58 protein-coding genes, 1 tRNA gene and 1 pseudogene (1 of these 60 only partly in view) are annotated in these 54,957 nt (G+C 63.3%); 33 read left to right on the plus strand and 27 right to left on the minus strand.

The window, feature by feature from the left end:
- Positions 1-110: 110 nt before the first annotated feature.
- From FJ967_RS13815 to FJ967_RS13830, 4 genes are all read right to left on the minus strand, one after another.
- On the minus strand, positions 111-830 hold the full coding sequence (locus FJ967_RS13815; RefSeq protein WP_140732384.1) for a YafY family protein: 720 nt from the start codon (positions 828-830) through the stop codon (positions 111-113).
- Between the two features lie 72 nt (positions 831-902).
- A complete protein-coding gene (locus FJ967_RS13820; RefSeq protein ID WP_140732385.1) occupies positions 903-1,310 on the minus strand; it encodes a hypothetical protein in 408 nt (135 codons plus the stop codon).
- 64 nt (positions 1,311-1,374) lie between these two features.
- Positions 1,375-1,965: a DJ-1/PfpI family protein gene (locus tag FJ967_RS13825; protein WP_140732386.1), complete on the minus strand. Its 591-nt coding sequence runs from the start codon at positions 1,963-1,965 to the stop codon at positions 1,375-1,377.
- 84 nt (positions 1,966-2,049) lie between these two features.
- Complete coding sequence (locus tag FJ967_RS13830) at positions 2,050-2,217, minus strand: hypothetical protein (RefSeq protein ID WP_140732387.1); 168 nt, start codon at positions 2,215-2,217, stop codon at positions 2,050-2,052.
- A 189-nt stretch (positions 2,218-2,406) separates the two neighbouring features.
- Between FJ967_RS13830 and FJ967_RS13835 the strand changes: the two genes are divergently transcribed.
- Positions 2,407-2,568, plus strand: a complete 162-nt coding sequence (locus tag FJ967_RS13835; protein WP_140732388.1) for a hypothetical protein — start codon at positions 2,407-2,409, stop codon at positions 2,566-2,568.
- A gap of 27 nt (positions 2,569-2,595) precedes the next feature.
- Here the strand turns inward: FJ967_RS13835 and FJ967_RS13840 are convergent.
- The 7 genes and pseudogenes from FJ967_RS13840 to tkt all read right to left on the minus strand — a co-directional run bounded on the left by FJ967_RS13840 (position 2,596) and on the right by tkt (position 12,167).
- Positions 2,596-3,309 (minus strand): annotated as a pseudogene (locus tag FJ967_RS13840) (SGNH/GDSL hydrolase family protein).
- An 89-nt stretch (positions 3,310-3,398) separates the two neighbouring features.
- On the minus strand, positions 3,399-4,130 hold the full coding sequence (locus FJ967_RS13845; RefSeq protein ID WP_140732389.1) for a thioredoxin family protein: 732 nt from the start codon (positions 4,128-4,130) through the stop codon (positions 3,399-3,401).
- 183 nt (positions 4,131-4,313) lie between these two features.
- Entirely contained in the window at positions 4,314-5,339 is a 1,026-nt protein-coding gene (locus FJ967_RS13850) for a class I fructose-bisphosphate aldolase (RefSeq protein WP_140732390.1), read from the minus strand.
- Between the two features lie 147 nt (positions 5,340-5,486).
- The gene (locus tag FJ967_RS13855; RefSeq protein ID WP_140732391.1) at positions 5,487-6,683 is read right to left on the minus strand and encodes a phosphoglycerate kinase; all 1,197 of its coding nucleotides are present in this window, start codon (positions 6,681-6,683) and stop codon (positions 5,487-5,489) included.
- A gap of 154 nt (positions 6,684-6,837) precedes the next feature.
- Positions 6,838-8,718, minus strand: a complete 1,881-nt coding sequence (locus FJ967_RS13860; RefSeq protein ID WP_140732392.1) for a potassium/proton antiporter — start codon at positions 8,716-8,718, stop codon at positions 6,838-6,840.
- Positions 8,719-9,003: 285 nt separating this feature from the next.
- On the minus strand, positions 9,004-10,014 hold the full coding sequence (gene gap, locus FJ967_RS13865; RefSeq protein ID WP_140732393.1) for a type I glyceraldehyde-3-phosphate dehydrogenase: 1,011 nt from the start codon (positions 10,012-10,014) through the stop codon (positions 9,004-9,006).
- A 161-nt stretch (positions 10,015-10,175) separates the two neighbouring features.
- A complete protein-coding gene (gene tkt / locus FJ967_RS13870) occupies positions 10,176-12,167 on the minus strand; it encodes a transketolase (protein WP_140732394.1) in 1,992 nt (663 codons plus the stop codon).
- Between the two features lie 260 nt (positions 12,168-12,427).
- Here tkt and FJ967_RS13875 point away from each other — a divergent pair, with 260 nt between their 5' ends.
- The 4 genes from FJ967_RS13875 (at position 12,428) to FJ967_RS13890 (ending at position 15,013) form a co-directional block, all read left to right on the plus strand.
- Positions 12,428-12,700 (plus strand): DUF4164 domain-containing protein, encoded by a 273-nt coding sequence (locus FJ967_RS13875; protein WP_006200774.1) that lies wholly within the window; start codon positions 12,428-12,430, stop codon positions 12,698-12,700.
- 11 nt (positions 12,701-12,711) lie between these two features.
- Positions 12,712-13,077: a cell division protein ZapA gene (locus FJ967_RS13880; RefSeq protein WP_140732395.1), complete on the plus strand. Its 366-nt coding sequence runs from the start codon at positions 12,712-12,714 to the stop codon at positions 13,075-13,077.
- A 248-nt stretch (positions 13,078-13,325) separates the two neighbouring features.
- On the plus strand, positions 13,326-13,985 hold the full coding sequence (locus FJ967_RS13885; RefSeq protein ID WP_140732396.1) for a peroxiredoxin: 660 nt from the start codon (positions 13,326-13,328) through the stop codon (positions 13,983-13,985).
- 155 nt (positions 13,986-14,140) lie between these two features.
- Positions 14,141-15,013, plus strand: a complete 873-nt coding sequence (locus FJ967_RS13890; protein ID WP_140732397.1) for an MBL fold metallo-hydrolase — start codon at positions 14,141-14,143, stop codon at positions 15,011-15,013.
- Positions 15,014-15,092: 79 nt separating this feature from the next.
- Here the strand turns inward: FJ967_RS13890 and rpoH are convergent, their stop codons facing one another.
- Positions 15,093-16,004, minus strand: a complete 912-nt coding sequence (gene rpoH / locus FJ967_RS13895) for an RNA polymerase sigma factor RpoH (RefSeq protein WP_140732398.1) — start codon at positions 16,002-16,004, stop codon at positions 15,093-15,095.
- A gap of 190 nt (positions 16,005-16,194) precedes the next feature.
- Entirely contained in the window at positions 16,195-17,235 is a 1,041-nt protein-coding gene (locus FJ967_RS13900) for an RluA family pseudouridine synthase (RefSeq protein ID WP_140732399.1), read from the minus strand.
- A gap of 26 nt (positions 17,236-17,261) precedes the next feature.
- On the opposite strand from FJ967_RS13900, the gene FJ967_RS13905 reads away from it, so the two are divergent.
- From FJ967_RS13905 to FJ967_RS13920, 4 genes are all read left to right on the plus strand, one after another.
- Positions 17,262-17,645 (plus strand): fimbrial protein, encoded by a 384-nt coding sequence (locus FJ967_RS13905; protein WP_140732400.1) that lies wholly within the window; start codon positions 17,262-17,264, stop codon positions 17,643-17,645.
- 36 nt (positions 17,646-17,681) lie between these two features.
- The gene (locus FJ967_RS13910) at positions 17,682-18,095 is read left to right on the plus strand and encodes a VOC family protein (protein WP_140732401.1); all 414 of its coding nucleotides are present in this window, start codon (positions 17,682-17,684) and stop codon (positions 18,093-18,095) included.
- Positions 18,096-18,180: 85 nt separating this feature from the next.
- Positions 18,181-18,255 (plus strand) — tRNA-Glu (locus FJ967_RS13915).
- Between the two features lie 800 nt (positions 18,256-19,055).
- A complete protein-coding gene (locus FJ967_RS13920; RefSeq protein ID WP_140732402.1) occupies positions 19,056-19,424 on the plus strand; it encodes a hypothetical protein in 369 nt (122 codons plus the stop codon).
- A 49-nt stretch (positions 19,425-19,473) separates the two neighbouring features.
- Here the strand turns inward: FJ967_RS13920 and FJ967_RS13925 are convergent, their stop codons facing one another.
- Complete coding sequence (locus FJ967_RS13925; RefSeq protein WP_140732403.1) at positions 19,474-19,689, minus strand: hypothetical protein; 216 nt, start codon at positions 19,687-19,689, stop codon at positions 19,474-19,476.
- Positions 19,690-20,006: 317 nt separating this feature from the next.
- Here FJ967_RS13925 and FJ967_RS13930 point away from each other — a divergent pair, with 317 nt between their 5' ends.
- The 9 genes from FJ967_RS13930 to phoB all read left to right on the plus strand — a co-directional run bounded on the left by FJ967_RS13930 (position 20,007) and on the right by phoB (position 30,940).
- Complete coding sequence (locus tag FJ967_RS13930; protein WP_140732404.1) at positions 20,007-20,912, plus strand: DUF2865 domain-containing protein; 906 nt, start codon at positions 20,007-20,009, stop codon at positions 20,910-20,912.
- Positions 20,913-21,036: 124 nt separating this feature from the next.
- Positions 21,037-21,273, plus strand: coding sequence for a hypothetical protein (locus FJ967_RS13935; RefSeq protein ID WP_140732405.1), 237 nt, complete (start codon positions 21,037-21,039; stop codon positions 21,271-21,273).
- 560 nt (positions 21,274-21,833) lie between these two features.
- The gene (locus tag FJ967_RS13945) at positions 21,834-25,205 is read left to right on the plus strand and encodes a response regulator (protein WP_246675272.1); all 3,372 of its coding nucleotides are present in this window, start codon (positions 21,834-21,836) and stop codon (positions 25,203-25,205) included.
- Positions 25,206-25,738: 533 nt separating this feature from the next.
- A complete protein-coding gene (gene pstS, locus FJ967_RS13950; protein WP_140732407.1) occupies positions 25,739-26,794 on the plus strand; it encodes a phosphate ABC transporter substrate-binding protein PstS in 1,056 nt (351 codons plus the stop codon).
- A gap of 66 nt (positions 26,795-26,860) precedes the next feature.
- Positions 26,861-27,844, plus strand: coding sequence for a phosphate ABC transporter permease subunit PstC (gene pstC, locus FJ967_RS13955; RefSeq protein ID WP_140732408.1), 984 nt, complete (start codon positions 26,861-26,863; stop codon positions 27,842-27,844).
- A 3-nt stretch (positions 27,845-27,847) separates the two neighbouring features.
- Positions 27,848-28,699: a phosphate ABC transporter permease PstA gene (gene pstA / locus FJ967_RS13960; protein WP_140732409.1), complete on the plus strand. Its 852-nt coding sequence runs from the start codon at positions 27,848-27,850 to the stop codon at positions 28,697-28,699.
- Complete coding sequence (pstB, locus tag FJ967_RS13965; RefSeq protein WP_140732410.1) at positions 28,696-29,499, plus strand: phosphate ABC transporter ATP-binding protein PstB; 804 nt, start codon at positions 28,696-28,698, stop codon at positions 29,497-29,499. The genes pstA and pstB overlap by 4 nt, the downstream gene beginning before the upstream one ends.
- 25 nt (positions 29,500-29,524) lie before the next feature.
- On the plus strand, positions 29,525-30,232 hold the full coding sequence (gene phoU, locus FJ967_RS13970) for a phosphate signaling complex protein PhoU (protein WP_140732411.1): 708 nt from the start codon (positions 29,525-29,527) through the stop codon (positions 30,230-30,232).
- 18 nt (positions 30,233-30,250) lie between these two features.
- Entirely contained in the window at positions 30,251-30,940 is a 690-nt protein-coding gene (gene phoB, locus FJ967_RS13975; RefSeq protein ID WP_010911896.1) for a phosphate regulon transcriptional regulator PhoB, read from the plus strand.
- Positions 30,941-31,086: 146 nt separating this feature from the next.
- Here phoB and FJ967_RS13980 read toward each other — a convergent pair whose 3' ends face one another.
- The gene (locus FJ967_RS13980; RefSeq protein WP_140732412.1) at positions 31,087-32,328 is read right to left on the minus strand and encodes an ROK family protein; all 1,242 of its coding nucleotides are present in this window, start codon (positions 32,326-32,328) and stop codon (positions 31,087-31,089) included.
- Positions 32,329-32,596: 268 nt separating this feature from the next.
- On the opposite strand from FJ967_RS13980, the gene xylF reads away from it, so the two are divergent.
- The 4 genes from xylF to FJ967_RS14000 all read left to right on the plus strand — a co-directional run bounded on the left by xylF (position 32,597) and on the right by FJ967_RS14000 (position 37,717).
- Positions 32,597-33,637 carry a D-xylose ABC transporter substrate-binding protein gene (xylF, locus tag FJ967_RS13985; RefSeq protein WP_140732413.1) on the plus strand — a complete coding sequence of 347 codons (1,041 nt, stop codon included), beginning with the start codon at positions 32,597-32,599 and terminating at the stop codon, positions 33,635-33,637.
- A 145-nt stretch (positions 33,638-33,782) separates the two neighbouring features.
- The gene (locus tag FJ967_RS13990) at positions 33,783-35,099 is read left to right on the plus strand and encodes a sugar ABC transporter permease (protein WP_140732414.1); all 1,317 of its coding nucleotides are present in this window, start codon (positions 33,783-33,785) and stop codon (positions 35,097-35,099) included.
- A gap of 14 nt (positions 35,100-35,113) precedes the next feature.
- The gene (locus FJ967_RS13995; RefSeq protein WP_140732415.1) at positions 35,114-35,926 is read left to right on the plus strand and encodes an ATP-binding cassette domain-containing protein; all 813 of its coding nucleotides are present in this window, start codon (positions 35,114-35,116) and stop codon (positions 35,924-35,926) included.
- A 150-nt stretch (positions 35,927-36,076) separates the two neighbouring features.
- On the plus strand, positions 36,077-37,717 hold the full coding sequence (locus tag FJ967_RS14000) for a CHASE domain-containing protein (protein WP_140732416.1): 1,641 nt from the start codon (positions 36,077-36,079) through the stop codon (positions 37,715-37,717).
- Between the two features lie 78 nt (positions 37,718-37,795).
- On the opposite strand, the gene FJ967_RS14005 is transcribed toward FJ967_RS14000, so the two are convergent.
- The 6 genes from FJ967_RS14005 to FJ967_RS14025 all read right to left on the minus strand — a co-directional run bounded on the left by FJ967_RS14005 (position 37,796) and on the right by FJ967_RS14025 (position 41,314).
- A complete protein-coding gene (locus FJ967_RS14005; RefSeq protein ID WP_140732417.1) occupies positions 37,796-38,041 on the minus strand; it encodes a YMGG-like glycine zipper-containing protein in 246 nt (81 codons plus the stop codon).
- 82 nt (positions 38,042-38,123) lie between these two features.
- Positions 38,124-38,450 carry a hypothetical protein gene (locus FJ967_RS14010; protein WP_140732418.1) on the minus strand — a complete coding sequence of 109 codons (327 nt, stop codon included), beginning with the start codon at positions 38,448-38,450 and terminating at the stop codon, positions 38,124-38,126.
- A gap of 167 nt (positions 38,451-38,617) precedes the next feature.
- On the minus strand, positions 38,618-38,794 hold the full coding sequence (locus FJ967_RS33395) for a hypothetical protein (protein ID WP_181175851.1): 177 nt from the start codon (positions 38,792-38,794) through the stop codon (positions 38,618-38,620).
- Between the two features lie 136 nt (positions 38,795-38,930).
- Positions 38,931-39,965, minus strand: coding sequence for a sensor histidine kinase (locus FJ967_RS14015; RefSeq protein ID WP_181175853.1), 1,035 nt, complete (start codon positions 39,963-39,965; stop codon positions 38,931-38,933).
- Between the two features lie 185 nt (positions 39,966-40,150).
- The gene (locus FJ967_RS14020; RefSeq protein ID WP_027031438.1) at positions 40,151-40,315 is read right to left on the minus strand and encodes a DUF1328 domain-containing protein; all 165 of its coding nucleotides are present in this window, start codon (positions 40,313-40,315) and stop codon (positions 40,151-40,153) included.
- A gap of 204 nt (positions 40,316-40,519) precedes the next feature.
- On the minus strand, positions 40,520-41,314 hold the full coding sequence (locus tag FJ967_RS14025; protein ID WP_140732420.1) for a response regulator: 795 nt from the start codon (positions 41,312-41,314) through the stop codon (positions 40,520-40,522).
- Between the two features lie 225 nt (positions 41,315-41,539).
- Here FJ967_RS14025 and FJ967_RS14030 point away from each other — a divergent pair, with 225 nt between their 5' ends.
- Positions 41,540-41,743, plus strand: coding sequence for a NepR family anti-sigma factor (locus FJ967_RS14030; protein ID WP_140732421.1), 204 nt, complete (start codon positions 41,540-41,542; stop codon positions 41,741-41,743).
- A 3-nt stretch (positions 41,744-41,746) separates the two neighbouring features.
- Entirely contained in the window at positions 41,747-42,298 is a 552-nt protein-coding gene (locus FJ967_RS14035) for an RNA polymerase sigma factor (RefSeq protein ID WP_027031435.1), read from the plus strand.
- Positions 42,299-42,323: 25 nt separating this feature from the next.
- On the opposite strand, the gene FJ967_RS14040 is transcribed toward FJ967_RS14035, so the two are convergent.
- Positions 42,324-42,704 (minus strand): response regulator, encoded by a 381-nt coding sequence (locus tag FJ967_RS14040; RefSeq protein WP_246675273.1) that lies wholly within the window; start codon positions 42,702-42,704, stop codon positions 42,324-42,326.
- Positions 42,705-42,852: 148 nt separating this feature from the next.
- Here FJ967_RS14040 and FJ967_RS14045 point away from each other — a divergent pair, with 148 nt between their 5' ends.
- The 3 genes from FJ967_RS14045 to FJ967_RS14055 all read left to right on the plus strand — a co-directional run bounded on the left by FJ967_RS14045 (position 42,853) and on the right by FJ967_RS14055 (position 44,533).
- Positions 42,853-43,614: a Crp/Fnr family transcriptional regulator gene (locus tag FJ967_RS14045; protein ID WP_140732423.1), complete on the plus strand. Its 762-nt coding sequence runs from the start codon at positions 42,853-42,855 to the stop codon at positions 43,612-43,614.
- Positions 43,615-43,734: 120 nt separating this feature from the next.
- Complete coding sequence (locus FJ967_RS14050; RefSeq protein WP_140732424.1) at positions 43,735-44,061, plus strand: DUF883 family protein; 327 nt, start codon at positions 43,735-43,737, stop codon at positions 44,059-44,061.
- Positions 44,062-44,071: 10 nt separating this feature from the next.
- A complete protein-coding gene (locus FJ967_RS14055) occupies positions 44,072-44,533 on the plus strand; it encodes a hypothetical protein (RefSeq protein ID WP_140732425.1) in 462 nt (153 codons plus the stop codon).
- 20 nt (positions 44,534-44,553) lie between these two features.
- Here the strand turns inward: FJ967_RS14055 and FJ967_RS14060 are convergent, their stop codons facing one another.
- Entirely contained in the window at positions 44,554-46,086 is a 1,533-nt protein-coding gene (locus tag FJ967_RS14060; RefSeq protein ID WP_140732426.1) for an HWE histidine kinase domain-containing protein, read from the minus strand.
- A gap of 155 nt (positions 46,087-46,241) precedes the next feature.
- On the opposite strand from FJ967_RS14060, the gene FJ967_RS14065 reads away from it, so the two are divergent.
- Complete coding sequence (locus tag FJ967_RS14065; protein ID WP_140732427.1) at positions 46,242-46,415, plus strand: hypothetical protein; 174 nt, start codon at positions 46,242-46,244, stop codon at positions 46,413-46,415.
- A gap of 29 nt (positions 46,416-46,444) precedes the next feature.
- Here the strand turns inward: FJ967_RS14065 and FJ967_RS14070 are convergent, their stop codons facing one another.
- Positions 46,445-47,365, minus strand: a complete 921-nt coding sequence (locus tag FJ967_RS14070; protein ID WP_140732428.1) for a diacylglycerol kinase family protein — start codon at positions 47,363-47,365, stop codon at positions 46,445-46,447.
- Positions 47,366-47,649: 284 nt separating this feature from the next.
- Between FJ967_RS14070 and FJ967_RS14075 the strand changes: the two genes are divergently transcribed.
- Positions 47,650-48,978 carry a PRC-barrel domain-containing protein gene (locus FJ967_RS14075; RefSeq protein ID WP_140732429.1) on the plus strand — a complete coding sequence of 443 codons (1,329 nt, stop codon included), beginning with the start codon at positions 47,650-47,652 and terminating at the stop codon, positions 48,976-48,978.
- Between the two features lie 83 nt (positions 48,979-49,061).
- Here FJ967_RS14075 and FJ967_RS14080 read toward each other — a convergent pair whose 3' ends face one another.
- Positions 49,062-50,627, minus strand: coding sequence for an alkaline phosphatase family protein (locus FJ967_RS14080; RefSeq protein ID WP_140732430.1), 1,566 nt, complete (start codon positions 50,625-50,627; stop codon positions 49,062-49,064).
- A 224-nt stretch (positions 50,628-50,851) separates the two neighbouring features.
- Here FJ967_RS14080 and FJ967_RS14085 point away from each other — a divergent pair, with 224 nt between their 5' ends.
- From FJ967_RS14085 to FJ967_RS14100, 4 genes are all read left to right on the plus strand, one after another.
- Positions 50,852-51,784: a VOC family protein gene (locus FJ967_RS14085; RefSeq protein ID WP_140732431.1), complete on the plus strand. Its 933-nt coding sequence runs from the start codon at positions 50,852-50,854 to the stop codon at positions 51,782-51,784.
- A 4-nt stretch (positions 51,785-51,788) separates the two neighbouring features.
- Positions 51,789-52,409, plus strand: a complete 621-nt coding sequence (locus FJ967_RS14090; protein WP_140732432.1) for an alpha/beta hydrolase — start codon at positions 51,789-51,791, stop codon at positions 52,407-52,409.
- Between the two features lie 2 nt (positions 52,410-52,411).
- The gene (locus FJ967_RS14095) at positions 52,412-52,711 is read left to right on the plus strand and encodes a GNAT family N-acetyltransferase (protein WP_140708095.1); all 300 of its coding nucleotides are present in this window, start codon (positions 52,412-52,414) and stop codon (positions 52,709-52,711) included.
- 112 nt (positions 52,712-52,823) lie between these two features.
- Positions 52,824-53,882 carry a dipeptidase gene (locus tag FJ967_RS14100; RefSeq protein WP_140732433.1) on the plus strand — a complete coding sequence of 353 codons (1,059 nt, stop codon included), beginning with the start codon at positions 52,824-52,826 and terminating at the stop codon, positions 53,880-53,882.
- A 5-nt stretch (positions 53,883-53,887) separates the two neighbouring features.
- Here FJ967_RS14100 and FJ967_RS14105 read toward each other — a convergent pair whose 3' ends face one another.
- Positions 53,888-54,136: a hypothetical protein gene (locus FJ967_RS14105; protein WP_140732434.1), complete on the minus strand. Its 249-nt coding sequence runs from the start codon at positions 54,134-54,136 to the stop codon at positions 53,888-53,890.
- A 2-nt stretch (positions 54,137-54,138) separates the two neighbouring features.
- Positions 54,139-54,957: the 3' portion of an aminomethyltransferase family protein gene (locus tag FJ967_RS14110; RefSeq protein ID WP_140732435.1), read on the minus strand. It continues 441 nt past the right edge of the window; the window shows 819 of its 1,260 coding nt (coding positions 442-1,260); its start codon lies beyond the right edge, outside the window; the stop codon is at positions 54,139-54,141.

Here is a 54,957-nt window from a genome sequence, read left to right on the forward strand (position 1 = left end):
TGGCCCCTGTGCAATACAGGAACCAGCCCTTAAATCTACCAGCTCAATGAACCGTCCAACTTTCGGGGGTCAGTTCATCGAGCGGGCTTTTTCATGCGATCTCTTCATTCTCAGCTTCGTACGGCGCGGTCCGGCGCCATGCCGTAATCCTCTGAGCGCTCCACAGCCCGGTAGAAATCGGCAAGCTGTTTGCCGCGTTCCGGCTTGAAGATACGGCCGGCGATGACCACCGAGGCGATGCGGTCGATGCGGAAAGCGCGGAAATCATCGCGCATCTCGCACCAGGCAACCAGCGTCCACACCTTGCCCCAGAACCACAGGCCGAGCGGCCTGATATCGCGCGCGGTGCCGCGGCCGGCTTCGTCGGAATAGTCGATGGTCAACACCTGGCGCTTTTCGACGGCGCGTTCGATCAGGTCGATCGCCTCGCGGGCGGCGTCGCTGACCACCCACATCGGCGTGTGGATCTCGGTGCGGGCGATGCGGTCCTTTTCGGTATCGGGCAACACGGCACCGATCTTGACCAGCGCCTCGTCTGCGGCGCGCGCCATGGCAGCACCGCCGAAGGCGCGCACCATGCGGGCGCCGGCAACCAGCGCCACGATCTCGTCACGCGTGAACATCAGTGGCGGAAGGTCGAAACCCTCCCTCATCATGTAGCCGACGCCAGCCTCGCCGTCGATCGGCACGCCTGTCGACTGCAGGTCGGCAATGTCGCGATAGATCGTTCGCTCGGAAACCTCGAGCCATGTGCCAAGCTTCTGTGCGGTGACCAGACGGCCGCCACGCAGATGCTGCACGATCTGGAAGAGCCTGTCGGCGCGTCGCATCGTATGGTCTCCCGATGTTGATCCCTTGCATGCCGCGGGCCCAAAACCGGTCCCACCTGTTGGCGGCATGCATTACGGCTTCAGCCCTTCGCGCTTGCGCTGCGCGGCGACGAACTCCGCGCCGAAGGACAGTTTACTTGTTGTCGGCGTCTTCGCGTCAAGCACGCGCCAGAAAGGCGCGACGTCACTCAGCGTCAAGCCGCGCTCGAGATCCTCATGGGCTGCCTCGGCGACGGTGCGCAGATGATAGCCTATTGTGACCGGGCATGTCACTTCGGCCCCATGTTCCATGGCGAGAGCGGTGCGCAGCGCACGAACGTCCATCTCGACGCCTTCGGGAATCGAGCGGATGAAGTCGTCGACCTGGCGCGCGGTGGGCACCAGCATGGGCTGGCCCTCGACCACGTCGCTCATGGTGCGGGGCGTTGGCTTCACGCCATTGATGCCAGGTGTATTCAATCGGTCGTTCCAGCTCTTCATCGATCGTCCTCTCGGCCGGCCATGCGCATTGTCACCATCGCACGCCGCTCCTGACAGCATACTGTCAGGAGGCTTCGGCATATTCCTTCACGAACAGCGTCCGCATCTGCGCGAGATCGCTGCCTTTTTCGGGATAGAGCGTCTCCAGGAAGGCAAGGGCAAAGGTGCCGGGCGCCGAACCCGGCGCCGATACGATCCTGCCGTCGGCCACCGCATGCGGCACGTCCTGATAATTGCCGTCCCCGGCATAGCCGGCTTCATGGCCATTGATCCAGTCGCGGCCATTGCTGGTGTGCCCGGCATGTTCGAACACACCAGCCCGGGCCAGCGCGAGTGTCCCGGCGCAAATGCCACCAACGACACCGCCGCGCGTAGCGATGGTCGTGAGCAGATCAGCAACGTCAGGCGGCGCCTTGCCGAACCACCGTTCGGAGCCGATGACGGCGATGGCGTCGAGATCGGCATTCTCATCAGCCGCCGCGGAGCGGTCCGGGGCCAGCCGAAAGCCGCTGATTCCGGTTACCGGCTTGCCTTCCGGCGTCAAGGAAACCGCGCGGGCGCCGAACCATTCGACCGCGGAGGCCGCCAGCAGCCCATACTCCCAGTCGGCGAAACCCTCGATGAAAAGGAAGCCGATCGTCTTGTTACCGGGCATGAGCTCGCTCCATCCCTTGCGTGCCGGACTTAATATCTGGGTGCTGACATTTCAGCATCCAACCGCTGCCTTGAAAATTTCGCCTCAATTGTGGTGACGGCGACGCTCGGCATACATGTCAGGCCAGCCAATATCCTTGCGAATGTCGGCGGGCAGCGTGTCCATGAACCGCTGGGTCCGGATTTCGTTGCGCAGCGTGCGAATCTTGCCGACATAGTGCTGCATGCCGCGCAGAATGGTGTAACCGTTCATGACCTGTCTCCTCTCTCTGATGGAGACACTATCGCATACCCCTCCTGACAGCAGTCTGTCAGGAGGATGTCAGGGCGCGCCGGAATATTTCTCGTGGGTCTTACGCTGCCAGAACAGGCAGGTTTTCGCCTCTACGGGGACTTGGGTGAAGCGCTTTGACAGCTGGCCATGTTGCTGGTCAAAAGCGTCATGACGAAACTTCTCGCCCTGGTCATTATCGGGTTCATGGTCATCCAGCTGATCAAGCCGCTGGGCTGGCCGGGGCTCAAGCGTCGCGCCGATTTCTGGAAGCTGGCGCTTCTAGCCATGGCGGCGATTTCGCTGGCGGCCGTGCTCGGGCATTTGACATAGGCCCTCACGACACGGCGCCGGCGGTTTTCAGTCTCCAATCACAGGGCCGACGAGATGCTCGGCCCAGGCCCGATAGCCAGCCTCCGAGGCGTGGAATCCGTCGGAGGCAAAACCGGCCTCGGGATTGGTGATCGGCAGGCGTGGTGCCGGCACGGCACCGCGTTCCAGACAGAGGCGTTCGCCCATCCGGTTCATCGCGGTGGCGCGGATTTCGAGAATCTCGCCGAGCAGCGACGGCATGGCCGGCGCGCGCGTGAACTCCAGCACCGGCGACCATATCACGCGCGCTTCGGGCCATTTGGCGCGCAGCGCGTAGAGCAGCCCGCCAAACTCTTTCTTGAAACGCGGGACGGAATGGAAGTTCTTGGTGTCGTTGGTGCCGATGGCCAGTACGATATGCGTCCACGGATCGGCCGACAAATTGGGCAGCACATGGTCGCGGATCTGGCCCGATGTCGCGGAATTGAAGCCGGCGGCGCGTCAGCGTACGGCGCTGCCGGTGCGTTGCGCGATCAGCACGGCGAGTTGCGCGGCAAGGCCGTTCTCGGAATTGCCGATGCCGACCGAGGCGGCGGAGGAATCGCCCAGCACCAACAGCGAGATATCAGGCGCCTTGCCCGATATCTCATGCATGACCGGTCCTTGCGCCGGCAGCATGCGCGAGGTGCGGCGACGCACCCCCAGTCCCTGCCAGACATAGACGGGGAAGGCGAGCCAGGTGAGGATGGTCGGGAAACGCATGGGCAAACCGTCAAATAACCAGCGGCAGCCTTAGCGCATGTCGCGGCCGGGGTGAACGGATTGCTGTACCATCCGAAGATGTCCCTGGGTCATGCGCCCCCGGACTGCGACCTGTTTCCGTATTCGTCATGCAGCCGCACCCAATCCATCGACGTCCTGTAGGGACCGGGCTCGTCCCGGCCCTTTGGCGCCATGTCGAGATATTGGTAGGCGCCGATGAACTGCTCGCTGCCACGGGCGCGCGACATGAAGGTCAGAAAAATGTCGCCGGTCTCGTCCCTGTAGAAGACGGTGGTGCCGGGCAGGTCCTTCGACGTCGTGACAGGTGTCTCGAAATTGTAGACGGCTTCGCCTGAGGCGATCTGCCTGTCGGTGAAGGACACCTGCATGTCGAAGTTGAAGTCCGAGGCGTAGGACGACATCCACTCGAATTTCCAGCCCATGCGCTGCTTGTAGGGCCGCAACTCGGCGAGCGGAGCGCGCGAGATCACGACAAGCGACACGTCGTGATGCCTGAGATGCTGGTTGGCGCCGTCAATATGGTCGGCGACGAAGGCGCAGCTCTCGCAGTGATGCGTCGAGCCTGGCGCGAACACGAAGTGGTAGACGATCAACTGGCTGCGACCGGCGAAGAGATCGGCCAGTTTCCTCGGTCCCTGCTCGGTTTCGAAGACATAGTCCTTGCGGATCTTGAGCCACGGCAAGTCGCGTCGCTCCGCCGCGACGCGCTCGCGAAGCCGCGTCAGTTCCTTCTCGCGTGCCAGATGTGCCTTGTGCGCCAGAAACCAGTCCTCGCGCGATACGGCCTTGTTGCGATGCATATGCCTCTCCCTGTCGGTCGCCCCAAGGACGTTCGGGACGGGCGTGATCCGACATCGCGGCCGGAAATGCCGCAGAGGACATAAGGATGGCGGGGCGTTACCCCAAGCCCTGGCCCAATCCTTGGCTGGCGCAAACGAAACCCGGGCACCTGGCCCGGGTTCGCAGGAGGATGGTGTCGATGCTCAGGCGGCGTTTTCCAGTGACGGCTGCCATTTTCCAAGCGCGGCCAGATAATTCATGTGGGCGCGGTGGGTGAAGGCGGCCTGACCGGCGGCGACGTTGGCGGCCTTGCCGCTCCAGGCCTTCTGCGGCGCGGCCTGAAGCGCGCGGCCATACGAGAAGGTCAGCTTCCACGGGTGCGGCCCGATGGCGTTGATGGCGTTGAGGTTGGCGGTCGCCTCCTCGTCTTCCTGGCCGCCGGAGAGGAAGGCAATCCCCGGCACCGCCGCCGGCACGGTCTCTCGGAACAATTTTATGGTCATTTCAGCGACCTGCTCGGGGCTGTCCACCTTGCCTGACTTCTTGCCCGAGAGAACCATGTTGGGCTTCAGGATGGTGCCTTCCAGGACGACGCGGGCGGCATAGAGCTCGGCATAGAGCTTCAGCAGCGTGGCCTTCGAGATCTGGTAGCAGGTGTCGATGTCATGGGCGCCGTCCATCAGCACCTCCGGCTCGACGATCGGCACGATACCGGCTTCCTGGCAAAGCGCGGCGTAGCGTGCGAGCGCATGGGTGTTGGAACCGATCGAGGTGGCCGACGGGACGCCCTTGCCGATATCGATGTCGATCACCGCGCGCCATTTGGCGAAGCGGGCGCCGAGCTTGTAATAATCGGCAAGCCGCTCGCGCAGACCGTCGAGGCCCTCGGTGATCGTGTCGCCCGGGAAGCCGGCCAGCGGCTTGGCGCCGGCATCGACCTTGATGCCGGGAATGGCGCCGGACGCCTTGATGATGTCGACCAGCGGCGTACCGTCGGCCGCCTTCTGGCGGATGGTCTCGTCGTAGAGGATGACGCCGGAGATGTATTTGGTCATCGCGTCCGTGGCGCGAAACATCATCTCACGATAGTCGCGACGGCTGTCGGCGGTCGATTCGACACCGATGACATCGAAGCGCTTCTTGATCGTGCCCGAGCTTTCATCGGCAGCCAGCAGGCCCTTGCCGTTGGCCACGATCGCGGCGGCAATGTCTTCCAGACGTTCGCTCATTCTGCTTCTCCTGAACCGGTTGGGTTGCGCCTAGCAGAACACTATCGCCAAAGGAATGACGCCGGAAAGCTCGAATCGATTGAAAGTCGCCGACGTAGTCGCCCGCTCCGCTTGAGTTGATCGGATTGCCGTCCGCGTGGCGGGATCCTACCGCTTCAGCACGTCGACGCCGGGGAGCGGCTTGCCTTCCATCCATTCCAGGAAGGCGCCGCCGGCGGTCGAGACATAGGTGAAATCGTCGGCGACACCGGCGTGGTTGAGCGCCGCCACCGTATCGCCGCCGCCGGCGACGGAGACCAGCTTGCCGGCCTTGGTGCGCGCGGCCGCATGCTTTGCGGCGGCGACCGTGGCGTGGTCGAAAGGCTCGATTTCGAAGGCGCCGAGCGGACCGTTCCAGACCAGCGTCGCGGCGCGGTCGATCCATTCGCCGATCGTCGTCACGGTCTTTTCGCCGACATCGAGGATCATGCCGTCGGTCGGCACGTCGGCGATGGCGACGGTCTCGCAGGCCGCGCCCGCCTTGAATTCCCTGGCGACGACGCCGTCGACCGGCAGGATGATGGCGCAACCGGCCTCGGCGGCCTCGATCATGATCTGCTTGGCGGTCGGGGCGAGGTCATGCTCGCACAGCGACTTGCCGACATCGGTGCCGCGCGCGGCGAGGAAGGTGTTGGCCATGCCGCCGCCGATGACCAGCGCGTCGACCTTCTTCACCAGGTTCATCAGCAGGTCGATCTTGGTCGAGACCTTGGCGCCGCCGACGATGGCGACGACCGGACGCACCGGATTGCCCAGGCCCTTCTCCAGCGCCTCGAGTTCGGCCTGCATGGTGCGGCCGGCAAAGGAAGGCAACAGATGCGCCAGCCCTTCCGTAGAGGAATGGGCCCGGTGCGCGGCCGAAAACGCGTCGTTGACGAAGATGTCGCCATTGGCGGCAAGCCGTTCGGTAAAGGCCGGGTCGTTCTTTTCCTCGGCCTTGTAGAAGCGGGTGTTTTCGAGCAGCAGCACGTCGCCCTTGTCCATGGCCGCGACAGCGCTTCCGGCCGTGTCGCCGACGCAATCCGAGACGAAGCCGACGGGACGGCCGAGCACCTCCGCGGTGGCCCTGGCGATCGGCTCCAGCGAGAATTCGGCGGTGGGGCCGTCCTTGGGACGGCCGAAATGGGCGAGCAGGATGACCTTGGCGCCCTTGCCGGACAGTTCGGCGATGGTCGGCGCGATGCGCTCGATGCGGGTGGCGTCGGTGACCTTGCCGTTGGCCACGGGCACGTTGAGGTCGACGCGCACCAGCACGCGCTTGCCGCCGATGTTGCCGATGTCGTCGAGTGTCTTGAAGGCAGCCATGCCGGTCCCTTTCGTCTGAAAATCGCCGGGACCATACCTCGCATCAATGACGATGCAAGGCTTTGGCTGGGGTGAGCGTGAAATTTTGAGGCGGGCAGGGACACAGTGCGTGAAGACCGCCCCCAAAGTGGACAGGGGCAACCGGCCGCCCTTGTCAGCTTTCGGTCGATGCCTTCTCGACCGGAGGCTCGGGGGCGTCATCCGGCCCCGCCGCCACCTGCGCCTCGGCCGGCTTGCGCCAGTTGCGGATGAAGGCACTCAGACGGTCGCCCATCTCGCCGGCGCTGAGGAAGACGGGCACGCGCGCCACCGGCGCGGTTGGCTCGAAGGAAAGACCGAGGCCCGTTATCCTGCCCTTGTCGTCGACATCCCTGACGATCAGCTCGATCGGGCCGAGCAGCACGCGGTCGGCATATTCGGCATGGCCGCCAAGCCTCGATGTGACCAGCGCTCCGACGGTTTGCTTCTGCTCGGCCTCGGTCAGGCCCGGTCCATAGGCGGCCTCTAGTTCGGCGGCTGAACGGGCCGGGTCGACGGCAAAGGCGCCGAAGAAATCGGCATCCTCGGGATCGACCACGGCGCGGCTGGCGAAAAGCTTGTCGAGCAGGCGCGGATAGCGGTCGGGCACGAAGATATAGACCTGGTCGCCGGCGGCGAGCCGGCCCATGTCCTGGAAGCGCATCGAACGGCCGTCACGCAGCACCAGCGAGGGCCGCGCCCAACGCGGGATGCGCTCGCCGCGCGCTACCGGGCTGCCGTGCGCGACGCGATAGGCAAGCAGCTCGTGATGGGCGGAGCCTGGCAGTTCCAGCTCGACCTTGTCCAGAGGTCCGAGCCGCGCCGGCACGATCAAGCCCAGGCGCCGTGCCAGCGGGCCGACGGTCCAGCCCTGGATGACCAGCGACACCAAGACGATGATGAAGGCGGCGTTGAAGATGGTGCGGCCGTTCTCCAGCCCACCGAGCAGCGGTGTGATGGCGAGCAGGATCGACACGGCGCCGCGCAGGCCGACCCAGGAGACGAAGGCGACTTCCGGGCGCGGCAGGCGGAACGGGATCAGGCAGAGCCAGACCGCAACCGGCCTGGCAATGAACATCAGGAACAGGCCAAGGGCTATCGCGGGTACCATGATGGCCGGAAATTGCGAAGGCGTCGCGAACAGGCCGAGGATCAGGAACATGATGATCTGCGCCAGCCACGACATGCCGTCCTGGAAACGCTTCAGGATGGTGACGGCGCGGATATCCGAATTGCCAGCGATCAGGCCGGCGATATAGACAGCCAGGAAGCCGGAGCCGCCGATCGCGCCGGCGGCGGCAAAGACCATCAGCGACAGTGTCAGTACGAAGATCGGCAGCAGGCCATGGTCGAGATTGAGCCGGTCGACGAGCCGCACGATGCCGAGGCCGCCAAGCACACCGACGACGGCGCCGAGGCCCATATTGAGGAGGAAGCCAAGGACCAGATTGGTAACCAGGACATTGGCTTCGGGATTGGCGTGGGCGGCGATGATCTCGACCAGCGTGATGGTCAGGAAGATGGCGATCGGATCGTTGGTGCCGGATTCGACTTCGAGCGTCGAGCGCACACGCTCGCGCAGATTGATCTCGCCGGCACGCAGCAGGAAGAATACGGCCGCCGCGTCCGTCGAGGCGACGGCGGCGCCCAGCAGGAAGGATTCCAGCCAGCTGAGATCAAGCAGATAGTAGGCTGCGGCGCCGAACAGGCCGGTGGTCAGGACGACACCGATGGTGGCCAGCGACAGGGCCGGCCCCGCGGCCTGGCGCAAGGCGTTGAGCGGGGTGCCGAAGCCGGAATCGAACAGGATGACCGCCAGCGCCAGTGAGCCGGCAAAATAGGCGATGCGGGCATTGTCGAATTCGATGCCGAGGCCGTCGGTTCCGGTGGCGAGCCCGATGCACAGAAACAGCAGCAGAAGCGGGGCGCCGAAGCGGAATGCGATCAGGCTCGAAAACGCGGCGGCGACAACAAGCGCCGTGCCGACCAGCGTAACGAGATAGATCGCATGCTCCATCCGTGATTTGCCCCTCGAATTCCTGCCGCATGACCCCGAAATCGGGATCGATTTCGGAAAGGATCATGCGCAAATCAAAAGTTTACAGCGTCCTTTGCGCGTCCAAGGACGCGCGGAGCTGTATTGGCTTCTGGCTTTACGGGAGAGTGGGGCGAAGGCGTGACCAGTGCAAGGCGGGAGGGTGGTTTTTTGCCCGGCGACGCTGATTTTCGCGTTGCTGCTCCGGCAAACGAAAACGCCCGGACGAAGCCGGGCGTTTCGAGTTTCGAGAAGACTGATCCGCGATCAGGCTATGGTCTTGCCGAAGGCGACAGCGGTGTCGCCCATGCGGTTGGAGAAGCCCCATTCATTGTCGTACCAGGACAGCACCGAAACGAAGTTGCCGTCCATGACCTTGGTCTGGTCGAGCGCCATGATCGAGGAGCGCGGATCGTGGTTGAAGTCGATCGACACGTTCGGGTGATGGGTGACGCCGAGGATGCCCTTCAGCTTGCCGTTGGAGGCGGCGATGACGGCTTCGTTGATCTCCTGCGCGGTGGTGGCGCGCTTGGCGATGAACTTGAAGTCGACGACCGAGACGTTCGGGGTCGGCACGCGGATCGAGATGCCGTCGAGCTTGCCCTTGAGGTCGGGCAGGACGAGGCCGATCGCCTTGGCGGCACCGGTCGAGGTCGGGATCTGCGAGAGCGCCGCGGCACGGGCGCGATAGAGATCCTTGTGCATGGTGTCCAGCGTCGGCTGGTCCCCGGTGTAGGAATGGATCGTCGTCATCATGCCCTTTTCGATGCCGACGGTTTCATGCAGGACAGCCGCCAGCGGCGCCAGGCAGTTGGTGGTGCAGGACGCATTCGAGATGACGATGTGGTCCTTGGTCAGCTTGTCGTGGTTGATGCCGTAGACGACGGTCAGGTCGGCGCCGTCGGCGGGTGCCGAGACCAGCACGCGCTTGGCACCGGCGGCCAGATGCGCGGCGGCCTTGTCGCGCGCGGTGAAGATGCCGGTGCATTCGAGCGCGATGTCGATGCCGAGTTCCTTCCAGGGCAACTGGGACGGATCCTTGATCGCCGTGACCTTGAAGGTCTCCTTGCCGACCGAGATCTGGTCGCCGGACACCGAGACTTCATGCGGGAAACGGCCATGCACGCTGTCGTAGCGAAGCAGGTGGGCGTTGGTCTCGACCGGGCCGAGATCGTTGACGGCCACGACATCGATGTCCTTGCGGCCGGACTCATGAATGGCACGCAGGATGTTGCGGCCGATGCGGCCAAATCCGTTGATGGCAACTCTGACGGTCATTTTTCTCTCCCTGGGAGCTGGAAGGCAGACGATTGGTCCGCAGCTTCATAGCGGCGGACGGGCGAAGAATCCAGCCATCAGGGGCATGGATTTAAATCGATTAGGTTGGTCCAGACCCGTGACGTCGCCTCAGGCGACTTCGCGGGTCTGGGAACCAGCCCTTATTTGCCGTGCAGGCGCGCTTCCGCTGCCTTGGCGGCGGCGTCGGCCGTGATGCCGAAATGCGGATAGAGCTGCTCGATGGTGCCCGAGGCGCCGAAGCCGGTCATGCCGATGAAGATGCCGTCCGAGTCGATGAGATGATCCCAGCCCTGGCGGATGCCGGCCTCGATCGCCATCTTGACCGGCGCGTTGCCGATCGTCTTCTTGCGATAGGCGTCGCTCTGTTGGTCGAACAGTTCGAAGCAGGGCACCGACACGACGCGGGTCGGGTGGCCGTGCTTCTCCAAAAGGTCGCGGGCGCCGAGCGCGATCTCGACCTCGGAACCGGTGGCGAAGATCGTCACCGCCGCCTCGCCGCTGGCCGCGGCGAGCTCGTAGGCGCCCTGGCTCGAGAGGTTCTTGGCCGAGTGCTCGGTGCGAACCGTCGGCAGGTTTTGCCGGGTCAGCGCCAGCGTCGACGGCGTCTTTTCGGATTCGAGCGCGATCTGCCAGCATTCGGCGGTTTCGACCGCGTCGGCGGGACGGAACACATTGTGGTTCGGGATCGCACGCAGAGCCGCGACGTGCTCGACCGGCTGGTGGGTGGGGCCATCTTCGCCAAGGCCAATGGAATCATGGGTCATGACAAAGATCGAACGGATGCCCATCAGCGAGGCAAGCCGCATCGACGGACGGGCATAGTCGGAGAAGCACAGGAAGGTGCCGCCATAGGCGATGAGGCCGCCATGCAGCGTCAAGCCGTTGATCGCGGCCGCCATGCCATGCTCGCGGATGCCGTAATGGACATAGCGCTGGCCGTAGTCGTCTGGCGTGATGTTCTTGGTCTGGCTGGTCTTGGTGTTGTTGGAGCCGGTCAGATCGGCCGAGCCGCCGATGGTTTCCGGCACCGCGCCGTTGATGACTTCCAGCGCCATTTCCGAGGATTTGCGGGTGGCGACCTTCGGCTTGTCGGCCGAGAGCTTCTTCTTGTAGTCGGCGATGACGGCGTCGAAATTGGACGGCAGCTTGCCGCCGAGGCGGCGCTCGAACTCGGCCTTCAGCTTCGGCTCCGCCTTGGCGAGGCGGCCTTCCCAGTCGGCGCGGGGCTTCGCCCCGGCCTTGCCGGCGGCGCGCCAGGCGTCGAGGATGTCGGCCGGAATCTCGAAGGGCGGCGAGTCCCAGTTGAAGAACTTGCGCGCGCCGGCGATCTCGTCGGCGCCGAGCGGCGAGCCATGCGCCTTGTTGGTGCCGGCCTTGGTCGGGGCGCCGAAGCCGATGGTCGTCTTGCAGGCGATCATCGTCGGCTTGTCGGAGTGGCGCGCGGCCTCGATGGCGTAGGCGATCGCTTCGGGGTCGGTGCCGTCGATATGGCTTGCGTTCCAGCCGGAGGCCTGGAAGCGGGCGACCTGGTCGGTGTTGTCGGCGAGCGAGACCGGGCCGTCGATGGAGATGTTGTTGTTGTCCCAAAAGACGATCAGCTTGTTCAGCTTGAGGTGGCCGGCAAGCGCGATGGCTTCCTGCGAAACACCTTCCATCAGGCAGCCGTCGCCGGCCAGCACATAGGTGTAGTGGTTGACGAGGTCATTGCCGAAGGCGGCGTTCATGATGCGCTCGCCGAGCGCGAAGCCGACCGAATTGGCGAGGCCCTGGCCGAGCGGACCAGTCGTGGTCTCGATGCCGGTGGCGTGGCCATATTCGGGATGGCCGGCCGTCTTGGAACCCAATTGCCGGAAATTCTTGATCTGATCGATGGTCATATCCTCGTAGCCGGTGAGATGTAGCAACGAGTAAAGGAGCATCGAGCCATGGCCGGCCGACAGGATGAAGCGGTCGCGGTCGGCCCAGTGCGGGGCTTTGGGATCATATTTCAGGAAGCGCGTGAACAGCACCGTGGCGATGTCGGCACAGCCCATCGGCAGGCCGGGATGGCCGGAATTCGCTTTTTCGACAGCGTCCATGGAGAGAAAACGGATCGCATTGGCCATCCGGTCATGTTGTTCACGCGACGTCATGGTTCCTCCAGGGTGGGGGTTTGCGGGCTTGGGAGAGCCCTTGAAAAGGGTGCGCGACACATAGCAGGCACGGGCTTTTAGTCAACAAATCGGGTGCAGATTTGCCGGTCTTGTGATGCCGCGGGCGGGACTACATTAGCGTTAGCGGGGGACAGTCGCGAGAGCTTTGTTGACGTTGCCTTCACCCGGTGCCTAATGTTTCTGACATAACGCGTTCTGAACGCGAACGATTCGGTGATGGGCAGGGCACAGGACAAGCCATGACCGGGGAAACCACGCTCAAGGAAGTGATAGCCAGGCTGGGCAAGGCCATAGAAGGGCTGGAAAATGCCGTCGCGGCCAAGCTCGAGCATGAACGCGACTATTCGGAAGCCGAGGCCGAAGTACAGCGCATGAATGCCGACCGCTCGCGGCTGGCGCAGGAGCTCGACAATTCCGAAGCGCGTGCCGAGCGGCTTGAAGACGCCAACAAGGAAGTCTCGCGACGGCTGGTGACCGCGATGGAAACCATTCGCGCCGTGTTGGACAGGTAGGAGCTGGCCCGATGGCACAGGTCACGGTTTCAATCGACGGCAAGCAGTACCGCATGGCCTGCGACGAGGGCCAGGAAGAGCATCTGATCGATCTTGCCGAACGCTTCGACCGCTATGTCTCGCATTTGAAGGATTCCTTTGGCGAGATCGGTGACCAGCGGCTGACCGTCATGGCCGGCATCATGGTGATGGACGAGCTTTCCGAACTGCAGAAGCGCGTCAAAGGCATGGAAAGCGAAGTGATGACCTTGCGCAAGACGCGCGACGAGGCGTTGACCAAGGCCGACAAGAGCGACAGCGTGCTGACCAGCGCGCTCGGCGCCCTGGCGCAGCGCATGGAAGATCTGGCGACGTCGCTGGCGATCAACAAGGCCTGAGCCGCGCCCGCTTCAGGCGCTTACCCCACGCTATGATGCCCTGGCGGGAGCCGGGGAGAGCCCAAGAGAGAGTGAATCGCGGCAGAAAATACTGCCTGGGTCCGGTTGGCGCGGAAAAATTTTCGCCGGCCGGGGGAACGCCTGTCATGTCAGGCGTTTAATCGATGTCGTCATGGTGATAGAACTGACCGTCATCGCCGGATGACGAAAGAATGCCGGCTACATTTCACAAGGGGTAGGGATAGGTCATGAGTCTTCGTATCAACGACATCGCGCCGGATTTCACCGCCGAGACCACGCAGGGAACCATTACCTTCCATGACTGGATCGGCGACGGCTGGGCAATCCTGTTCAGCCATCCGAAGAATTTCACGCCGGTCTGCACGACCGAGCTCGGCACGATGGCGGGGCTCGAAGGCGAGTTCAAGAAGCGCAACGTCAAGATCATCGGCATTTCGGTCGATCCGGTCGAAAGCCATGGCAAATGGCAGGACGACATCAAGACGGCGACCGGCCATTCGGTGCATTATCCGCTGATCGGCGACAAGGACCTCAAGGTCGCGAAGCTCTACGACATGCTGCCCGGCGGCGCCGGCGAAACCTCGGAAGGCCGCACGCCAGCCGACAATGCCACGGTGCGTTCGGTCTACGTCATCGAGCCGGACAAGAAGATCAAGCTGGTGCTGACCTATCCGATGACCACGGGGCGCAACTTCGACGAAATCCTGCGCGCGGTCGATTCCATGCAGCTCACCGCCAAGCACCAGGTGGCGACGCCGGCGAACTGGAAGCAGGGCGAGGACGTCATCATCACCGCCGCCGTTTCCAACGAGGATGCGATCAAGCGCTTCGGCGCCTACGAGACCATCCTGCCTTATCTGAGGAAGACCAAGCAGCCCTCGGCATAGCCGGTCCTCGGTCGGGATATTTCGACTTTTGTCCTGTTTCTAGCATGGCGTGCTTGACCGGCGCGCCGCGCTAGATGACCATGCTCGCGGTTAGCGCTGGCGGGGAAAACCATTCCTGCCCAGCCAACAAAAGCACGCGGCAGGGAAGCCTGACATTGGATATCGCTTTGGCCAGGCCGCAGGTTGCCGGCTTCTACGACAAGCCGACCGGGGCCATCCAGTATGTCGTCGCCGACCCGGCGACGAAGCGCTGCGCCGTCATCGATCCGATCCTCGATTTCGACGAGAAGTCGGGCGCGACCGCGACGACCAATGCGGACGTCCTGCTCGATTTCATTGCCGAGAACGGACTGGAGCTCGAGTGGATCCTCGACACCCATCCGCATGCCGACCACTTCTCGGCCGCCCATTATCTCCAAGAGAAGACCGGGGCGCCGACGGCGATCGGCGCCCGGGTGGTCGAAGTCCAGGCCTTGTGGAAGGCGATCTACAACTGGCCGGATTTTCGCGCCGACGGATCGCAGTGGGACAGGTTGTTTGGAGAGGGCGAGACGTTCCGGATCGGCACGCTGCCGGTCAAGGTGCTGTTCTCGCCCGGCCACACGCTGGCATCGATCACCTATGTCGTGGGGGATGCGGCCTTCGTGCATGACACGCTGTTCATGCCCGACAGCGGGACGGCTAGGGCGGATTTTCCCGGCGGCAGCGCGGCGCGGCTGTGGCGCGCGATCCAGGATATCGTGGCGCTGCCTGGTGAGACGCGCGTTTTCGTCGGTCATGATTATCAGGCCGGCGGCCGCGAGCCGCGCTGGGAAAGCACGGTGGCGGAACAGAAGGCGACCAACACCCATCTCGTCGCCGCGCGTGACGAAGCCGAGTTCGTCGCCTTGCGCGAGGCGCGCGACCGGACATTGCCAATGCCGCGGCTGATCCTGCATGCGCTGCAGGTCAATATGAATGGCGGCCGGCTGCCGGAACCGGAAGCCAATGGAAGGCGGTATTTGAAGTTCCCGCTGGATGGGCTTTGAGGTCGCAGCTCGGCGGCAGAAACAAAAAAGGCGACGTCAGTTCCTGACGCCGCCTTGATGTTTTCGCGCCGAAGCTGGCTTAAGCCGCCGGCTGAGCCTCGATGGTGCGCAGCGCCTGGGTCTGGCGCTTGGCGGCGGCCTTGACGGCATCCTGCACCTTCTCGAACGCGCGCACCTCGATCTGGCGAACACGCTCGCGGCTGATGTCGAACTCGGCCGAAAGCTCTTCCAGCGTCAGCGGCTCCTCGGCGAGGCGACGCGCCTCGAAGATGCGCCGCTCGCGATCGTTGAGCACGGCAAGAGCGCCCGACAGCATGCCGCGCCGGTTTTCCAGCTCGTCCTGCTCGATCAGCATCTCTTCCTGGCTCTCATGGTCGTCGACCAGCCAGTCCTGCCATTCGCCGGACTCGCCTTCCGTCGCCCGGATCGGCGCGTTGAGCGAGGCGTCGCCGGACAGGCGACGGTTCATCGACACCACTTCGGCTTCGGAAACGTTGAGCCGCGTGGCGATTTCGGCGATCTGATCGGGCTTCAAGTCGCCGTCATCCAGCGCCTGGATCTTGCCCTTCACCTTGCGCAGATTGAAGAACAGACGCTTCTGGTTGGCGGTCGTGCCCATCTTGACCAGGCTCCACGAACGCAGGATGTACTCCTGGATCGATGCCTTGATCCACCACATGGCATAGGTGGCGAGACGGAAACCGCGCTCGGGTTCAAACTTCTTGACGGCCTGCATCAGGCCGACATTGCCTTCCGAGATCACCTCGCCGATCGGCAGGCCGTAGCCGCGATAGCCCATGGCGATCTTGGCGACGAGCCGCAAATGGCTGGTGACGAGCTTGTGCGCGGCCGTGGTGTCTTCATGCTCGGCATAACGCTTGGCGAGCATGTACTCTTCCTGCGGCTGCAGCATGGGAAAGCGGCGGATTTCTTCCAGATAGCGGCTGAGGCCGCCTTCACCGGAAACGATACTGGGTAATGACTGGGCCATGATAGCGCCCCCTCTCTATTGGAGTGATGCCCCCGAAACGCGGCGGGCATGTGACGCGAACACCCGGAGGCTCGCTCGCGACATCAGAACTTATACAGGAACAAAACCAGAAAAGACAGGCATTTGTTCAACACGAAACAGTGTGTCACGTTGAAGTGAACAATGCCACTCAGGTTTTTTGATGGCAGGTTCAGAGTTTGCGGAAGCCGCCGACGAGTTCCTCCATGTCCCCCGGTATCGGCGCCTCGAACCTCATCGTTAGATGGGTAGTGGGGTGCCGAAATGCAAGGAGCCAGGCATGCAAAGCCTGCCGGGAAAACGCCTTGACCCGGCTTTTCAACGGTTCGGGCAACCGGTTGGCCTTGGTGCGGAAGGCGAGGCCGTAATCCGGGTCGCCGATGACGGGATGGCCGATATGGGCCATGTGGACGCGAATCTGGTGTGTGCGGCCTGTTTCCAACCGGCATTCGACGAGGCTTGCCGTCGCAAATTCACGCTGGGCTTCGCCAAAATGCTCCTGCACGGCAAAGCGGGTGACGGCGTGGCGGGCGTCGTCGCGACCTTCCGGCACGACGGCGCGGCGCACCCGGTCGGCGGCGCGGCCAAGCGGCGCGTCGATCGTGCCGGTCGGCCTCTGCGGTATGCCCCAGACCAGGGCCAGATAGGCGCGTTCGAGGTCGCCGGTCAGGCCGTGGTCGGCGAAGGCCTCCGACAGCGCCTTGTGGGCGCGGTCGGTCTTGGCCACCACCATGACGCCGCTGGTCTCCTTGTCTAGGCGGTGGACGATTCCGGGCCGGCGCACGCCGCCAATGCCAGACAGGCTGTCACCGCAATGGTGGATCAGCGCATTGACCAGCGTGCCTGTCCAGTTGCCGGCGCCGGGGTGAACGACGAGCCCCGCCGGCTTGTTGATGACGATCAGTTCGTCGTCCTCGTAGAGCACGTCGAGCGCGATATTCTCGCCCTGCGGCTGCGCCGGCTCCGGTTCCGGCAGGGCGACCGACACGCTCTCGCCGCCGCTCATCTTGCGCTTGGTTTCGTCGACAGGCTTGCCGTTGATGACAACCGCGCCCTGCCTGATCAGCATCTGAACGCGGCTGCGCGACATGTCCGGACCAAGGGCTGATGCCAGCCACTGGTCGAGACGCTGGCCGGCCGCATCCGCACCCGCGACCAGCACGGTGGGCGCGGCCTCTATCAATTCGGGGACCTCTTCGCTATGAGCGCTCATCGAAAAACCATTCTGGAATATTAGCCATGGCCCGGCCCGATGCCGACGAAGACCAGGAAAAGCCGCTCGATCCCGAGGTCGACAAGCTGCGCGGCAAGCTCATCCGCTTCATGGTCGTCAATCTCGGCCTGCTGTTTGTCGCTCTTATGGTGGTGATCGGCGCCCTTGTCTACAAAGGCCGCAAGGCGCCGTCGGCGACCCCGCCTCTGGCCGGCGATATCCAGACCCCGGCGGGCGAGCCGGCCAGCGGCGATATCGTGCTGCCGGTGGGCGCCAAGGTGGTCAGCCAGTCGCTTTCGGGTGACCGGCTCTCGATCGATGCCGAGCTCGCGGACGGCAGCCGCGCCATCTTCCTCTACAATGTCGCCGAACGACGCCTGATCGGCCAGTTCGCGATCCGGAACAAATAGGCGAACGCCGGTGCAACAGACGGGTTTGCCGCCGACATGACCGGTTTTTCCGAACATCGCCGTGTCGCGACCGTGGCGCTTGTCGTGGCCGACTATGACGAGGCCATCGCCTGGTATGTCGAGCGGCTGAGCTTTCAGCTGCTCGAGGATGTCGATCTCGGCGAAGGCAAGCGCTGGGTCGTCGTGGCGCCGGCCAACGGGCAGGGCGCCAGGCTGCTGCTTGCCGAAGCGTCCGACGAGGCGCAGCGACAAAGCATCGGCAACCAGACCGGCGGCCGGGTTTTTCTGTTCCTCGAAACCGACGATTTTGCCGGCGACCATGCAGCGATGCTCGAACGGGGCGTCGAATTTCGCGAGGCGCCGCGTTTCGAGCCCTATGGCACGGTCGCGGTTTTCGCCGATCTCCATGGCAATCTGTGGGACCTGATCGAGCCGAAACGGCAGGGTTGACCGGGATCGTTCGGCAAAGCCTACGAAGTCTGGAAAGCCCAGTTGCTTTTTGCCGGCCGCCAGCCTATATCGCCCCTTCTTGAGCGCGCCCATCGTCTAGCGGTCAGGACACCGCCCTCTCACGGCGGGAACAGGGGTTCGATTCCCCTTGGGCGTACCAAACGACGGCACGGTCGTTGATCTCCAGACAGTTGAACAATGCCGGGCCGCTCCCCGCTAGCTTTTGCATGCGTCCCGAGCGCAGGACGGCTGCGGGAGCCGAAGGTCATGCCAAGCCCCGAATCCACCCAATTTAAGTCAGACGCCGGCGCTTGAAAGCGCTGCGATCTCTGATACTTGCGATGTGGGGGTAGCTTCCGCGCCAGCGCGGATTTTAGGCCGGGTAGAGTTTGGAATGACCTCTGTGAAGATCACATGCCCGCACTGCCATGGCGGCGGCAAGGTTTTCGATTGCGCCAGATGGCGCGCGTCCAAAGGGCATTGCTGCCCGCAAGGGACGCATCAAAGCGGGTGCCCGGGGAAGACCATGGCATGCGCGGAGTGTGCCGGCCTGGGAACGATACCGGAAGCCGAATTCAAGGCCGTCGCATAGACCGCCTGGAAGCGGCGATGGATGGCCTTCGGTCATCGATTCAAGAGTTTGACGCTCCGGGATATCAGGCACGTTAAGGTTTGGTTTACCAATAGCCTGTCTACTGGGGACAATTCGCTTTCGGCCCGCGACCACGGATGTACTGGCGCAAGTGTCGAAGCGGAAAGGAAAGGTCGGCGCAATGCCGGCCTTTTTGCTTCTCCATACCGAGATACGCGCCGGTGACGATCCGGCGTTCGGGGGTTTAGCGGCCGTTCTCTCGCAACAACTTTTTGGCAAGGGATATTGTCATTGCCGATGTCGGCTCTACCATCGGATTGACAGCCCGGCGCGGATTGCCGGCTGGTCGTGACGACGAGGGCTTTTCGATGAACGGCGTTGCCAAACTGGTGATTGCGGGTGCGCTATCGGCAGGTATCGCATGTCAATCGAGTGCCGCGACGCTCAACACGATGGGCGATGTCGGAGATGCGATCCAGGCTTGCTGGACACCGCCTGCCGACGCCGGAAATTCGACCGTCACCCTGAGCTTCAGTTTCAAGCGCGACGGCAGTTTGATCGGTCCGCCGCGGGCGACCGCAGCCAAGGTGGCTGGCGACGACAAGGCGCGCAAGGCGTTCATCGACGCGGCCGTCGCTGCCGTCAAGGCTTGCACGCCGCTGAGTTTTTCACCGGCATTGGCGCAAGGCATTGGCGGCAACGTCTTCACGTTGCAACTCGTTTCACCGAAGAAATAGTGCCCCGGGGCCCGCAGGCGGGTGCAAGAAACCCTTCCCGCCCGGCACATCAATGGCTGAGGCGTCGTACCTCAGCATGCCGTGCCAGATCCGGCGTCTCAAAGATGTAGTCGCTCCAGGCCGATTCCGGAATCTGCCCTGCCAGATAGCACTCCAGCAACAAGTTCTGTTCGGGATTGAGCGGTCGCGGGCCACGTTCGTGATCCAGGCCGAGAGAGTGAAAAAGGTTTCTTGTCAGTTCCGATACCGTGAAGTGGATCGACATCTGCGTTCTCCTTTGCCCTTCAACGCGGCAGCGCGGACAAAGGTTTCAATGCCAGGCGCGATAACGCCAGATTGATGGCACGGCTTGACGCATTGGCCTGCCGGCACCGATTCCCGGCCTGTCCGCATCGTTTTCCGGTCGTCTCAATCTTGAAATAAAAATGTAATACCGAATTTACAGGGGGCGATCTATTACACTGGGCGAAGGTCTGTTCCCGCCATAGTCTTGAAGTATTAGGTATAGCTCATTTGTGGTAAATCCGTGCAAGTTGAAATGCGTGATTCCGGAATATCGGCAACAAGGATCATGACGTTCAGATGACTCGTTTCTGTCTTCTCATGACGATCGCACTGGTAGTGGCGGCCACCCTCGCTTTCGGCGCGACGTCTTCCTACGCGGATAGTTGCGACGCGATCAGAAACCAGATGCTTTCCGCCAACCGCGGCGCAGGCGTGAGCCCGGCACAGGCTCAGCTTCGCCGTCAGCTCGCGGCGATCCAGGGCCTGGAGAGGCAGCGCAGGTGCACCGCGCAAAGTGCCGCGGGCGGGTTCTTCAATGCTTGCGCCGATCTTGCCCGAAACCGGACGGAAGTGCAGCGCCAGATGGCGGCCGCGTCCAATTCCGGCCGAGACGGTTCGGGCCTGCAGGCGCGGTTCGCGGCACTCGGATGTTCGTCGGGAGCAAAGCGCCAGGCGCCGAAGACGCAATCGGCGGCCGGCCCAACGGTCGGCGGCAATGCGATGCTGTTTTGCGTTCGCCTGTCGGATGGATATTTCTTCCCCGCGCCGAAGTCGCAATTCGCCGGCGGCGGCGATGTCAAGGAGATGGCCGATCAATGCCGCTACATCTGCGACGATCCGGCGGTCGATGTCTACACGCTGAGCGATATCAGCCAGGAAACCGACAGCATGATCGGGCTCGAAACGCGCAAACCATACACCGAGCTGCCGACCGCTTTCCGGTACCGTGACGACGCCAATTTCAAGGCTTGTGACGTCAAGCGTTATTACCAGCGGGTTGCCGAACTGCGAGCGAGGACGGTGACGCCGACGAACATGGCCAATGCCATCATCCCCTTGCCTCAATCCAAGCCGGACCTCGGCAATGTCGCGGCAATTCCGCAGTCCGATGCCGAGGCTCCAGGTGCCGCCCAGTTGCAGTCCATCGAGGCCGGCAAGCGCTCGGTACGCCTAGTTGGTCCCGCTTTCTTCCCGGCGGAATGAGCCGAGCCGCTTTCGGGCAAATGGCTATCTTTTGAACGCCTGTCGCTTGCCCGCTGGAATCAGGGCTGACAGGAACAGGGTCGTGTTGCCGGCGTTGTTGTCGATATCAGGCAGGAGGAACGCCATGGCCACGTTCAGGGAAATGAGAGTTCTGGAGATCGTCGAGGACGGCTCCCTGACTTCCGACCAGAAGATCGCCGAATTGCGCAAGATCGAATCCGAGGCGCGCGGACTGCAGCGGGCGGCATCGGAGAGCCCGATGGGCGACGATGACGGCTGGCAGGACGATCTGCGCCAGGTCAGGCTTGCCCTCGACAAGCTGGGGGCAAGGGAACCGAGGAAAGGGGCGGCTTCGCTTTAGGATTTGTTCGCCAGGAGCGCGAACCTAGTCGCAGACCATGCGAACTCGTTGGCCGGGCGCGCTTACATTTCTGCAGGCCAGCGGTTTTTCAGGGCTCGATGGCGGAAGCGACGACTGCGATACCCTGGAACGGTACCGTCTGTGCACGGCGGGCTTGCCGGCCCTGCGCTCGGAATACTGTTCGCTTGGCTGCGGCGGTCCTGGAAAGGCGCTGTTGTCGACCTGAGGCTGGTAATCGACATTGGGTGGCGGCCGTTCCCATATCCGCCTGGCGTCGAGCGGCCGGGGGATCATGACCGTACCGTCATAGCTGCGCGAACAGCCGCTGCCGAAAAGCAGCGCCACGCCCAGCAACAAAGGCCCTATCCGTCCATACATCAGCAACACCCCTGCATGTGCTTATAGCGTGGCCCTGCCACAGCCGACAACCGGACGGAATAACGCAGCAGGAACAGGCCGGTTGCGTCGTTAAGGTTAGCGGATCGTTAATGCTTCTGCGGCACATTCCGCCGACGAACCTGGGAGGGAGGGTTCGGCCTTGGTTTTCGGGTGGGGACGGCATGGCGGAAGCGGACGGATCGATCGGCGCGCGCGGCGCAAGCGGGCCGGCAACGGGAGCGCTGGCAGACGCTCCCGGGGAATTGACGCAAGGACATCAAGGAGCGGCAGCTTCCGGGAGCTTTGCCGATATCGGCATGATGTTCGATTCGATGCCGGTTGGCGTCGTCGTGCTCGATGCAGATCTGCGTGCCGAGGTCATCAACCGGGCTTTCTACGATCTGTGGAAGATCGATCCGCGCCGCGCCAGCATCGGTTCCAGTTTCCGCGAGCTGATGGAAGCAAGCCGTTCCATCGATGCCTACGGGGCCAACGATGCGGCGTGGCAGCGCCACATCGGCGAGCGCGAAGCCGAAGTCAGGGCCGGTATCGCGGGTTCCAAGCAAATGCCGCATAATGACGGGCGCACGCTCGTCGCCTCGCTGGCGCCGCTCGCCGGCGGCAAACGCCTCATCTCCTATGTCGACGTCACCGACATGAAAAATCGCGAGGCCGAGGCGCAGGACGCCCGCAGGCATCTCGCCAGCGTGCTGGAATCGCTGCCGGCGGGTGTGATCATCTACGACCGTGACGACAACTTCGTCTTCGCCAACCGCAAGCTGCAGGACACGCTGCCGGCGCTGAAGCCGTTCTGGCAGCCCGGATGCACGTTCCGCCAGGCCCTGGGGTTCGGCCATTCGGTCGGCTATTTCCGTTCGAGCGGTGACGCCGGGATCGACGGCTTGTACGACGGCGACAAGGAGCGCTGGCTTGACGGCATTCAGGCACGCTACCGGCTGCCGAATTCCTCCTATGAGCGCCTCAATGCGGATGGGCGCTGGTACCAGGTCTACGACATGCGCACCGAGGACGGCACGTTCATCGGCGTGCGCGTCGACATTACCGACATAAAGAGCCGCGAGGCGGCGCTGCGCGACTCGATGCGCCAGATCGATCTGTTCCGGCACGTCATGGACGAGTTGCCGGTGGCTGCCTTCATCAAGGCGCAGGATCTGAGCATCGAATTCGTCAACAAGGCGTGGTGCGCGCTGACCGGTCTGGCCAAGGACGATGTCATCGGCCGGACAGACCGCCAGTTGTTCCGCGGCGAGGAAGCGGATGGCTTCAGCCAAGACGACACCGATGTCGTGGCGAGCGGCAATGTGCGCGAGGTCGAGGAGCCGGTCACTCACCGCGACGGAACGGTGCGGCAGCTGATGACGCGCAAGAGCCGGCTGGTGGCGACCGACGGCTCGGTGCATCTGGTCGGCTCTAGCACCGACATCACCGACGTCAAGGCGCGCGAGCGGGCGCTGGAAGAGAGCATGCGCGAGAACGAGGTGTTTCGCAGCCTGATCGACAATGTTCCGGTATCGATCTACGCCAAGCGCTCCGATCTCAGGCAATTCTATGTCAACAAGGGCTGGTGCGACCTCACCGGCTTCAGCAAGCAGGAGGCGATCGGCAAGACCGACGTCGAGATTTTCGGGCCGGATGGCGAGGCCTTCGTGGCCAGCGATATTGCCGTGCTGCGCACCGGCGAGACGCAGGAGATCGAAGAGACGGTGCGCCTTCCCGACGGCAGCGTCAGGCATCAATTCGCGCGCAAGGGCGCGATGATTGCCTCCGACGGCTCGCTCTACCTGATCGGGTCGACCACCGACATCACCGAACTGAAGCAGCGCGAGGCGGAGCTCGGCGAGGCGCGCCAGCGCGCCGTGCTCGCCGACCGCGCCAAGTCGGAATTCCTCGCCAATATGAGCCACGAAATCCGCACGCCGATGAACGGCGTGCTCGGCATGGCCGAGCTGCTCGCCAAATCCAACCTCGACCCGAAGCAGAAGACGTTCACCGACATCATCGTCAAATCGGGCAACGCGCTGCTCACCATCATCAACGACATTCTGGATTTCTCCAAGATCGATGCCGGCCAGCTGGTGCTCGACCCGGCACCCTTCAATCTCGCCGAGGCGATCGAGGACGTGGCAACGCTGGTGTCGACGCGGGCCAAGGAAAAGGACCTCGAGCTCATCGTGCGCATCGAGCCGAGGCTCGAAAGCCTGTTCATCGGCGATGTCGGCCGCATCAGGCAGATCGTCACCAACCTGCTCGGCAATGCGGTCAAGTTCACCGACGAGGGCCATGTGCTGGTCGATGTGACCGGCGAGCGGGTCCCGACCGGAACCAGACTGACGATCTCCGTCACCGACACCGGCATCGGCATCCCCGAGGAAAAGCTGAAACTGGTGTTCGAAAAATTCAGCCAGGTCGACACGTCCTCGACAAGGCGGCATGAAGGCACCGGCCTTGGCCTCGCCATCACCTCGCGGCTGGTCGATCTGATGGGCGGCACCATCGGCGTCGAGAGTGCCGAAGGCAAGGGGTCGACCTTCTGGTTCACGGTGACGCTACCCCGCGCCGGGCAACAGAACGGACAGCGCATCACGCCGGTGGACGTGACCGGCGCACGCGTGCTGATCGTCGATGACAATGCCGTCAACCGGGCCATTCTGACCGAGCAGATGACCTCGTGGACGTTCGATTCCTGCGCGGCCGAAAGCGGTGCCGAAGGTCTCAAGGTGCTGATCGCCGCGGCAGCCTACGGCGTGCCGGTCGACTGCGTCGTGCTCGATTATCAGATGCCCGGGATGAGCGGCGCCGAAATGGCGCGGATCGTGCGCAACACCGAAGGCTTGGCCGACACGCCAGTCATCATGCTGACCTCGGTCGACCAGTCGCTTGCCAACACCAGCTACCGCGACCTCGGCATCGATGCGCAACTGATCAAGCCGGCGCGCTCCTCGGTGCTCCTGGAAACGCTGGTCGCGACCATCCAGCGTCACCGCCACGCCACCGGCGGCGAGGCCGCTCAACCGCCGGCGGGCGAGGCGCCAGAGATTTCGCGGCCGCAGCTCCTGGCGCCGGCCGAGCAGCGCGCGCAATTGCAGCCGCCGCCGGTCCGCCCCAGGCTGCCTGCCACCGCCGGTGGTGGACACAGGCTGGATATCCTCGTGGCCGAGGACAACGAGGTGAACCAGATGGTCTTCACCCAGATCCTCGGCGAAACCGGTTATGGTTTCGAGATCGTCGGCAATGGCCGCAAGGCACTCGACGCCTTCGGCAGGCTCAATCCGTACATGATCCTGATGGATGTCTCGATGCCGGAGATGAGCGGTCTCGAGGCGACGGCGGCGATCCGCCGGCTGGAACAGGAAACCGGCACGCATGTGCCGATCGTCGGCGTCACCGCGCACGCCCTCAAGGGCGATCGCGAACGCTGTCTCGAAGCCGGCATGGACGACTACCTGCCAAAGCCGATCAGCCCCAGAGCCCTGCTCGAGAAGGTCGAGCGCTGGGTCGGAGCCGGCCGTCGGGTCCACCGCAACGCGGGATAGTACCGGCGTCGCGTGGATTGTCGGGAACGGCGACGCGGATCGCGGGAATCAGCGGGCAATGCGGTGCTACCTCTGCGTGCAATGACTATGGTGCGATCGCACCATATCAAAGGCGGCGCCCAGCCGGGACAATAGCAAAATCGAATTCCGCTCTTCTCGGTTACGGGCGGGAGCAGCGACCGCCGGCAAGAAACAGCGTCACTCTACCCCAACGGACCTGTTTTTGGCGATGGCCCGGCCATGACACGCTCTGGCTTTGAGCAACGCGCTCCCGTCCGGATTTTATTCAGACGCGACTGCCCGGTCGAACCCGGGTCGATTTCGGCCCCGGGACGGCTCAACCCCATGATTCCCGCGGCAAACTCGGATCACGCCGGAGGCGCCCGGGATAAGGGCCTTTCCCGGTGTCGGCGACGCGTTACCGGGCTGACATGAAACTGTCATGCGACTGTTATAATCGAAGGCTATTGGCCTCAGCGGGCGCCGGCAAGAAGTGGCGCCGAGAGACCATCTTCCGAACAGGAGCAGGCCACATGAGACATTTCATCCGCTCGGCGGCCGTTGCGATTGCAATGGCTGCGGCGTCCACCCTCACCCTTTCCGCAGCAATGGCAGCTGACCTTTCCGGCGCCGGTTCGACCTTCATCTATCCGGTGTTCGCCAAGTGGGCCGACACCTACAAGAAGGACACCGGCATCGGCCTCAACTATCAGTCGATCGGCTCGGGCGGCGGCATTAAGCAGGTCATAGCCAAGACCGTGACCTTCGGCGCCACCGACAAGCCGATGTCCGACGCCGATCTGGAAAAGAACGGCCTCGTGCAGTTCCCGATGGTGATGGGCGGCATCGTGCCGATCGTCAACCTCCAGGGCGTGAAGCCGGGCGAACTCGTGCTCGACGGCAAGACGATTGCCCAGATCTATCTCGGCACCATCACCAGCTGGGACGACGCCGCGATCAAGGCGCTGAACCCGACCCTCACCCTGCCGTCGACCGCCATCGCCGTCGTTCATCGTTCGGACGGCTCGGGCACGACCTTCAACTTCACCGATTACCTGGTGAAGCTCTCGCCCGACTGGAAGGACAAGGTCGGTTCTGACACGGCCGTCGAATGGCCGACCGGCGTCGGCGCCAAGGGCTCGGAAGGCGTTGCCAACACCGTCAAGCAGACCGACGGCGGCATTGGCTATGTCGAGTACGCCTATGCCAAGCAGAACAGCCTCTCCTACTCCAAGATGCTGAATGCAGCCGGCAAGGTTGTCGAGCCGTCGCTCGAATCCTTCGGCGCTGCCGCTTCGAACGCCGACTTCAAGGGCGCGAAGAACTTCAACGTCATCATCACCAACGAACCCGGCGACACCACCTGGCCGATCGCGGCTTCCACCTGGGTTCTGATCCACAAGGCTCCGGATGACGCTGCCGCCACCGGCGAAGCGCTCAAGTTCTTTGCCTGGGCCTACAAGGACGGCAAGGAAACCGCCAAGGCGCTCGACTATGTCTCGATCCCCGACAGCGTTGTCGACCTGATCAAGGCTTCGTGGAAGGCCGACATCCAGGCCGACGGCAAGCCGGTCTACGCTGGCGAGTAATATCCTCTGGAGGAGCGCCGCACCGGCGGCGCTCCTTTTCACTCAACACAAAGAGCCGAGCTTGACATGAGCGCTGTCCAGGAAGCCTTGCCAGCCATTCGAGGTTCACGTGACGCCACCGTCAGACGGTTCGCGCTCACCGATTCGATCTTCCACGGGCTGACCCGCGCCGCCGCCATTCTGGTGCTGGTGCTGCTTGGCGGTGTCGCCATCTCGCTCATTGCCGGCGCGTGGCCGGCACTGTCGACCTTCGGCCTGTCGTTCGTAACCACCGAGAGCTGGAATCCCGTCACCGAGAAATTCGGTGCCCTGGCGCCCATCTACGGCACGATCATCACTTCGGCCATCGCCATCCTGATCGCCGTGCCGCTCGGCATCGGCATCGCCATTTTTCTCACCGAGCTTTGCCCGCGCCCGCTTCGGCGCCCGATCGGCATGGCGGTGGAATTGCTGGCCGGCATCCCCTCGATCATCTACGGCATCTGGGGCCTGTTCGTGCTGGCGCCGTTCCTGCAGACGACCATCCAGCCATTCATCATCAGCGTGTTCCACGGCATTCCCGGCCTCAACAGCCTGTTCGCCGGTCCTCCCTATGGCATCGGCCTGCTGACTTCGGCGATGATCCTGGCGATCATGATCCTGCCTTTCATCACTTCGATCACCAAGGACGTGTTCGATACGGTGCCGTCGGTGCTGAAGGAATCGGCCTATGGCATAGGCTGCACGACCTGGGAGGTAACGCGCCGGGTCGTCATTCCCTACACCCGCATCGGCATCATGGGCGGCGTCATGCTTGCTCTGGGCCGTGCGCTCGGCGAGACAATGGCGGTGACCTTCGTCATCGGCAACGCGCACCGGATCAGCACCTCGCTGTTTGCGCCGGCCACGACGATCTCGGCGACCATCGCCAATGAATTCACCGAAGCCGTCGGCGATCTCTACACGTCCTCGCTGGTGGCGCTCGGCCTGATCCTGTTCATCATCACCTTCCTGATCCTTGCCATCGCCCGCTACATGCTGATGCGCATCGACGCCCGCACGGGAGCCTGACCGATGTCGACCGCCGCATCGCTTCACCAGAGCCGCAAGCGCAAGAATGGCGTGATGATGACGCTGTGTGTCATCGCCGCCGGCATCGGACTTGCCTGGCTGGCGCTGATCCTCGGCGCACTGCTCTACAAGGGGCTCGCAGGTGTCAATCTTGCGGTCTTCACGGAAATGACGCCGCCGCCCGGCGATGCCGGCGGCCTGCTCAACGCCATCTACGGCAGCATCGTGATGACCATCATCGGCATCGTCGTCGGCACGCCGATCGGCGTGCTGGCCGGCACCTACATGGCCGAGTACGGCCGCTTTTCGAAACTCACCACGGTGGTGCGCTTCATCAACGACATCCTGCTGTCGGCGCCGTCCATCATCATCGGCCTTTTCGTCTACGAATTGATGGTGCGGCCGATGGGGCATTTCTCGGCTATCGCCGGCGCCGTGGCCCTTGCCATCCTGGTCATCCCCGTCGTGGTGCGCACCACCGAGGACATGCTCAACCTGGTGCCGAACGCGCTGCGTGAGGCGGGCACCGCGATCGGCGCGCCGCGCTGGGTGGTCATCCGCTCCGTCGCTTACCGCGCCGCCCTTTCCGGCATCGTCACCGGCATATTGCTGGCCATAGCCCGCATTTCCGGCGAGACGGCGCCACTGCTCTTCACCGCGCTCAACAACCAGTTCTGGTCGAGCAATCTCAACGCGCCGATGGCCAGCCTGCCTGTGACCATCTTCCAGTTCGCTCTCAGCCCCTATGAGGAATGGCAGCAACTGGCGTGGACCGGCGCACTCATAATCACCCTGACGGTTCTCGGGCTGAGCATTTTCGCCCGCAGCCTTACCGGACGCAGAGAGGACAGATGAAACCGATGTTGTCCACCGAGTTGAACACGCCTGAAGCGGTTGTGGATAAGGCCAAGATCGAGGTCAAGAACCTCAATTTCTACTATGGCCAGTCGAAGGCGCTGAAGGATATCAGCCTGTCGCTGCCCGAGCGCAGCGTCACCGCTTTCATCGGCCCGTCGGGTTGCGGAAAGTCGACGCTGCTGCGCGTCTTCAACCGCATCTACGAGCTTTATCCCAAGCAGAGCGCCGAAGGCCAGGTGCTGCTCGACGGCCAGAACATCCTGGACCGCTCGCAGGACCTCAATCTGTTGCGCACCAAGATCGGCATGGTGTTCCAGAAGCCGACGCCGTTCCCGATGTCGATCTATGAAAACATCGCTTTCGGCGTCAGGCTCTACGAGAAGATCAGCAAGGCGGAGATGGACGGCCGTGTCGAGCAGGCGCTGAAGCGCGCCGCTCTGTGGACCGAGGTCAAGGACAAGCTCAACGCCAGCGGCCTCAGCCTGTCGGGCGGCCAGCAGCAGCGCCTTTGCATCGCCCGCACCGTGGCGGTGAAGCCGGAGGTCATCCTGCTCGACGAGCCGGCCTCGGCGCTCGATCCACTCTCGACCGCCAAGATCGAGGAACTGATCGACGAGTTGCAGGCCGACTACACGATCGTCATCGTCACCCACAACATGCAGCAGGCGGCGCGCGTGTCGCGCCAGACGGCATTCATGTATCTGGGCGAACTGGTGGAGTTCGACCGCACCGAGAAGATCTTCACGTCGCCTCGCGAGAAGCGCACGCAGGACTACATCACCGGCCGCTTCGGCTGATCTCACGCATACGAGGACCAGGATCATGGCCGAACACACAGTCGCAGCCTTCGACGAGGATCTCGGACAGATCAGCAGGCTGATCAGCGACATGGGCGATCTCGCCGGCACGATGGTCGGCGGCGCCACCAAGGCGCTGCTGAATTCCGACAACGCGCTGGCACAGCGCGTCGTTTCCGACGATGCCATCATGGACGCGCGCCAGCGCGAACTCGACGACCGCGCCATCACCTTGATCGCCAAGCGCCAGCCTATGGCCGACGATCTGCGTCATGTCGTCGGCTCGATCCGCATGGCCGGCGACCTCGAGCGGATCGGCGACCTTGCCAAGAACATCGCCAAGCGGGTTGGCTCGGTCGGCCTCACCGCCACGCCGCGCGACCTGTCGCACTCGATCGACGCGATGGCGCAACTGGTGCTGATCCAGGTGCAGGGCGTGGTCGAGGAATATGCGGCCGGCGATGCCGCCGCGCTCGCCAAGCTCAGGAATGACGACGAACGCATCGACGTCAAATACACCTCGGTGTTCCGCGAACTCCTGACCTACATGATGGAGGATCCGCGCAACATCACGGCCTGCACGCATCTTTTGTTCTGCGCCAAGAATCTCGAGCGCATCGGCGACCACGTGACCAACATCGCCGAGAATGCCTATTATGTGCTGACCGGCACGCAACTGCCCGCCAATCGCCCCAAGCAGGACGAGACGGCCATGTCGGCGCCGGCGGCCTGAGAATAAGGTGACCTGCCAATGATCGCGCCACGCATCATGGTGGTGGAGGACGAGGAGCCGCTCGGCGTGCTCCTCCGCTACAATCTTGAATCCGAGGGTTACCAGGTCGAGGTGGTGACACGCGGCGACGAAGCCGAGATCCGCCTGCAGGAGAACGTACCCGATCTTCTGGTGCTCGACTGGATGGTGCCGGCGGTATCCGGCATCGAGCTCTGCCGGCGCCTGCGGATGCGGCCCGAGACCGAGCGGCTGCCGATCATCATGCTGACGGCGCGCGGCGAGGAGAGCGACCGCGTGCGCGGCCTCTCGACCGGCGCCGACGACTATCTGGTCAAGCCGTTCTCGACGCCCGAATTCATGGCCCGCGTCAAGGCGCTGCTGCGCCGCGCCAAGCCGGAAGTGCTGTCCAGCGTCCTCAAGGTCGGCGACATCGTGCTCGACCGCGAGTCGCACCGGGTCTACCGCAAGAAGAGCGAAATCCGGCTCGGTCCGACCGAGTTCCGGCTGCTCGAATTCATGATGCGCCATCCCGGCCGCGTGTTCTCGCGCAGCCAGTTGCTCGACAATGTCTGGGGCGAGACGATCTATATCGACGAGCGCACGGTGGACGTGCATGTCGGGCGGCTGCGCAAGGCGGTCAACAATGGCCGCATGCCTGACGTCATCCGTACCATTCGCGGTGCGGGATATGCCATCAGGGAAGACTAGGGATATGCTGATATTCAGGTGAGGCCGGCCTGTGAATGGCGGCTTCCTGCGCTCACGTACTCAAAGTACGCTCCGTTCCGGTTCTCGGAATCCGCCATTCTCGATTCGGCCTGACCTGAACCTCAGCATATACCGGCGTTTGCGCCTTACGCCACGTTCTTCCCCGTACCGCTTCTTGTCTGCACACCCGGCGCGAAAATCTCCTGGTCGACGAAGGTCAGTGCGCGCATGGCGCAGCCTTCGCGGATGAGCGGCAGTTCGTTAGGCTCGGTGTCGAAGGAAATCGACTTCGAATGCTGGCCGCCGGCGGTCTGGGCGATGGCCTCGCGCAGCGCCGGCTCGATCAGGTCGAAGGCGGCGGCGCTGACGCCGACCATGGCGACGGGAGCCGGATCGATCAGCGCGAACAGGCTACCGAGGCCGTAACCGAGTGCCTCGCCGGCCTTGCGGTAGGCCTCGCGCTCGGGTCCATCGCTCTCGCGAGCGAGCGCGGCGAGCGCGCGCATATCGGCGTCGTTGACGTCGATCGGTTCGGCGTCCTCGCTCATCATCCTGGCGTTGCGCCAGATGGCGTAGTTGCCGGCATAGGCCTCGACGCAGCCGCGCCGTCCGCAGCGACACAGCGCGCCGCCCGGGCGATGGATCATGTGGCCGAACTCGCCGCCGGAGGAATGGGTGCCTGTAAACAGCTCTCCCTTCAGCACGAGGCCCATGCCGATGCCGTGCGAGAGCAGGATGGCGATGAAATCGTCGCGGTAGCGCTCGGGGTCGCGCCAGCGCAGCGCCACCGCCATCATGTTGCAGTCGTTCTCCATGGTGGCGGGAATGCCGAACTCGGCTTCGAGTATGTCGGCGAAGGCAATGTCGGTCTGCGGCGTGATCGGCGACCACAGCATGGCGCGCGCCTCGGTGTCGGTGATGCCCTGGATGGCCAGCGCGATGCGGGCGACGCTGCGGACATCCAGGTCCGGATCCTCGAGCCGGCGCCGCACGATCGCCGTGCATTCGCCGATAAGCGCTTCGCGCGACATGGTCAGTGTGTCCAGCCGGCGCTGTTCCTCGGCGACCACCTGGCCGGCATAGTCGATGACGGCGACGGAGAGGAAATTCAGCGACAGCACCACGGTCATGACAGCCGCGGCCTCGGGATTGAGGCCAAGGCCGACCTGGGGCCGGCCGCGTTTCAGCGAGCCGGCCTCGCTCGGTTTGCCTTCGGTCAGGATACCCTCGCCGATCAGGTCGGCCGATATCGCCGATATGGTCGAATGGCTGAGGCCGGTGGTGGCGGCGATCTCGGTGCGTGAGGGCTGACCTCCCCGGCGCACGGCACCGATCACCATCGCGCGGTTGCGCCGACGCAGATCGTCGTGGCGGATTCCGACCGACATGCTTTCCCACATCCTCCCGGTCGCCGTGGTTCTCGAGGCCCCCTCGAACAGCTCCGGCAGGGACAAATACTGGCAGAAGCGGCCGGTGCTGTCATTTATTTATTGCGGAGCCCGAAAAAAAGTTCCAGGCACCTCAAAATCCATCAGAATCGATGTTGACAGTGTTCCGGCGATGGATCAGTATTTTTTCGAGGCTCGAAAAAATAGAGCCTTTGTGCCGGCCTTCGGGCCAGTTTGGTCGCGCCATACGCGGCGCAGGGAGGATATCATGAAGAAATTCACAACCGCCATCCTGGCGGGTGTCGCCATGTCGCTGACGCTGGCGTCGGTCGCGCAGGCGAAGGACAAGGTCATTGGCGTTTCGTGGTCCAACTTCCAGGAAGAGCGCTGGAAGACCGACGAAGCCGCGATGAAGAAGGCGATCGAGGCCGCCGGCGACAAGTATATTTCCGCCGACGCGCAGTCCAACCCCGGCAAGCAGCTCACGGATGTCGAGAGCCTGATCTCGCAGGGGGCCAATTCGCTGATCATCCTGGCGCAGGATGCCTCGGCCATCGGTCCGGCCGTGCAGAAGGCGCTCGACGAAGGCATTCCGGTCGTCGGCTATGACCGCCTGATCGAGAACAAGGACGTCTTCTACCTGACCTTCGACAACAAGGAAGTCGGCCGCATGCAGGCCCGCGAAGTGTTCAAGGCCAAGCCTGAGGGCAACTATGTCTTCATCAAGGGCTCGGGTTCGGATCCGAATGCCGACTTCCTGTTCTCGGGCTCGATGGAAGTGCTCAAGGAAGCCATCGATGCCGGCAAGATCAAGAATGTCGGCGAGGCCTATACGGACGGCTGGCTGCCCGCCAACGCCCAGAAGAACATGGAACAGTTCCTGACCGCCAACGACAACAAGGTCGATGCCGTGGTCGCGGCCAATGACGGCACCGCGGGTGGCGTCGTCGCGGCTCTGACGGCGCAGGGCCTTGCCGGAACCGTGCCGGTGTCGGGTCAGGACGGCGACCATGCCGCACTGAACCGGATCGCGCTCGGCACCCAGACCGTGTCGGTGTGGAAGGACGCGCGTGAACTCGGCAAGAACGCCGCCGAGATCGCCTCGCAGCTCGCCGACGGCAAGAAGATGACCGACATCGCCGGCGTCAAGGATTTCACGACGCCTGGCGGCAACACCGTCAAGTCGCTGTTCTTGACCCCGGTGGCGATCACCAAGGATAATCTCAACGTCGTTATCGACGCGGGCTGGATCAAGAAGGACGAAGTCTGCGCGGGCGTCGCCGCCGGCAGCGTCGCGGCCTGCAACTGAGGCAGCAAGCTTACCCATGTCCTGGCGCCGCGGCCCGCAAGGCCGCGGCGTTTTCTCAAAAAGATTTGTGTTCCCGCCTCAGAGGGATAGCTTCTAGGCTGGGTCCGGCATCCGCGTCAGACGGGCAGGCCGGTGGGAGGAAGTCATGACCGACACAACGTCCAACCCGCAGCTGGATACCGCGCGCGCATCGGAGCTCGGCGCGGTCGCCCGTTTCCTCAAAGCGACCGAGATCGATACGCGCATGCTCGGCATGATCGGCGCGCTGCTGATCATCTGGATCGGCCTGCATATCCTGTCGGGCGGCCTCTTCCTGACGCCGCGCAACCTCTGGAACCTGTCGGTGCAGACATCCGCCGTCGCTATCATGGCCTCAGGCATGGTGCTGGTCATCGTGATGCGCAACATCGATCTATCGGTGGGCTCGGCCGAGGGCGTGATCGGCATGGTAATGGGCTTTGCCCAAGTGCATTTTCTGGTGCGGTTCGTCGGGCTCGAGCTCGGCAACCCATGGATCTGGGTCCTGGCGCTGCTGATCGGCCTGGCGCTCGGCGTGCTGATCGGCGCCTTCCAGGGCTTCGTCATCGCCTATCTCGAAGTGCCGGCCTTCATCGTCACGCTGGGCGGCCTGCTGGTCTGGCGGGGGGCTGCCTGGTGGGTCACGTCAGGCCAGACCGTGGCGCCGCTCGACGCCACCTTCCAGCTGATGGGCGGCGGGCCGGCCGGGTCGATCGGCGCGACCTGGAGCTGGGTTGTCGGCGTCGTCGCCTGCCTCGCCGTGGTGTTTGCGCTGTTCAACGGGCGGATGCAGCGAAAGCGTTTCCGTTTCCCGCTCCGCCCGATCTGGGCCGAGACGCTGATGGGCGCTGTCACCTGCGCCATCATCCTGGGCGCGGTGTGGGTGGCCAATTCCTATCCATGGCCGGTCGGTATCGTGAACCGCTATGCGGCCGCCAACAACATCACAGTGCCCGAGGGCGGGCTTTTCATCGCGCATGGCATCGCCATTCCGGTGCTCATGGCAATCGCCGTCGGCCTTGTCATGACCTTCATCACCAACCGCACGCGGTTCGGCCGCTACGTCTTTGCCATCGGCGGAAATCCGGAGGCCGCCAATCTCGCCGGCATCAACACGCGCTGGATCACCATGAAGGTGTTCATGATCATGGGCGTGCTGGCAACGATCGCCGCGGCGATCTCCTCGGCCCGGCTGAATTCCGCGACCAATGCGCTCGGCACGCTGGATGAGCTGCTCGTGATCGCCGCCGCCGTGATCGGCGGCACGTCGCTCGCCGGCGGTTCGGGAACTGTCATCGGCGCCATGCTCGGTGCGCTTCTGATGCAATCGCTGCAGTCGGGCATGGTGCTGCTCGGTGTCGATTCACCACTGCAGAACATCGTCGTCGGCGCCGTTCTGGTGATCGCGGTGTTTCTCGACACCGTCTATCGCAAGCGCGTCTGAGGGAGGAGAAGACCATGACCGAGAAAAACGCTCCCGCGACGGTTGCCGGCGGCACACCGCTGGTCGACATGCGCAACATCTCGATCGCCTTTGGCGGTATCCGCGCCGTCGACGACGCCTCGATCGACCTGTTCCCGGGCGAGGTCGTGGCGCTGCTTGGCCACAATGGCGCCGGCAAGTCGACGCTGATCAAGATCCTGTCGGGCGCCTACAAACGCGATGCGGGCCAAATCTTCGTCAACGGCCAGGAGGCCGCGATCTCCAACCCGCGCGACGCCAAGAAATACGGCATCGAGACGATCTATCAGACGCTGGCGCTGGCCGACAATGTCGATGCCGCCGCCAATTTGTTTCTCGGCCGTGAGCTGATGACCGGCTGGGGCACGCTCGACGATGTCGCGATGGAAGCCGAGGCGCGCAAGGTGATGGGGCGGCTCAATCCGCGCTTCCAGCGCTTCAAGGAGCCGGTGATTAAACTGTCGGGCGGACAACGCCAGTCGGTGGCGATCGCCCGCGCCATCCTGTTCAACGCCCGCATCCTGATCATGGACGAGCCGACCGCCGCACTGGGCCCCCAGGAAACGGCGCAGGTCGGTGAACTGGTCAGGCAGCTCAAGTCCGACGGCATCGGCATCTTCCTGATCAGCCACGACATCCATGATGTGTTCGAGCTGGCCGACCGGGTCTGCGTGATGAAGAACGGACAGGTCGTCGGCACCGCGCGCACCACCGACGTCACACAAGACGAGGTGCTCGGCATGATCATCCTGGGCAAGTGTCCCCCTGGCGCCATTCCTGGACCAGGCGCGCTGAAGATCGCCGCCTGAGGGCTTTCGGCGGGGTGGCATGGCTCTCCCGCACGCCCCCGGTGCCGTTCACTTGATATGCCAGTGATCACGATGGCTTGGCGTGACCATTGTGTTGGCCCGGCGACTTGCCCATAAAGGTCCTGTTTTGCTATTGGACCGCATCATCCGTTGAAGAAGTTTTTTCCAATCGTCGCGTTCGTCGCCGTTGCGTTGATCAGCATGAGCATGGCGGGCTTCGCTTATTTCGCGACGCAGGAAGCCGCCCGTATCAAGTTCGAAGGGGCTGCCGACGACGCCCTTAACCGGATCGAGAGCCGCATCGACCTGCATCTGTCGCTGCTGCGCTCGACACAGGCCCTGTTCGACGCGCGCAACGGCGATATTTCCCAGACCGAGTTCAAAGCCTTCTTCAAGGCGCTGGATGTCGACGACAATTTCGCCGGCCTGCGCGGCATCGGCTTCCTGCAACTCGTCAAGACGGGTGACGAGGCGGCGGTCGAACGCGACATCCTCCACGATTTCGGCGCCAGCCATCCGGTCTATCCGGACACGACGCAACCCTGGCGCACGCCGATTGCGCTTTTCGAGCCGCTGGATCCGTCCAACCAGGCGAGCATCGGCTACGACATGTTCAGTGAGCCGGTGCGGCGCGCTGCGATCGAAAAGGCGATGGCCGACGACCAGCAGCATGCGAGCGGGCTGGTGCAACTCGGCCAGGGCACGGGTGCCGCGCAGACTTTCCCCGGCTTCCTGGTGTTCGTACGGCTCAATGTCGAAACGGCGCCGGAGGTCATCAACGCATCGCGATCCTCGACCGCAGGCTTTCTCTATGCCGCCTTCCGGGCGCGTGAGCTGTTCCAGATCGCGCTGAGCCGTGCCCCGTTGCTGCCGGTCAACACCGAGATTTATGATGGAGCGGTAAACGCAGACGATCTGCTGTTCCGCTCGGAGACGCCACCGGCGTCATCCCTGGGAGAGCGGCTGTTGGTTACCCGCAAGATCACAGTGGCGGGGCGGCCCTGGACCGTCTTGTTCAGGCCGACCAGTGCCTTCTCGCAACCTTCTTCCCGCGCCATCCCGGTGATGCTGGGGTTGTTCGGCCTGCTGCTCGCCGGCGCCATTGCGCTGGTGGCACGCTACCAGGAGCGGGCCTATGACGCGGTCTCGGCCCTGCACGAGACGACGGAAAAGAGCCTGCTCGAAAAGGACCTGATGCTTCAGGAGATGAAGCATCGCATCAAGAACTCGATCACCAGGGTGCTGGCGATCGCGCGCCAGACGGCTTCGCGGGCAACCGACGTCAACGAGTTTTCTGCTTCCTTCTCGGCGAGACTCCAGGCGATGGCGGCCTCACAGGACATGTTGACGCGTTCACGCTGGCAGAAGGCCGACCTGGCCGATCTGCTGCGCATCGAGCTTGGGCAGGTGTTCGGCAAGGAGCTGCCGGAAGGGCTCCTGTCCGGTCCCGAAGTGCTGCTCGACGAAACCACGACGCAGGCGCTTGGTCTCACCTTTCATGAGCTCGCCACCAATGCGCTGAAATATGGCGAAGCTGGCAATTCCGCCAACTCGTCCAAGGGGGATTGGGCGCTGAAGGTCGACTGGGCGGTGGAAGGGCGCGGGGGCGAGCGGATGCTGGCGCTGAACTGGCGGGAAGCCGGAAAGAAGAAGGTCGAGGCGCCGACCGTGACCGGATTCGGCACCAAGCTCATCGACCTCAACGTCACGCGCGAATTGCGCGGCACGATCAAGCGCGATTTCCGGGCGGACGGCCTGAAGGTGGAAATCAGAATTCCGTTAGCCGGCTGAAATCCTGCCGGCCGGCACCGGCCAAGAAAATCCGGAGGCCTGACATGGCCCCCGGACCTGTATTCCGAAATCGCTGAATTAGTTGCAGCGCGCCGTGTAGATCCGGCCGCGATGATCGCGATACTGGCAGTAGCCGTTCTGCAGCCTGCGAACCAGCAGGCCGGACCCGGCGCCGACAGCCGCGCCGATCAGCGCACCCTTGCCGCCGCCAACCAGGCCGCCAATACCAGCGCCAATCAAGCCGCCGCCAACCACGTCCTGCTCGGTCGAGGTGCAGCCACTGACCGCGACCACCGCAACCATGGCAATAAGTATCTTCCGCATTGAGTCACTCCTCACTTGTGTCCACACTTTAGTAAGCTCCAACCGCCATTTAGCACGAAACAACGGCCTTTGCTGCTCCAATTTATTGTTGACTAAGGTAGTCTTTTTCTGGGCGGATCGTGTTCGATGCCATGACGAGATTGGAAATCGCCAATGACGCGTCAAGGCTGCCGTCTGGCCGCACCTTCCAGACGATCTGATCGTAGTCATCCTCCAAGGCGGGATCAACGGCCAGGCATTTGGCAACGATATGCTGCGCCTGCCCCTGCACGTCGCCCATGGCAAAGGGGCGTTCGGCGGTGCACGCGTCAGCCGTTTCAAAAACACTGACCGGCACCTGCAATTCCCGACAATCGCCCATCGCGTTCGAGCAACCGATCACCAGTAACAACGCGGCTATGTGTTCCATGACAGATGTTCCTCTGGCCGCAATAACGGACAGCATCGTCAAAAAGTTCCTGTCATTCCAACGGGGTTACACGAATGGTGAATCGGAGAGACCGAACCGCGCGGTTGGCAAGCCCACGGCCCGCCGGCCTGGACTGGCATTCAAGGTGATGAGAACCGGGACTTCGATCAGCTCAACTGCCAGAAGATGGCCAGACATACCATCACGGCCACTGCCAGGATGATGCCCTTCATCGAGCCCTGACGTGCATCGGGGGGTGTTTCAACGGAGGCTTCGGTATCGAGAAATTCGCCCATCGAAACACGGGCGGCCTGTTCCAGTCTGTTGATGTCGGCAACCGTCAAGACATTCCTCCGTACCGCGCTGCAAGTCCTGCTGCACAATCTCCGAGGGCAGGGCCAGTTCCGGCGGCATCTGGGAAAAACAGCATCCACCCTTATGGTGAACAGCCGGTTAAGAATCGGCGCTCGCGGAAGGCTCTCACTGCGTCTCGAAATTGCTGTGGGGGACGACAAGGCGGTATTCGAGGTGGCCATCGCCGATATCGAGGATCGCGGTTCCGTTCAGGGATGCCGGCACCACGCGCTCCAGCGCGACGCTGCCGAATCGTTTTTGACCGCTGGCATCGCCGCCGGTCCCAATCGTTTCGGCCCATGTCAGCGACAGCGCGACCTCCCCGGTGGGGGCGGCGTCGAGATTGGCGGATACCTCGACGAAACCGTCCGGACGCGACAGGGCGCCGTAGCTGACCGAGTTGACGGCGAGCTCATGCATGGCCAGGCCGATATGCAGCGCGGCATTCGGATTAAGGTAGGGATTGGCGCCACGGAAGCGAAGACTGTGCGACGGGTTCGCCCCGTAGCGACCGACCTGGCTCGCCACCAGCTCGTGAAGAGCCGCGCCGCGCCAATTGGAGGATGTCACCAGATCCTGGGACGAAGCCAGCGACTGCAACCGGCCGCGAAAGCGCGTCAGGAAGTCGCCGATGCCGTCCGAATAACGCCCGGTCTGGGTCGCTATGCTCTGGATGATCGCCAGCAGGTTCTTCGAGCGATGGCTGACTTCCCGCAACAGCGTCGTCAATGTCTGTTCGCGCCGCTTCTGCTCGGTCGTCTCGACCATTGTCGTGACGACGCCCTGGACATCGCCATCGTCGCTCCGGTCGGCATCGACCCAGATCTGAAACCAGCGAACGCCATTCTCCACCGGGACACTGATTTCGAGGCGCTGCGGATTGCCGTTGGCGATAACATCCCGCTTGGCAGCGTCAATGCGGTCGGCTTGCGCCATCGGCAGGATGCCGTTGCCGTCGGCATCGTCGGATGCCCAGGGCGCGCGCATATTGCGGGCCCATACGGTCTTCATCTGGCGATCCTGATAAAGGACGGAAATACCGGCGTTGTGCAGCGCGTGGAGGAGTGCCCGGCCAAGCTGCATGCCGCTTTCAGCAGGGTGCATGGCGATGACTTCATCGCCCCGCACGCCTTCCGTTCTATCTGAAGTCCTGGAACGCATCGGTCAATCTGTCCACCCAACTCAGGCTGAACGGCTCACCGTCGATTGGGTTCCCAATGAAAGTCCCTGAAAACCACCCCTAAAACGGTCCGCCGGACGGCGTCCATTGAAGGACACCGCCCGGCGGTGGCTGGAAACCGTTTGAGGGGTGCGGCTTCCAGTGTTCGCCTGATAAGCCGCCAGGCTCATGCCCGTTTGAACAGGCCTGCCAGAAGCGAAATGACCAGGAAGGCGAGGAAGATGAAGAACAAAATCTGCGCGATGCCGGCGGAGGTACCAGCTATGCCGCCGAAACCAAGCGCGCCGGCAATAATCGCCACGACGAGGAATACGAGCGCCCAGTAGAGCATTGTCCATCTCCTTCGAATGATACGATAAAAACGTGGGTGGGTGCGGTTTGTTCCACCATTCGCCGAAAAAGGCGATGCTTGCAAATCGTTCCGGGCAGGCGAGCTGGAAATTCGCCGGCAGCCGATCCGACTTGTGAAAAAAGCCCGCCGGACGCGTCGCATCCGGCGGGCTTGATGTCTTTGCCTTGCCGTCGGGAGGCCGATCTAGGCGGCGGCCTTCGCTTGCCGGTCGAAGAACAGCGCCTGGCTGATCAGTGCCTTGACCATGTCGGGATTGAACGGCTTGGTTACCAGGAAGGCAGGTTCCGGGCGCTCTCCGGTCAGCAGGCGCTCGGGGAAAGCGGTGATGAAGATTACCGGCACCGATGTCGAAGAGAGGATTTCGTTGACCGCCTCGATGCCTGAACTGCCGTCGGCGAGCTGGATGTCGGCCAGCACCATCTTGGGTCGGGTCTTGCCAAACATCGTCACCGCCTCGGCATGGGTGCGCGCCGTTCCCACGACCCGATGACCCAGGCTCTCGACCATTTCCTCTATGTCCATGGCAATCAGCGGTTCATCCTCGATGATGAGCACGTCGGTCGCCACCTGGCGGGAAATCTCGTTGCTTGCCTGGGCGAGCAATTCGGAGAACTGCTGGTCACCGACGTCGAGAATTTCGGCCGCCTCGTCCTCGCTGAAACCTTCGACGGCGACCAGCAGGAAGGCCTGACGGGGAAGCGGCGCGATCGCATTGAGATTGGCGGCCGCGCGCTGTTCCCAGGCAGATTGTGTCTGCTCCTGCGGAACGCGGATGGCCACCGATGTAAAGAGCTTGGCGAAAACCTTGTACAAGGCGATCCGGTCACTCGATGCCTCGGGGAAGATGTCGATGTCGGCGATGATGGCTTCGAGCATCGCGGCGACCAGCGCGTCGCCGCTCTCTTGCGATCCCGAGACGGCACGCGAGAAGCGGCGCAGGAATGGCAGGTGCGGTGCGATGGTAGCGGATAAACTCATGGTAAGACGTCTCCCTCAGATGACGTGACATTGCACGGATTGCAGGTCAAGCTGATTGCAAGCCCCGCTAATACAACGTGGGTTTTGCGAAAAAGTTCCGCCCAATATGGAACGAATGGGCGGCGTCGGCGTTTTGTGTCGGGATGGGCAACCCAGACGAGGGTGCCGCTTGCCTTGTGTTGAGTTGGATATGAGCGGCTTGAGTGCTGGGACTATAAGGGCAAAATGAAGGATATGACGAAAGATACTATGGCTGGCGCCGCGGGCAGGCGCCGGAACGGTGTCGGCGACCCGCTGGGGCCGAACTCCGAAATCGGACGCAAACTCAAACAATATTATGACGAGCTGGTCTCCGACAATGTGCCGGATCGCTTTGCCCAGTTGCTCAGCAAACTGGAACAGGCCGAACCCGCACAGAAGAAGGACTGAGGCATGGCTGCGGTCTCCCAAGGCTTCAAGACCGATCTGCTTGGGGCAATCCCGAGCTTGCGGGCCTTTGCCGTTTCGCTGACACAGAATGCCGACAAGGCCGACGACCTCGTGCAGGAAACGCTGGTCAAGGCCTGGGACAAGCATGAGAGCTTCCAGCCCGGCACCAACCTCAAGGCATGGCTTTTCACGATTCTGCGCAACGAATTCTATTCGCAGATGCGCAAGCGCGGCCGCGAGGTGCAGGACAGCGACGGCATCATGACGGCCCGGCTCGCGGTCCACCCGGCCCAGCACGGCCAGCTCGACCTCAAGGATTTCCGCGGCGCTCTCGAGCAATTGCCGGAGGACCAGCGCGAAGCCATCATTCTGATCGGCGCATCGGGCTTTTCTTACGAGGAAGCCGCCGAAATCTGCGGTTGCGCGGTCGGAACGATCAAGAGCCGCGTCAGCAGGGCCCGCACGCGGCTGCAGGAAATCTTGAAAATCTCCGGTGAGGACGAATATGGTCCCGACGCGATCTCGGCTCAGGTCACGGGGACGGCGGCGCGTTGAAACACGCGCAATAGCGGCGACCTCCTCAGCCAGGCGAACCGCGACCGTAGGCCAGCGCCACGGCTTCGACGAGGTCTTGGCCCGAATAGGGCTTGGTGACCAGCCTGATCCCGGGAAAGGACGCCTTGATTTCGTCCGCGTCGGAGTAGCCCGATGCAAAGACGAACGGGACGCCGGTCTCACGCAGGCCCGCGGCGAATTCGAGCGTCGAGGCGCCGCCCAGCATCAGATCGACGATGGCCGCGTCGAAATGCGTCGCGACCTTGTGGCCATCGATCTCTGTCAGGTCCCGGGCAATAACCACCTCTCCGGCCCCATGATCGCGGCAGAGCTGCTCGACATCCATGGCTATGAGGAATTCATCCTCCAAGACAAGAATGCGCAATCCGTCAAGTAATTGGGGCACAGGCAATTGCTCCTTGAAACGGCGGGAGTCATGATCGCAATTTGGTTTGTTGTCATTTAAAAAAGACATGCGCCGGCAATGAGGGCCGATCTCGGCAAGGCGCGTGAAACGGACCTGCCGACCGGCAGGCTTTCGCGAGGGAATCGAAATGCCAAGCCAAGGCGGGCGCGCTTTTTCAACGCGGCAATACCCCTGCGAGCAATGCCCGCTGCGGCCCCTGCCGGTGTTCCGGGAGTTCGAGAAGCCGGAGCTGGCCTTCATCAGCAAGTTCAAGAAGGGGGAACTCGCGGTCGACAAGGGTGCCACGGTCCTGGTGGAAGGAAGCCACAGCGCCCATCTTTACACCGTCCTGTCAGGGTGGGCATTCCGCTACAAGCTGTTGCAGGACGGCCGCCGGCAGATCCTCAACTACCTCATGCCCGGCGACCTCATCGGCCTGCAAGGCAGCGTCATGGGAGAGATGCAGCATTCCGTGGAGGCCTTGTCGCCAATGCTGCTTTGCGTCTTCGAACGTGACAACCTGCATGAGCTCTATCGAAACCATCCCGGCCTTGCCTACGACATCACCTGGATCGCGTCGCGCGAAGAGCGGATGCTGGACGAGAACCTGCTCAGTCTCGGCCGCCGCAGCGCCATCGAGCGCGCCGCTTATCTCATCGCCTTCATCGCCAGCCGCGCCAGGATCGTCGGGCTGGACGGCAAGCAGTCCATCCAGATTCCGATAACGCAGCAGCACATCGCCGATACGCTTGGCCTGTCGCTGGTTCACACCAACAAGACGATCCGCAAGCTGATGGACCGCCAGTTGATCGTCTGGCGCGACGGCGGTTGCGGGGTCATCGACAATGAAGGCTTGAAGCAGCTTGCCGGCTGGGAAGGGTTGGGCGAAGGCCGGCGGCCATTGATCTGACGCAGCACGCCTCGGCAGGAACCGGGAGCGGAGAGCGGGGTTTTCGGGTAGTTTGTCCCGCCATCGGAACCTTGGGGCGTACAGCGCGTTTGAAACCGAACAATCACAAGGAGTTAAGCAATGGCAGCGGCCACAGGGAAGATCGCCGACGAAGCGCGGGCAAATCAGGACCTCGAAGCCGATATCAGGCAGTTGAAGGCTGATATCGATAAGCTCACCAAACAGCTCGCCAAAACCGGCGAGCACGGCTACGGCACGGCGCGCCGCGCGGCGGCCGAAGGTGTTGAGCAGCTACGCGCCCAAGGGGAAGCGGCCTTCGACAGTCTGCGCGGCAATGCCAGGGATATCGAGGCGCAGATGGTGGCGAGCGTACGCGAAAAGCCGGTGACGTCGCTGGCAATCGCCGCAGGCGTCGGCTTCCTGTTCGCACTGCTTGCGCGTCGCTAGTTCCACCCAGATGGGATTGCTGGCTTCCCTGCTTTCGGGTTTCGCTTCGGGCGAAACGATGGCCGCCTTACGCCGTGCGCGTACGGCGGCTATTGTCTATGTGCTTGCCGCGCTGGCGGCATTGTGCGGCTTCGGCTTCCTGGTCGGGGCCGCCTATATCTGGACATCGGCGCGCTACGGATCGCAGGCTGCTTCCATTGGCTTTGGTGTCGGCTTTCTGGTGATCGCGGGCATCGTGCTTCTGGCCCACGCTTTGATGTCGGGCGCGCGGGTCCGCCGCGAGGCAAGGCGGCGCAAGGCCGACATGAAGGCGATCGGCATCACCGCCGCGCTTGCCGTGCTGCCGACATTGCTCAAGGGAAAAGGCGGGCTCGGGGTTATACTGGGTCCGGCAGTGGCGCTCGCGGCCTATGCCATCTACCGTGAGAACGTGAAGCCCGACACCGACCGTCCGGATATCGGGGAGGGGTAGGGCAAGGCCCACCCCCTCTGTCACTTCGACAGATCTTCCAGCGGCATCGATATTTCGGCGAACACCCCGTCGCGGCGGAATTCATGGGTCACTTCGCTCGAAATGACCTTGGCCAGGCTGCGCCGGATGAGGATGGAGCCGAAGCCTTGCCGTTCGGGCGGGGCAACTTCAGGGCCGCCGCTTTCGCGCCAGGTCAGCACGAGGCGCCGATCGCCCTTCCTGCCTTGCGCCTTCCAGCCGAGATCAACCTTGCCCGAGGCAACCGACAGCGATCCATATTGCAACGCGTTGCTGGCCAGCTCATGCAGGATCAGTCCGAGGCCGACGGCCTGATCGGGCGAGAGCAGAAGGTCCGCACCGGAGATGGTCAGGCGCGGCTGTTCGGCGGTGTCGAACGGCCGGATCTCGATCTGGACGAGTTCGCGAATGCCGATGCCGCGCCACTCGCGATCGGACAGCAGACCATGGGCAATGCCCAGGGCCTGCAGCCGGGCGCTGAAGGCCTCGAGAAATTCACTCGGCTGGCGGGCATGGCGCACCGTCTGGGTGGCCAGCGCCTGGACCGTCGCCAGCGTGTTCTTGACGCGGTGGTTAAGCTCCCGGAGCAGGAGGCGTTGGCGTTCGTCGCCGAGCTTGCGTTCCGACATGTCATAGTTGACGCCGAAAATCAGCGTCGGCTTGCCGTCGCCATCGCGCTCGATGACGCGGCCGCGCGTGGCTACCCAGCGTGGCGGATGAAAGCCTTTCACCCGGTATTCGCCAAAATAGTCGTCGCTGCCGGTCAAGGCGTCACGAAAGCGGGTTTCGGTCTGGTAGACGTCACGAGGATCGATCGCGGTCAGAATGTCGCGCGCCCGCAGCCTTGTCGAGCGCGGCAGGTTGAACAGCTCCGACAGCCGGACGTCGCATTCGATCATGTCGGTGCGGATGTCCCATGCCCAGCTGGCGAGCGAGGCCGCATCGAGCGCGATGGCGCGCCGCTTCTCCTCGCGCGCGAGCGCGGCCTCGGCGATCGCGCCGCTACGGGTTGCATCCTTCAAGGTGAACAGGCTGCCGGCGAGGCCGGCGAGCATTTTCAACTGATCCAGTCCGGCGCTAGACGGAAAGGGGTGAGGTTTGCGATCCAGCACGCACAGCGTGCCGATCCTGGCGCCGGCCACCAGCATCGGCGCGCCGGCGTAGAAACGGACATGGTGCTTGCCGGTGACCAACGGGTTGTTGCTGAAGCGGGGATCGGTCGTTGCGTCGGTTACCACCATGGGTTCGTCGCCGGCGGCGATGGCGTGGGCGCAGAAGGAGATACCGGTCGCCGTTCCCGTCTCATCCAGGCCAAGACAGGATTTGAACCATTGCCGCTCGAGATCGACGAGCGTCACCAGCGCTATCGGCGCCTGCATTATGGCGGCTGCGAGAGTGCTGATGCGGTCGAAATCGACGTCGGCCGCCGAATCGATCACCTCCAGCCCGCGCAGCACGGCCAGCCGGCCTTCGTCCTTCACCGCGCGTGCGACCTTGGCCGGCAGACCCGGCACTGTTTGCGCCCTGCTATTCACCCAAATCCCCAATGCCCTGTCCCGGCGCTCGCCGTCCTGTCGGTCTCTTGGCCGGCAACCGTTCGCCTTGCCTGGAACCATCCTAGCGAGGAACCGTTACCCGACCATGTTTTTCCGGATGCGCCAGCCAGCGCAAATCGAGACAAGGGCCGACCATGACCAAGATCATTCCCGAGAACAAAGCGCGCCAGGGGCGATGGGGCTGGCATGGTTTGCGCATCCTGATCGCCGCGCTGCTGCTGGCTATTGCAGCCTGGGGCATCGCTGAAATCTACGGCGAGACGGCCAAGACGCCGGCGACGGAGCAAGGAAGCGCGCCGAAGGGTTAAGGCATCGGCTCTCGTCGGTGCGGATCGCATCAGGCTGCCTTTGCCTCGGCGACGCTGGCCGGAACCAGGACATTCAGCGCACCAGGCCTGATTTCTATCGTCGTCTCGCGGTCGAGCCTGACCAGTTCGCCATCCATCACCGCGCGAAAACGCCTGCCGCCTGAATGGATTTTCAGCACCGTTCTGTCGGCCTGGTGGATTTCGACATGCTCATTATCGCGCCATTTGCCACGTGCCATGTTGAAGAAGAATTTGACCAGTTCGGCACGCTGTTGTGCCACCGTGACGTAGATGCCGAGGACGCCTCCGGCGGGGTCGTCGGCATAGGGCAAATGGCCTTCGCCGAACAGATTGTTGGTGACGCCGATGCCTGAGATGCGCGCGGTCATCTCCGCTTCGCCGATGCCGAGCGTGACGTTCATCGCCGGCGGATTCTGGATCGTTGCCCACGCCGCCCTGGCCGATGCTCCGATCTTTCCCAGGCGCGAGCCGAATTCCATTCTTTGGCGCAGCTGCACCATCCTGGCATGCATGCCGATCGAGAATTGATGGACGAAGGGCTGGCCATTGGCGGTGGCCATGTCGACGGCGATGATTTCGCCGTCGGCGAAGGATTTCAACGCGGCGTCGAGCGACTGGGGGATGCCGAGGCCGCGCGCGAACAGGTTCATCGTGCCGGCGGGCAATATGGCGAGCGCCTTCTTCTTGTTCATCAGCCTGGCCGCCGCGGCCGAGATGGTGCCGTCGCCACCGCCGGCGAGCACCACGTCGACGGCACGGCGCGACGCCGCGCTTTCGAGGGTCTCGACCACATCCTTGCCGGCGACGACGTCGATGCTGAGAGTATGGCCCGCCGCCTCCAGGGTCTGCCGCATCCGATCGGAAAATGCCGTTAGATCGGTGGTGCGCAAGGTGCCGCCGTCCCGGTTCAGCACCGCTGCAAATTTCATGCCCCGCTCCACTGCTCAACCAGAATATGGCCGGGCACGCCCAGCCGCAGGCTGAAACGCCGCAAAGCCGAAAAAGTTCCGGCCGCGCCGGAAATTCAGGGTTGTACCGACCGGCGATTACGCCTTCGCGTATTGAGTTTTCACGCATCCCGGATGCCGCGGTTTTTGTCGGAACAACAGCATGGTCACGACGTTGTGAACTTGTAGAGATGCCCCGTCCAACCTTCCCGAACCGAAGGTCGAGTTGGCGCGGCATGCACGAAATCACATCAGGAGAGATGGTCATGATCCGCACCCTTTTCGCCACCACCGCCCTTGCGACCCTGGTTGCCTCAGGCGCCTTCGCGCAGAGCGCGACACCGGCACCGGCGAACCCGCCCGCCGCCCAGGAGCCGGCCGCGCCGACGGTGCGCGCCGACGGCAGCATCGTCACCAACATCATCGGTGAATCGGTCTATAACGGCACCGGCGACGACGCCGAGAATATCGGCAAGGTCAGCGATGTCGTCTTCGACAAGGATGGCATGGCGAAATCGATCGTCATCGGTGTCGGCGGCTTTTTGGGTGTCGGAACGAAGAACGTCGCCTTCGACTACGACAAGCTGCAATGGGCCGAGAAGAACGGCGACCGCTGGCTGGTTGCTCAGACGACCAAGGACGAACTGACGGCACATCCGGAATTCGACAGCAAACCCTACGGCCCGGCACCCGCCGCATCGACGGACGCGGCGGCACCGACGGCGCCGGCGGCAACGGATAGCGCGCAGAAGCCTGCCGACATGAATGCGGCCCAGGCCGAACCGGTGAAGCGCGCCGACGGCAATCTCGCCACCAACATCATCGGCGAAACCGTCTATAACGGCACCGGTGACGACTCGCAGAATATCGGCAGCGTCAACGACATCGTGCTGACCAAGGAAGGCAAGGCCGAATCCCTGGTCATCGGGGTGGGCGGGTTCCTTGGCATCGGCGCCAAGAATGTCACCTATGACTTCAGCAAGGCGCAGTGGGCCGAGAAGAACGGCGATCGCTGGCTGGTGGCGCAGACCACGAAGGAAGAGTTGCAGGCGCAGCCCGACTTCAACCGCAAGGCTTATGATCCGGTGCCGGCCACGACGGCATCCAATGAGCCAGCCGTGACCGCGCCTGCTACCGCACCCGCCGACACAACGGCTCCGGCGGCCGCGCCGGCCGACAAGACCGCGGAGGCTCCGGCAGCTACAACACCCGATGCCTCTGCTCCCGACCAGACCAAGACGGCTGCCATCGACAAGTCGACGCTGACCGCGATGCCGGTCGGCGAGATCAGGGCTGACGACCTGAAAGGTACCACCGTCTATGGCGCCAACGATGCGATGGTCGGCGAGATCGGCGACGTCGTGCTGGCGCCGGACAAAAAGGCGGACGCGGTCATCATCGACGTCGGCGGCTTCCTTGGCATTGGCGAGAAGGAAGTGGCGGTCGGCATGGATAATCTGAAATTCATGACCGACAAGGATGGCAAGAAGTACCTCTACACGACCTTCACCAAGGAACAGCTCGAGAAGCAGCCGGCCTACGACAAGGGCAGCTACGCGCAGAAGCGCGATGAGCAGAGGATGATGCTGCAGTAGGCAGTAGGCAGTAGGCAGTAGGCAGTAGGCAGTAGGCAGTAGGCAGTAGGCAGTAGGCAGTAGGCAGTAGGTGACCCTATTCCCTACTGCCTATTGCATGCTGCCTTGCCGACATGTCCGACGACACCGGCCTGCGTCAATTCCGAGAGCGCCAATGACTGGTCGAGATGTTCGGCCCGCCAGGCCAGCAGCCTTTCGGCGAATTCCAGGCGGGTTGAAATATGTGCCGGGCTGCGAGCGAGGTTTTTCAGTTCGCCAGGATCGGCCTCCATGTCGAAGAGCAAGGGCGGCAGGCCACCGCCAAAATGCACATATTTGAATTTCTTGGTGCGGATGACAGCGAGGTTGCACTGGCGCGAGGCAAGGCCGAAATGCCGTTCGGCTTCCCCGTCCGCTATCGAGCGGAAGTCGAATTCCCAATGCGCGGCATCGCGCCAGGCGGCGGGGGTTCCACCGCTCAGGAACGGTTTCAATGAGCACCCGTCGAGATGCTGTTCGGGAGCCTCGCCGAGCAGGTCGATGAGCGTCGGCAAAATGTCCACCGCCTCGGTGAAGCGATCGACGGCGCTGCCGGCGGCCTTGCGGTGGCGTGGATCGCGGATGATCAGCGGGATATGGTAGCTGCCGTCGAAGTAGCCGCCCTTGCCCAGCATGAAATGGTCGCCCATTATTTCGGCGTGGTCGGAGGTCAGCACGACAATGGTGTCATTCCACGCGCCGTTGGTTTTCAGCGCCTGCCAGAGGCGGCCAAGCTGCGCGTCTACCTCGGAGATCATTCCATAATAGGTTGCCCGGATCTGGCGGAAATCATCCTCGCTCCAGTCATGGACCTTGCCCGTCGCGCCAGGGATGAATTTGGCGCGTTTTTGCCGGCCAAGATCATAGGCGACATAAGGGTGGCCCTGAGACTCGGCGCGCCAGCTTTCCGCGCGATGGAAAGCCGGACCGTCCGCCGGATCGTATTGGGTGTTGTACGGTTCCGGTACGATGAAGGGTGGATGCGGGCTGAGGAAGGAAAGATGCGCAAACCATGGCGTGGCGTCGTCCTGCTCGCCCAGCCAGCGGATGAATTCGCCGGCAAGGAACGCCGTCGGCGTCTGGTCTTTCGAATAGACGGGCGGTGCTTCAGTCACCGCGCCATCCACCTCGCTCGCGGGGCGATGGATGTCGGGAAATCCCGCGCCGGCATCGACGCCCTGCTGCTTCAGCCAGGACAGCCACTGCTTCTGATGTTCAGGCAGCAATTGTCGTACGGTGAAACCGGGCAGCACGCCTTCATAGCTGCGCAGTCGCGGGTCGGCAGGCGCGAGCTGGCGCGGGTCCAGCGACACGTCGGTATAGCCGAACAAGGTCGGATCGTAGCCGAGGCCGCGCGCGGCAAGCGCGATGTTGCCGTGGCGGGCATCGAGCGGCGTGCCGTTGCGGCAGACACGATTGTTCATCTGGTACAGGCCGGTGTAGAGGCAGGCGCGCGCCGGCGAGCAAGGCGCCGCGCCGCCATAGTGGCGCTTGAACAGCACGCCTTCGGCGGCCAGCGCATCGGCATTCGGCGTCCTCACCTGGGGATGGCCGGCGACGGACAGGCAGTCGCCGCGCCACTGGTCGCAAGTTATGAGGAGGACATTGGGCCGCCTGCCTTTTCCTGTCATGTGCGCTACCCCTCGCCAGCCATGTCGAATGCGCACATGGAACCGATTCCCTGAACCGCGCAAGACTGTGCCTGTTGGCTATTGGTGAACGAATCTCTTTTCATCGTTCACTTTTAGAGCACAGTCCATTCTGTGTTTACCGCCTTTGCCGCGATCTGTCGTATCCTCATATTGGCGTGGACAGCGGCAAGGGCCGCACAAACACGAAGGGAAGGAGCAGGATCATGCTCGACCAGATCAAGGGGCTGCATCACGTCACCTCAATGGCCAGCAATGCGCGCCGGAACAATGATTTCTTTACCCACAAGCTCGGCCTGCGCCGGGTCAAGAAGACGGTCAATTTCGACGCGCCCGATGTTTATCATCTCTATTATGCCGACGAGGTCGGCACGCCGGGCTCGGTGATGACCTACTTTCCGTTCCCCAATATCGGCAAGGGCCGTCCCGGCGTCGGCGAGGTCGGCACCACGGTCTATTCGGTGCCGGACGGCACACTGAGCTATTGGGAAAAGCGCTTTGCCGATGAAGGCGTCTCCGATGTCGCACGCGAGGAGGCTTTCGGCCAGAAGCGGCTGCGGTTCGTCGGTCCGGACGGTGACGGTTTCGCGCTCGTCGAAGACAAGGCGGACAGTCGTGCGCCTTGGGTGAAGGGCGGCGTCCCCGCCGACGAAGCGATCCGCGGCTTTCACTCGGTTTCGCTGAGGCTGAAGGATGGCGGCGCCACCGAGGAGCTGTTGAAGTTCATGGGCTACGAGGAGGTCGACAAGTCGGGCAATGTCAGGCGGCTGGCGGTGAAGAACGGCAACGGCGCGGATGTCGTCGACATTGAATCGCTGCCGAGCGCGCGCTTTGCCGATCTCGGCGCAGGTTCAGTCCACCACGTCGCCTTCGCCGTTGAAAATCGCGCCAAGCAGCTCGAAGTGCGCAAGGCACTGATCGATACGGGCTACGGCGTCACGCCGGTGATCGACCGCGACTATTTCTGGGCGATCTATTTCCGCACGCCCGGCGGCGTGCTGTTCGAGGTCGCCACGAACGAGCCTGGCTTCGACCGTGACGAGGACACCGCGCATCTGGGCGAGGCGCTGAAGCTGCCGATGCAGCATCAGCACTTGCGGCCCTATCTCGAACAGCATCTGCAGAAGCTCGAGGGCTGAGGCGATGAGCAAGGACGCCTACACCCACAAGGTGCTGCCCGGACCGCCGGGCGGCCCGTTGCTCTTCGTCTTCCACGGCACGGGCGGCGACGAGAGCCAGCTTGTCTCGCTGGGGCGCGATCTCGCGCCCCAGGCCACGATTGTCTCGCCGCGCGGCGATGTTTCCGAGTACGGTGCCGCGCGTTTCTTCCGCCGTACCGGCGAGGGCGTCTATGACATGGACGACCTCGCACGGGCGACCGGGAAGATGGCGGGATTCGTCAAGGCGCATGTCGCGGCGGCGAAGCCGTCGGCGGTTTATGGCCTTGGCTATTCCAACGGCGCCAACATACTGGCCTCGCTGATCTTCGAGGCGCCTGACCTGTTTGACGCCACGGTGCTGATGCATCCGCTGATCCCGTTCGAACCGCGGGTGAATGGCAGCCTCGCCGGCCATCCAATCCTGGTGACGGCGGGCAAGCGTGACCCGATCTGTCCACCGAACCTGACGGCGCGGCTCGAAGCCTATTTGCGTGCCGACGGCGCCGATGTCACAGTGGAATGGCATGAAGGCGGGCACGAGGTGCGGCCAAACGAAATCGAGGCGGCGCGGCGGCTTTTCGCCGGCGCCGTGCAAGGAGCTTAGCGATGCCCGACCAACTGCCTGAGATCGAACTCGAAGATCGCGGCTCCAAGGGCCGCTATGTCCTGCGCGGCCCCGGTGGCGCCGAGGCCGAAATGACCTTCACCAAGATCGGCGAGCACCAGCTCATCATCGATCACACGGAGGTGCCTGACGCGTTTCGGGGCCAGGGTGCCGGGCTTCGGCTCGTCACCCGCGCCGTCGAGGACGCGCGGGCAGCGGGCAAGAAGATCATCCCGCTCTGCCCGTTCGCCAACGCGCAGTTCCGCCGTCATCCGGAATGGGCCGATGTGCTGAAGCAGTAAGCAGGCGCATCGTCGATCGGAAGGGTGAGGGCTTTGTCATTTGCCCCGGCGGCACATCTTGCCTAGATATGATATATCGCCGTGCCGACAAACCAACTGAATGATCCCCCCGATGACCGAAACAGACCTCGTCCCCGTCTTTGACGGCCACAACGACACGCTGCTGCGTCTCCATCAGTCGAAAGACAAAGACGTCGAGAAGCTGTTCATTGAAGGGAAATCGGGCGGCCATATCGACCTGCCGCGCGCGAAGGCCGGTGGCTTTGCCGGCGGCATGTTCGCCATCTTCCCGCCGCCGGTGGAGAAAGCACGGCGCAGCGCCGTGCCCTCGGCGCCAAGCGACAGCGAGCCCTTGCCGCCCGAGGTACCGCGCGCCGATGCGCTCAATTCGACGATCGCGATGGCCTCCATCCTGTTTCGGCTGGAACGGGCCGGAGCGCTGGCCGTTTGCCGCAGTGCCGGCGATGTTCGCGCCGCCATGGCGCGAGGCACGGTCGCCGCGGTGTTCCACATCGAGGGTGTGGAGGCGATCGATCCCGAACTCACCATGCTCGACGTGCTGCATGCCGCGGGCCTGCGTTCGCTCGGTATCGTCTGGAGCCGGCCGAATGCGTTCGGCCACGGCGTGCCGTTCCGCTTTCCGTCCTCGCCCGATACAGGGCCCGGCCTGACCGACGCGGGCAAGGCGCTGGTCAAGGCGTGCAATGAGTTGAAGATCATGATCGACCTCTCGCATCTCAACGAGAAGGGCTTTCGCGACGTCGCTGAAATCAGCGATGCGCCGCTGGTCGCGACACACTCCAACGTGCATGCCATCTGCGGACATTCGCGCAACCTCACCGACTGGCAGCTCGGCGCGATCCGCGAGTCGGGCGGCATGGTGGGGCTGAACTTCGCCACCGGCTTCCTGCGCGAGGATGGGCGAATGAATGCCGATACCAGCCTCGACATCATGGTGCGTCACGTCGATTCGCTGCTGCAGGCGCTGGGCGAGGACGGCGTCGGTCTCGGTTCCGATTTCGACGGCGCCATGATCCCGGCCGTCATCGGCGACGTCGCCGGCCTGCCCAAGCTCATCGACGCGCTGGCGGCGCGTGGCTTCGGCCGCGCGCTGATCGAGAAAATCGCCTACCGCAACTGGCTGAACATGCTGGAGCGCACGATCGGCTGAGCCAGCTACGTGTCGTAGCCCATCCGTTTCAGCCAGTCCTTGCCGACGCCACGGTCGCGGATGATCGGCAATGGGTTTTCAGAATCGAGCCTGGCGCAGATGCGGTAGACTTCCAGCGTCTCGGCGCTCATCTCTTCGCGCTTGTAGAAGAACATGGCGGCCGCGTAGCGTGTACGGCCCGACCATTTTTCGCCGAGCGGCGTGTTGACCAGCTCCCACTGTTCGGCGGCTTCGCCTTGCGCGTCTTCGGCCATTCTCAGAAATCCGCCGGCGGATTTGACGTGCGGCGGTCGAGTTTGATGAAGGGCCGCTGCACAACCTTTGCCCGTTTCATCAGCTTCTGGTACTGCAGTTCGCGCATGGCGTAGATCTCGACCCAGAGGTCCTCCACCACTGTATCACCATAGGGTCGCACCAGCGAGGCGATGGCGATGTTGCGCTTGGCCATGGGCGACCACATGGCGGCGCTGACGAGGCCGACTTCCTGGCTCTTCTTGTGGTAGACAATGGCATGCTCGGCCGGGATGTTGCCTTCGATCTCCAGGCCGACCAGCACATGGCGCAGCTTGCGTTTGGCCCTTGCTTCGAGGATGGCACGGCGGCCGTTGAAATGGCCCTTGTCCAGATCGATCATGAAGCCGAGCCCGATCTCGTCGGGCATGCGCGGGCGGTCGGCGCGGATGGCGTGTTCGGCGGTGGTGAAATCGGCATTGGCGACGATCAGCCCGGCCTCGAGACGGGCGCGGTTGAGCGCGGTGTAGCCGATAGCCCTGATGCCGCGCAGTTCGCCCGCCGTCATGAGGCGGTCCCAGAGGCTCAGCGCCATGTCTGCTGCAACGAACAATTCGTAGCCGAGATCGCCGGTGAAGCCGGTGCGTGAAATGACGACCGTGCCGCCGTCATGCGGGAACTCGGCGAGGTCGAATATTTTCAGCTTCTCGACGCCGGCAAAACCGGCATCGCGCAGCACGGCGAAGGAGGTGGGGCCCTGCAAGGCGAGCCCGGCCACCGCCTCGGTTTCCTCCTCGACGGTGACGTTGAAACCGATGGCGCTGTCGAGCAGCCACGGCAGATG

The organism is Mesorhizobium sp. B2-3-4, from assembly GCF_006442315.1.
Taxonomy (GTDB): domain Bacteria; phylum Pseudomonadota; class Alphaproteobacteria; order Rhizobiales; family Rhizobiaceae; genus Mesorhizobium.

Excerpts from the sequence above, each read along its gene's own strand:
- FJ967_RS13835 (WP_140732388.1), top strand. The coding sequence starts at position 2,407 with ATGACGAAACTTCTCGCCCTGGTCATTATCGGGTTCATGGTCATCCAG.
- FJ967_RS14045 (WP_140732423.1), top strand. The coding sequence starts at position 42,853 with ATGCCAAGCCAAGGCGGGCGCGCTTTTTCAACGCGGCAATACCCCTGC.
- FJ967_RS14065 (WP_140732427.1), top strand. The coding sequence starts at position 46,242 with ATGACCAAGATCATTCCCGAGAACAAAGCGCGCCAGGGGCGATGGGGC.
- FJ967_RS13880 (WP_140732395.1), top strand. The coding sequence starts at position 12,712 with ATGGCACAGGTCACGGTTTCAATCGACGGCAAGCAGTACCGCATGGCC.
- FJ967_RS13925 (WP_140732403.1), bottom strand. The coding sequence starts at position 19,689 with ATGTCGATCCACTTCACGGTATCGGAACTGACAAGAAACCTTTTTCAC.
- FJ967_RS13920 (WP_140732402.1), top strand. The coding sequence starts at position 19,056 with ATGAACGGCGTTGCCAAACTGGTGATTGCGGGTGCGCTATCGGCAGGT.
- FJ967_RS14010 (WP_140732418.1), bottom strand. The coding sequence starts at position 38,450 with ATGGAACACATAGCCGCGTTGTTACTGGTGATCGGTTGCTCGAACGCG.
- FJ967_RS13855 (WP_140732391.1), bottom strand. The coding sequence starts at position 6,683 with ATGGCTGCCTTCAAGACACTCGACGACATCGGCAACATCGGCGGCAAG.
- FJ967_RS13860 (WP_140732392.1), bottom strand. The coding sequence starts at position 8,718 with ATGGAGCATGCGATCTATCTCGTTACGCTGGTCGGCACGGCGCTTGTT.
- FJ967_RS13885 (WP_140732396.1), top strand. The coding sequence starts at position 13,326 with ATGAGTCTTCGTATCAACGACATCGCGCCGGATTTCACCGCCGAGACC.
- FJ967_RS14105 (WP_140732434.1), bottom strand. The coding sequence starts at position 54,136 with ATGGCCGAAGACGCGCAAGGCGAAGCCGCCGAACAGTGGGAGCTGGTC.
- FJ967_RS13945 (WP_246675272.1), top strand. The coding sequence starts at position 21,834 with ATGGCGGAAGCGGACGGATCGATCGGCGCGCGCGGCGCAAGCGGGCCG.
- phoB (WP_010911896.1), top strand. The coding sequence starts at position 30,251 with ATGATCGCGCCACGCATCATGGTGGTGGAGGACGAGGAGCCGCTCGGC.
- FJ967_RS14025 (WP_140732420.1), bottom strand. The coding sequence starts at position 41,314 with ATGAGTTTATCCGCTACCATCGCACCGCACCTGCCATTCCTGCGCCGC.
- FJ967_RS13845 (WP_140732389.1), bottom strand. The coding sequence starts at position 4,130 with ATGCATCGCAACAAGGCCGTATCGCGCGAGGACTGGTTTCTGGCGCAC.
- FJ967_RS14085 (WP_140732431.1), top strand. The coding sequence starts at position 50,852 with ATGCTCGACCAGATCAAGGGGCTGCATCACGTCACCTCAATGGCCAGC.
- FJ967_RS14015 (WP_181175853.1), bottom strand. The coding sequence starts at position 39,965 with ATGCGTTCCAGGACTTCAGATAGAACGGAAGGCGTGCGGGGCGATGAA.
- xylF (WP_140732413.1), top strand. The coding sequence starts at position 32,597 with ATGAAGAAATTCACAACCGCCATCCTGGCGGGTGTCGCCATGTCGCTG.
- rpoH (WP_140732398.1), bottom strand. The coding sequence starts at position 16,004 with ATGGCCCAGTCATTACCCAGTATCGTTTCCGGTGAAGGCGGCCTCAGC.
- phoU (WP_140732411.1), top strand. The coding sequence starts at position 29,525 with ATGGCCGAACACACAGTCGCAGCCTTCGACGAGGATCTCGGACAGATC.
- gap (WP_140732393.1), bottom strand. The coding sequence starts at position 10,014 with ATGACCGTCAGAGTTGCCATCAACGGATTTGGCCGCATCGGCCGCAAC.
- FJ967_RS14095 (WP_140708095.1), top strand. The coding sequence starts at position 52,412 with ATGCCCGACCAACTGCCTGAGATCGAACTCGAAGATCGCGGCTCCAAG.
- FJ967_RS14075 (WP_140732429.1), top strand. The coding sequence starts at position 47,650 with ATGATCCGCACCCTTTTCGCCACCACCGCCCTTGCGACCCTGGTTGCC.
- FJ967_RS13905 (WP_140732400.1), top strand. The coding sequence starts at position 17,262 with ATGGCCCGGCCCGATGCCGACGAAGACCAGGAAAAGCCGCTCGATCCC.
- FJ967_RS13980 (WP_140732412.1), bottom strand. The coding sequence starts at position 32,328 with ATGTCGGTCGGAATCCGCCACGACGATCTGCGTCGGCGCAACCGCGCG.
- FJ967_RS14090 (WP_140732432.1), top strand. The coding sequence starts at position 51,789 with ATGAGCAAGGACGCCTACACCCACAAGGTGCTGCCCGGACCGCCGGGC.
- FJ967_RS14050 (WP_140732424.1), top strand. The coding sequence starts at position 43,735 with ATGGCAGCGGCCACAGGGAAGATCGCCGACGAAGCGCGGGCAAATCAG.
- FJ967_RS13930 (WP_140732404.1), top strand. The coding sequence starts at position 20,007 with ATGACTCGTTTCTGTCTTCTCATGACGATCGCACTGGTAGTGGCGGCC.
- FJ967_RS14070 (WP_140732428.1), bottom strand. The coding sequence starts at position 47,365 with ATGAAATTTGCAGCGGTGCTGAACCGGGACGGCGGCACCTTGCGCACC.
- tkt (WP_140732394.1), bottom strand. The coding sequence starts at position 12,167 with ATGACGTCGCGTGAACAACATGACCGGATGGCCAATGCGATCCGTTTT.
- FJ967_RS14005 (WP_140732417.1), bottom strand. The coding sequence starts at position 38,041 with ATGCGGAAGATACTTATTGCCATGGTTGCGGTGGTCGCGGTCAGTGGC.
- FJ967_RS13910 (WP_140732401.1), top strand. The coding sequence starts at position 17,682 with ATGACCGGTTTTTCCGAACATCGCCGTGTCGCGACCGTGGCGCTTGTC.
- FJ967_RS14080 (WP_140732430.1), bottom strand. The coding sequence starts at position 50,627 with ATGACAGGAAAAGGCAGGCGGCCCAATGTCCTCCTCATAACTTGCGAC.
- FJ967_RS13825 (WP_140732386.1), bottom strand. The coding sequence starts at position 1,965 with ATGCCCGGTAACAAGACGATCGGCTTCCTTTTCATCGAGGGTTTCGCC.
- FJ967_RS14035 (WP_027031435.1), top strand. The coding sequence starts at position 41,747 with ATGGCTGCGGTCTCCCAAGGCTTCAAGACCGATCTGCTTGGGGCAATC.
- FJ967_RS13815 (WP_140732384.1), bottom strand. The coding sequence starts at position 830 with ATGCGACGCGCCGACAGGCTCTTCCAGATCGTGCAGCATCTGCGTGGC.
- pstA (WP_140732409.1), top strand. The coding sequence starts at position 27,848 with ATGTCGACCGCCGCATCGCTTCACCAGAGCCGCAAGCGCAAGAATGGC.
- FJ967_RS13935 (WP_140732405.1), top strand. The coding sequence starts at position 21,037 with ATGGCCACGTTCAGGGAAATGAGAGTTCTGGAGATCGTCGAGGACGGC.
- FJ967_RS13820 (WP_140732385.1), bottom strand. The coding sequence starts at position 1,310 with ATGAAGAGCTGGAACGACCGATTGAATACACCTGGCATCAATGGCGTG.
- FJ967_RS13990 (WP_140732414.1), top strand. The coding sequence starts at position 33,783 with ATGACCGACACAACGTCCAACCCGCAGCTGGATACCGCGCGCGCATCG.
- FJ967_RS13995 (WP_140732415.1), top strand. The coding sequence starts at position 35,114 with ATGACCGAGAAAAACGCTCCCGCGACGGTTGCCGGCGGCACACCGCTG.
- pstC (WP_140732408.1), top strand. The coding sequence starts at position 26,861 with ATGAGCGCTGTCCAGGAAGCCTTGCCAGCCATTCGAGGTTCACGTGAC.
- pstB (WP_140732410.1), top strand. The coding sequence starts at position 28,696 with ATGAAACCGATGTTGTCCACCGAGTTGAACACGCCTGAAGCGGTTGTG.
- FJ967_RS13900 (WP_140732399.1), bottom strand. The coding sequence starts at position 17,235 with ATGAGCGCTCATAGCGAAGAGGTCCCCGAATTGATAGAGGCCGCGCCC.
- pstS (WP_140732407.1), top strand. The coding sequence starts at position 25,739 with ATGAGACATTTCATCCGCTCGGCGGCCGTTGCGATTGCAATGGCTGCG.
- FJ967_RS13850 (WP_140732390.1), bottom strand. The coding sequence starts at position 5,339 with ATGAGCGAACGTCTGGAAGACATTGCCGCCGCGATCGTGGCCAACGGC.
- FJ967_RS14020 (WP_027031438.1), bottom strand. The coding sequence starts at position 40,315 with ATGCTCTACTGGGCGCTCGTATTCCTCGTCGTGGCGATTATTGCCGGC.
- FJ967_RS13830 (WP_140732387.1), bottom strand. The coding sequence starts at position 2,217 with ATGAACGGTTACACCATTCTGCGCGGCATGCAGCACTATGTCGGCAAG.
- FJ967_RS14030 (WP_140732421.1), top strand. The coding sequence starts at position 41,540 with ATGAAGGATATGACGAAAGATACTATGGCTGGCGCCGCGGGCAGGCGC.
- FJ967_RS14100 (WP_140732433.1), top strand. The coding sequence starts at position 52,824 with ATGACCGAAACAGACCTCGTCCCCGTCTTTGACGGCCACAACGACACG.
- FJ967_RS14055 (WP_140732425.1), top strand. The coding sequence starts at position 44,072 with ATGGGATTGCTGGCTTCCCTGCTTTCGGGTTTCGCTTCGGGCGAAACG.
- FJ967_RS13875 (WP_006200774.1), top strand. The coding sequence starts at position 12,428 with ATGACCGGGGAAACCACGCTCAAGGAAGTGATAGCCAGGCTGGGCAAG.